General features: G+C 36.3%; 56 protein-coding genes. 45 read left to right on the top strand and 11 right to left on the bottom strand.

Annotation, left to right across the window (positions count from 1 at the left end; genetic code table 11):
- From E7Z77_RS02900 to E7Z77_RS02875, 6 genes are all read left to right on the top strand, one after another.
- Window positions 1-98: DNA-directed RNA polymerase subunit P (locus E7Z77_RS02900; protein WP_292750163.1), on the top strand; the 98-nt coding region annotated here is incomplete at its 5' end.
- A 40-nt stretch (window positions 99-138) separates the two neighbouring features.
- Window positions 139-624 (top strand): ribonucleotide-diphosphate reductase subunit beta, encoded by a 486-nt coding sequence (locus E7Z77_RS02895; protein ID WP_292749994.1) that lies wholly within the window; start codon window positions 139-141, stop codon window positions 622-624.
- Window positions 617-883, top strand: coding sequence for a KEOPS complex subunit Pcc1 (locus tag E7Z77_RS02890; RefSeq protein WP_292749991.1), 267 nt, complete (start codon window positions 617-619; stop codon window positions 881-883). Before E7Z77_RS02895 ends, E7Z77_RS02890 begins: the two co-directional genes overlap by 8 nt.
- A gap of 39 nt (window positions 884-922) precedes the next feature.
- On the top strand, window positions 923-1,270 hold the full coding sequence (locus E7Z77_RS02885) for a prefoldin subunit beta (protein ID WP_292749986.1): 348 nt from the start codon (window positions 923-925) through the stop codon (window positions 1,268-1,270).
- A 34-nt stretch (window positions 1,271-1,304) separates the two neighbouring features.
- Window positions 1,305-1,589, top strand: a complete 285-nt coding sequence (locus tag E7Z77_RS02880; RefSeq protein WP_292749983.1) for a DUF3194 domain-containing protein — start codon at window positions 1,305-1,307, stop codon at window positions 1,587-1,589.
- Window positions 1,590-2,178: 589 nt separating this feature from the next.
- Window positions 2,179-2,868 carry a HisA/HisF family protein gene (locus E7Z77_RS02875; protein ID WP_292749981.1) on the top strand — a complete coding sequence of 230 codons (690 nt, stop codon included), beginning with the start codon at window positions 2,179-2,181 and terminating at the stop codon, window positions 2,866-2,868.
- Here E7Z77_RS02875 and E7Z77_RS02870 read toward each other — a convergent pair.
- Window positions 2,860-3,039, bottom strand: a complete 180-nt coding sequence (locus E7Z77_RS02870) for a hypothetical protein (protein WP_292749978.1) — start codon at window positions 3,037-3,039, stop codon at window positions 2,860-2,862. The genes E7Z77_RS02875 and E7Z77_RS02870 overlap by 9 nt on opposite strands.
- Window positions 3,040-3,147: 108 nt before the next feature.
- Here E7Z77_RS02870 and E7Z77_RS02865 point away from each other — a divergent pair, with 108 nt between their 5' ends.
- The 7 genes from E7Z77_RS02865 to E7Z77_RS02835 all read left to right on the top strand — a co-directional run bounded on the left by E7Z77_RS02865 (window position 3,148) and on the right by E7Z77_RS02835 (window position 17,126).
- Entirely contained in the window at window positions 3,148-3,996 is an 849-nt protein-coding gene (locus tag E7Z77_RS02865; protein ID WP_292749976.1) for a cation diffusion facilitator family transporter, read from the top strand.
- A 10-nt stretch (window positions 3,997-4,006) separates the two neighbouring features.
- Entirely contained in the window at window positions 4,007-4,810 is an 804-nt protein-coding gene (locus E7Z77_RS02860) for a PfkB family carbohydrate kinase (RefSeq protein WP_292749974.1), read from the top strand.
- Window positions 4,811-4,947: 137 nt separating this feature from the next.
- The gene (locus tag E7Z77_RS02855; RefSeq protein ID WP_292749972.1) at window positions 4,948-5,712 is read left to right on the top strand and encodes a hypothetical protein; all 765 of its coding nucleotides are present in this window, start codon (window positions 4,948-4,950) and stop codon (window positions 5,710-5,712) included.
- A gap of 399 nt (window positions 5,713-6,111) precedes the next feature.
- Window positions 6,112-7,029 (top strand): tetratricopeptide repeat protein, encoded by a 918-nt coding sequence (locus E7Z77_RS02850; protein ID WP_292749970.1) that lies wholly within the window; start codon window positions 6,112-6,114, stop codon window positions 7,027-7,029.
- Window positions 7,030-7,381: 352 nt separating this feature from the next.
- Window positions 7,382-14,722, top strand: coding sequence for a DUF3320 domain-containing protein (locus E7Z77_RS02845; protein ID WP_292749967.1), 7,341 nt, complete (start codon window positions 7,382-7,384; stop codon window positions 14,720-14,722).
- Between the two features lie 8 nt (window positions 14,723-14,730).
- Window positions 14,731-16,482: an excinuclease ABC subunit UvrC gene (gene uvrC / locus E7Z77_RS02840; protein ID WP_292749965.1), complete on the top strand. Its 1,752-nt coding sequence runs from the start codon at window positions 14,731-14,733 to the stop codon at window positions 16,480-16,482.
- Between the two features lie 101 nt (window positions 16,483-16,583).
- Window positions 16,584-17,126 carry a zinc ribbon domain-containing protein gene (locus E7Z77_RS02835; RefSeq protein ID WP_292749963.1) on the top strand — a complete coding sequence of 181 codons (543 nt, stop codon included), beginning with the start codon at window positions 16,584-16,586 and terminating at the stop codon, window positions 17,124-17,126.
- 4 nt (window positions 17,127-17,130) lie between these two features.
- Here E7Z77_RS02835 and E7Z77_RS02830 read toward each other — a convergent pair whose 3' ends face one another.
- Window positions 17,131-17,424 (bottom strand): hypothetical protein, encoded by a 294-nt coding sequence (locus E7Z77_RS02830; RefSeq protein WP_292749960.1) that lies wholly within the window; start codon window positions 17,422-17,424, stop codon window positions 17,131-17,133.
- 87 nt (window positions 17,425-17,511) lie between these two features.
- On the opposite strand from E7Z77_RS02830, the gene E7Z77_RS02825 reads away from it, so the two are divergent.
- From E7Z77_RS02825 to E7Z77_RS02780, 10 genes are all read left to right on the top strand, one after another.
- Window positions 17,512-19,215 (top strand): ATP-binding cassette domain-containing protein, encoded by a 1,704-nt coding sequence (locus E7Z77_RS02825; RefSeq protein ID WP_292749957.1) that lies wholly within the window; start codon window positions 17,512-17,514, stop codon window positions 19,213-19,215.
- A 5-nt stretch (window positions 19,216-19,220) separates the two neighbouring features.
- Window positions 19,221-19,646 carry a universal stress protein gene (locus E7Z77_RS02820; protein WP_292749954.1) on the top strand — a complete coding sequence of 142 codons (426 nt, stop codon included), beginning with the start codon at window positions 19,221-19,223 and terminating at the stop codon, window positions 19,644-19,646.
- Window positions 19,647-19,766: 120 nt separating this feature from the next.
- On the top strand, window positions 19,767-19,934 hold the full coding sequence (locus E7Z77_RS02815; RefSeq protein ID WP_292744004.1) for a 4Fe-4S binding protein: 168 nt from the start codon (window positions 19,767-19,769) through the stop codon (window positions 19,932-19,934).
- Between the two features lie 4 nt (window positions 19,935-19,938).
- On the top strand, window positions 19,939-21,117 hold the full coding sequence (locus E7Z77_RS02810) for an NAD(P)/FAD-dependent oxidoreductase (RefSeq protein WP_292749952.1): 1,179 nt from the start codon (window positions 19,939-19,941) through the stop codon (window positions 21,115-21,117).
- 10 nt (window positions 21,118-21,127) lie between these two features.
- The gene (galE, locus tag E7Z77_RS02805; RefSeq protein WP_292749951.1) at window positions 21,128-22,096 is read left to right on the top strand and encodes a UDP-glucose 4-epimerase GalE; all 969 of its coding nucleotides are present in this window, start codon (window positions 21,128-21,130) and stop codon (window positions 22,094-22,096) included.
- A gap of 8 nt (window positions 22,097-22,104) precedes the next feature.
- Window positions 22,105-22,998, top strand: a complete 894-nt coding sequence (locus tag E7Z77_RS02800; protein ID WP_292749949.1) for a hypothetical protein — start codon at window positions 22,105-22,107, stop codon at window positions 22,996-22,998.
- Window positions 22,999-23,072: 74 nt separating this feature from the next.
- Window positions 23,073-24,494: an amidophosphoribosyltransferase gene (gene purF, locus E7Z77_RS02795; protein WP_292749946.1), complete on the top strand. Its 1,422-nt coding sequence runs from the start codon at window positions 23,073-23,075 to the stop codon at window positions 24,492-24,494.
- A 6-nt stretch (window positions 24,495-24,500) separates the two neighbouring features.
- Window positions 24,501-25,748 carry a peptidase U32 family protein gene (locus E7Z77_RS02790; RefSeq protein WP_292749943.1) on the top strand — a complete coding sequence of 416 codons (1,248 nt, stop codon included), beginning with the start codon at window positions 24,501-24,503 and terminating at the stop codon, window positions 25,746-25,748.
- Window positions 25,741-26,535 (top strand): Ni-sirohydrochlorin a,c-diamide reductive cyclase ATP-dependent reductase subunit, encoded by a 795-nt coding sequence (gene cfbC / locus E7Z77_RS02785; RefSeq protein ID WP_292749941.1) that lies wholly within the window; start codon window positions 25,741-25,743, stop codon window positions 26,533-26,535. Before E7Z77_RS02790 ends, cfbC begins: the two co-directional genes overlap by 8 nt.
- Before the next feature lie 2 nt (window positions 26,536-26,537).
- A complete protein-coding gene (locus tag E7Z77_RS02780) occupies window positions 26,538-27,020 on the top strand; it encodes a methylated-DNA--[protein]-cysteine S-methyltransferase (protein WP_292749938.1) in 483 nt (160 codons plus the stop codon).
- A gap of 19 nt (window positions 27,021-27,039) precedes the next feature.
- On the opposite strand, the gene E7Z77_RS02775 is transcribed toward E7Z77_RS02780, so the two are convergent.
- A complete protein-coding gene (locus E7Z77_RS02775) occupies window positions 27,040-27,993 on the bottom strand; it encodes a DUF6569 family protein (RefSeq protein ID WP_292749935.1) in 954 nt (317 codons plus the stop codon).
- Window positions 27,990-28,367, bottom strand: a complete 378-nt coding sequence (locus E7Z77_RS02770) for an HIRAN domain-containing protein (RefSeq protein WP_292749933.1) — start codon at window positions 28,365-28,367, stop codon at window positions 27,990-27,992. The genes E7Z77_RS02775 and E7Z77_RS02770 overlap by 4 nt, the downstream gene beginning before the upstream one ends.
- A 96-nt stretch (window positions 28,368-28,463) precedes the next feature.
- On the opposite strand from E7Z77_RS02770, the gene E7Z77_RS02765 reads away from it, so the two are divergent.
- Window positions 28,464-29,108, top strand: coding sequence for an HAD family hydrolase (locus tag E7Z77_RS02765; protein ID WP_292749930.1), 645 nt, complete (start codon window positions 28,464-28,466; stop codon window positions 29,106-29,108).
- Between the two features lie 21 nt (window positions 29,109-29,129).
- A complete protein-coding gene (locus E7Z77_RS02760; protein ID WP_292749927.1) occupies window positions 29,130-29,483 on the top strand; it encodes an arsenate reductase family protein in 354 nt (117 codons plus the stop codon).
- A 16-nt stretch (window positions 29,484-29,499) separates the two neighbouring features.
- On the opposite strand, the gene E7Z77_RS02755 is transcribed toward E7Z77_RS02760, so the two are convergent.
- A complete protein-coding gene (locus tag E7Z77_RS02755) occupies window positions 29,500-30,342 on the bottom strand; it encodes a pyridoxamine kinase (protein WP_292749924.1) in 843 nt (280 codons plus the stop codon).
- Window positions 30,343-30,844: 502 nt separating this feature from the next.
- On the opposite strand from E7Z77_RS02755, the gene E7Z77_RS02750 reads away from it, so the two are divergent.
- The 5 genes from E7Z77_RS02750 to E7Z77_RS02730 all read left to right on the top strand — a co-directional run bounded on the left by E7Z77_RS02750 (window position 30,845) and on the right by E7Z77_RS02730 (window position 34,826).
- On the top strand, window positions 30,845-31,216 hold the full coding sequence (locus tag E7Z77_RS02750; RefSeq protein WP_292749922.1) for a helix-turn-helix domain-containing protein: 372 nt from the start codon (window positions 30,845-30,847) through the stop codon (window positions 31,214-31,216).
- A 116-nt stretch (window positions 31,217-31,332) separates the two neighbouring features.
- The gene (gene serS / locus E7Z77_RS02745) at window positions 31,333-32,610 is read left to right on the top strand and encodes a serine--tRNA ligase (protein WP_292749919.1); all 1,278 of its coding nucleotides are present in this window, start codon (window positions 31,333-31,335) and stop codon (window positions 32,608-32,610) included.
- A gap of 78 nt (window positions 32,611-32,688) precedes the next feature.
- Window positions 32,689-33,321 carry a flavodoxin family protein gene (locus E7Z77_RS02740; RefSeq protein WP_292749916.1) on the top strand — a complete coding sequence of 211 codons (633 nt, stop codon included), beginning with the start codon at window positions 32,689-32,691 and terminating at the stop codon, window positions 33,319-33,321.
- Entirely contained in the window at window positions 33,318-33,923 is a 606-nt protein-coding gene (locus tag E7Z77_RS02735) for a flavodoxin family protein (protein ID WP_292749914.1), read from the top strand. Before E7Z77_RS02740 ends, E7Z77_RS02735 begins: the two co-directional genes overlap by 4 nt.
- A gap of 129 nt (window positions 33,924-34,052) precedes the next feature.
- Window positions 34,053-34,826, top strand: coding sequence for a hypothetical protein (locus tag E7Z77_RS02730; protein WP_292749912.1), 774 nt, complete (start codon window positions 34,053-34,055; stop codon window positions 34,824-34,826).
- Window positions 34,827-34,894: 68 nt separating this feature from the next.
- Here the strand turns inward: E7Z77_RS02730 and E7Z77_RS02725 are convergent, their stop codons facing one another.
- Window positions 34,895-35,380 (bottom strand): DUF308 domain-containing protein, encoded by a 486-nt coding sequence (locus E7Z77_RS02725; RefSeq protein ID WP_292749910.1) that lies wholly within the window; start codon window positions 35,378-35,380, stop codon window positions 34,895-34,897.
- A 60-nt stretch (window positions 35,381-35,440) separates the two neighbouring features.
- Between E7Z77_RS02725 and E7Z77_RS02720 the strand changes: the two genes are divergently transcribed.
- Complete coding sequence (locus tag E7Z77_RS02720; RefSeq protein WP_292749907.1) at window positions 35,441-35,956, top strand: nitroreductase family protein; 516 nt, start codon at window positions 35,441-35,443, stop codon at window positions 35,954-35,956.
- A complete protein-coding gene (locus tag E7Z77_RS02715) occupies window positions 35,943-37,109 on the top strand; it encodes a MalY/PatB family protein (protein ID WP_292749905.1) in 1,167 nt (388 codons plus the stop codon). Before E7Z77_RS02720 ends, E7Z77_RS02715 begins: the two co-directional genes overlap by 14 nt.
- Here the strand turns inward: E7Z77_RS02715 and nudC are convergent.
- Window positions 37,106-37,903, bottom strand: coding sequence for an NAD(+) diphosphatase (gene nudC / locus E7Z77_RS02710; RefSeq protein WP_292749902.1), 798 nt, complete (start codon window positions 37,901-37,903; stop codon window positions 37,106-37,108). The genes E7Z77_RS02715 and nudC overlap by 4 nt on opposite strands.
- A gap of 74 nt (window positions 37,904-37,977) precedes the next feature.
- On the opposite strand from nudC, the gene E7Z77_RS02705 reads away from it, so the two are divergent.
- From E7Z77_RS02705 to E7Z77_RS02690, 4 genes are all read left to right on the top strand, one after another.
- Window positions 37,978-38,478 (top strand): ferritin, encoded by a 501-nt coding sequence (locus E7Z77_RS02705; RefSeq protein ID WP_292749899.1) that lies wholly within the window; start codon window positions 37,978-37,980, stop codon window positions 38,476-38,478.
- Between the two features lie 40 nt (window positions 38,479-38,518).
- Entirely contained in the window at window positions 38,519-39,172 is a 654-nt protein-coding gene (locus tag E7Z77_RS02700) for an adhesin (RefSeq protein WP_292749896.1), read from the top strand.
- 280 nt (window positions 39,173-39,452) lie between these two features.
- Window positions 39,453-40,436, top strand: coding sequence for a beta-ribofuranosylaminobenzene 5'-phosphate synthase (locus E7Z77_RS02695; protein WP_292749894.1), 984 nt, complete (start codon window positions 39,453-39,455; stop codon window positions 40,434-40,436).
- A 36-nt stretch (window positions 40,437-40,472) separates the two neighbouring features.
- Entirely contained in the window at window positions 40,473-40,928 is a 456-nt protein-coding gene (locus E7Z77_RS02690) for a hypothetical protein (RefSeq protein WP_292749892.1), read from the top strand.
- A gap of 68 nt (window positions 40,929-40,996) precedes the next feature.
- Here the strand turns inward: E7Z77_RS02690 and E7Z77_RS02685 are convergent, their stop codons facing one another.
- The 3 genes from E7Z77_RS02685 to E7Z77_RS02675 all read right to left on the bottom strand — a co-directional run bounded on the left by E7Z77_RS02685 (window position 40,997) and on the right by E7Z77_RS02675 (window position 43,664).
- A complete protein-coding gene (locus E7Z77_RS02685) occupies window positions 40,997-41,740 on the bottom strand; it encodes an SDR family oxidoreductase (protein WP_292749890.1) in 744 nt (247 codons plus the stop codon).
- 181 nt (window positions 41,741-41,921) lie between these two features.
- Entirely contained in the window at window positions 41,922-42,362 is a 441-nt protein-coding gene (locus E7Z77_RS02680; RefSeq protein WP_292749887.1) for an acetolactate synthase, read from the bottom strand.
- On the bottom strand, window positions 42,363-43,664 hold the full coding sequence (locus E7Z77_RS02675) for a phenylacetate--CoA ligase (RefSeq protein WP_292750159.1): 1,302 nt from the start codon (window positions 43,662-43,664) through the stop codon (window positions 42,363-42,365).
- Between the two features lie 214 nt (window positions 43,665-43,878).
- Between E7Z77_RS02675 and E7Z77_RS02670 the strand changes: the two genes are divergently transcribed.
- From E7Z77_RS02670 to E7Z77_RS02655, 4 genes are all read left to right on the top strand, one after another.
- A complete protein-coding gene (locus E7Z77_RS02670) occupies window positions 43,879-44,589 on the top strand; it encodes a DUF2162 domain-containing protein (protein WP_292749884.1) in 711 nt (236 codons plus the stop codon).
- A 16-nt stretch (window positions 44,590-44,605) separates the two neighbouring features.
- The gene (locus tag E7Z77_RS02665; RefSeq protein ID WP_292749882.1) at window positions 44,606-45,250 is read left to right on the top strand and encodes a MotA/TolQ/ExbB proton channel family protein; all 645 of its coding nucleotides are present in this window, start codon (window positions 44,606-44,608) and stop codon (window positions 45,248-45,250) included.
- Window positions 45,251-45,257: 7 nt separating this feature from the next.
- Window positions 45,258-45,578, top strand: a complete 321-nt coding sequence (locus E7Z77_RS02660; protein ID WP_292749881.1) for a DUF2149 domain-containing protein — start codon at window positions 45,258-45,260, stop codon at window positions 45,576-45,578.
- Window positions 45,579-45,683: 105 nt separating this feature from the next.
- Window positions 45,684-46,001 carry a transcription factor S gene (locus E7Z77_RS02655; RefSeq protein WP_292749878.1) on the top strand — a complete coding sequence of 106 codons (318 nt, stop codon included), beginning with the start codon at window positions 45,684-45,686 and terminating at the stop codon, window positions 45,999-46,001.
- 129 nt (window positions 46,002-46,130) lie between these two features.
- Here the strand turns inward: E7Z77_RS02655 and E7Z77_RS02650 are convergent, their stop codons facing one another.
- The gene (locus E7Z77_RS02650) at window positions 46,131-46,535 is read right to left on the bottom strand and encodes a DUF4405 domain-containing protein (RefSeq protein ID WP_292749875.1); all 405 of its coding nucleotides are present in this window, start codon (window positions 46,533-46,535) and stop codon (window positions 46,131-46,133) included.
- 286 nt (window positions 46,536-46,821) lie between these two features.
- Between E7Z77_RS02650 and E7Z77_RS02645 the strand changes: the two genes are divergently transcribed.
- The 5 genes from E7Z77_RS02645 to E7Z77_RS02625 form a co-directional block, all read left to right on the top strand.
- Window positions 46,822-47,886 carry an NAD(P)-dependent alcohol dehydrogenase gene (locus tag E7Z77_RS02645; protein ID WP_292749873.1) on the top strand — a complete coding sequence of 355 codons (1,065 nt, stop codon included), beginning with the start codon at window positions 46,822-46,824 and terminating at the stop codon, window positions 47,884-47,886.
- Between the two features lie 147 nt (window positions 47,887-48,033).
- On the top strand, window positions 48,034-49,590 hold the full coding sequence (locus E7Z77_RS02640) for a ClC family H(+)/Cl(-) exchange transporter (RefSeq protein ID WP_292749870.1): 1,557 nt from the start codon (window positions 48,034-48,036) through the stop codon (window positions 49,588-49,590).
- Entirely contained in the window at window positions 49,591-50,091 is a 501-nt protein-coding gene (locus E7Z77_RS02635; protein ID WP_292749867.1) for a nitroreductase family protein, read from the top strand. It begins immediately after the preceding gene.
- A gap of 106 nt (window positions 50,092-50,197) precedes the next feature.
- Window positions 50,198-50,947: a Cna B-type domain-containing protein gene (locus E7Z77_RS02630; RefSeq protein WP_292749865.1), complete on the top strand. Its 750-nt coding sequence runs from the start codon at window positions 50,198-50,200 to the stop codon at window positions 50,945-50,947.
- A 139-nt stretch (window positions 50,948-51,086) separates the two neighbouring features.
- A partial coding sequence (locus E7Z77_RS02625) for a methenyltetrahydromethanopterin cyclohydrolase (RefSeq protein ID WP_292749862.1) occupies window positions 51,087-51,300 on the top strand: 214 nt, incomplete at its 3' end.

Below are 51,300 nucleotides of genomic sequence, written 5' to 3'. Positions count from 1 at the left end.
ACCATAAAAGCTACATGGAAAATAAATGTCCTAAATGCAGATATAGGATTTTATTTAAAAATGTTCCAGAAACTACAAGAATTATAAAAGCAAGATAATTTATCTGCTTTTACTAAATTTTTACTATTTTTGATTTAAATGTTAATCTCAACTTCTAGAAAACCTTCTCAAAAAACTAGAAAATTCTGTAAAAATTTGGCCCATGCAACAGGTTCAACTTCCGTCAACAGAGGGAAAATGAACATGCGTGAGCTATTGTTGAAGGCGTTGGAAGTTGATGAATTCAATTTAGCTATTGTAAATGAAATCAAGGGCAATCCGAGCAGAATCTCTTTTTATTCTAACAGAGGAGAATTGTTGCTCACCATTCTTATTGGAGCATCTGATGCAGGTGAGAAAATGAATATTGCCCCTTCCCAATTGAAAATAGTGTCTGAGGTAGACGAACTTAATATCCTGAAGGATATTCTGGACATGGATTTAGTGCATAAGGCAGATGACAATTACATATTGATTTCCAAAAGTGAAGGTTTGGCGGCTAAAATCAATTTCATTAATAAGTTTGGCGACAAGATAGATTTCCAGATTAATGTTAAAAAGATTTTAGAGGTTTCAAATGATTGAAGAAAGCCCACTTGAATCTGTTAAAAGCAATATCGTTGTGGAATTTGACAGCAGCAGTCAAGCTAAAATCATTTACGATTCAATTCTTTTAGAATTCAATACCGCTCCAGATTTCAGGTCATCAATGACCATTGATTTGGATGGTTCCAATATTATAATTAATATTGATGCAGAAGACTCAACTTCATTCAGAGCTTCTGTAAATTCAGCAATCAAGTGGATCAAACTGGCATTAGAAATAAATAACTTGACAAATTAATATTCATATAATTATTTAAAATGAAAATTAGGTGATAAAATGGAAATTCCGGAAAACATTCAACATCAATTAAATCAGTTTCAACAATTACAACAACAAGCTCAGGCTGTATCTTTACAGGTTCAAAATGTAGAGATTCAAATTCAAGAAACTGAAAAAGCTTTAGAAGAACTTAAAAAAACTGATGAAGACACTGAAGTATTTAAACAAGCAGGTACTTTACTTATTAAAGTAGAATACGGTGATGCTTTAGCTGAAATGGAAGATAAATTGGAAACTCTTCAATTAAGAAAACAAACCATGGCCCGCCAAGAAGAAAGAGTCATGAAAAAACTTGAAGAGATGCAAGCTACCATTCAAGCTGCTATGAACGGTATGGGTCAATAGGCTCAATACTTTCATTTTTCTTTTTTTGATTTTTATGTCTAAATTAAAAGTATTAACTCCAGAGGATTTGGAAACTATTTCTGACGATTTTGGCGAAATCCTTGAACGTGAAGTTTCAAAATCAATGTCCATGAAGGAATTGGAAGATTTGGATTTGGATATTGTTCTAAGCTATGAAAATGAGCAATTGGACGTTGATGTTGATGTCGGAGTTATGTTTGATGAGTTATCCGAAATCACACAGGATCAAGTGACTCAGGCCATTGATGAAGCATACATAAAGTTCGATGCCTACATTGATGAGAATTTCAGGGAATAATTATTTTTTTTTAATTTTTTCGTAATACTTATTATATATTTTATATTAATTTAAGTAATACTTTTTTATAAAAAAGTATTTATACTATAAAGTCCAACTGTTATATAGAGTTTGAAGTAACTTAATAGCTTAGCAAAATTAGGACAAACACGTAATACTATCTTTCAAATTCCCTCTTTCATTTACTTCAAACTTTTTTACTTTAATTTTTTCAAATAGACTTTATCAACCAGATTTTAAAATTTTTTACAGATTTTAAGGTGCCTAAAATTTGGCGTTTTATCTTTTTGAATTTTTTATATACATATATTAATAATTATAATTTAGAATGTAATTATTGTTTATTTTTTATTAAAAAAATTAAAAAGTATTTATTCAAGTATACTTTAATTTTTCTAAATTATAGTAACATTTATATACTATGTGAATTAACTTTATATTAGAGGTTCATAACATATTCTGTTATTTACCATAAATTGATCATTATTTTTTATATACTCGGAGATGAGCTGGCAAACACATAAGCTCATCTCACCTCCTTAAAAACTATTTTTAAAAATATTAATACTTGAATATTCTAACTATAATCATGATTAAGAAAATTCCAGTTATCGATTTGAAACAACATCAGGCTGTAAGCGGAAAATCAGGCATGAGAGACACATATCAGCCGTTAAGGACAGTTTTTGCATCATCATCCAGCCCGATTGACATTGCAAACGGATTAAGATTAAGCGGTGCGGATGAGATGTACATTGCCGATTTGGACCTGATTGAATCTGCCGGCCATAATATCGATGATGTTAAGATGGTCAACACAATATTGAATGTGATGTTTGACGGAGGCGTTAAAAACCTTCAGGGATTCGAATTTTTCCTGGATTATGCTTATAAGATTATCGTACCTACAGAAACAATAGAAAGCCTCGAGGAAATTGAAAAAATATTTGAGAAATATCCTAAGGAAAGAATTGTCATAAGCGTTGACGTGAAGGACAATGAGCTTCTTGCAAAGAACATGAACATAAATCTGCAGGAATTCAAGGAATTCCTGAAAAGAATTGATCCAAATGAAATAATCCTTCTGGATATCAGCGGCGTGGGCACCGAAAAGGGATATAATGAAAAGCTTCTAGAAGAATTTGATGATTTGAAAGATAAGCTAATCATTGCAGGCGGTCTAAACAAGGATTCCCTCAATGAATTGGAATCACTTGGAATAAAAAAAGTATTGATAGGAACTAGCCTGCATTCAGGCGAAGTAACTCTTCTAGACTAAAATACTTAATATTACATAAGGGAAAATGCAAGCTACAAGGAATAACACAATTCCTAAGGCTAATTTACCTTTGTCTTCTTCTAATGATCCTGAAATAATAAATATGAGTCCGAAAAATCCACAGATTACAGGAAGAATATGTGAAAATATTGTTGTTCCAACTATCGCCATTTTATCACTAATATAATTTACATTTTTTAATTATATAAATATAACCTTAAATTTACTAGTTTATTGATAAATAACTTTTTTATTATTGAGAGGACATATATAAAAAACATGAGAATCGACATTCATAATCATCACAAGAAAGCAGGTGAAAATCTGGCATTTGTATTTTTCATGAATCTTGCTTTTAACATAATTGTCATTGTCGGAGGCCTGGCCACAAACAGTATGGCAATTCTTGCAGACTGCATTCATGACATGTCAGATACCATTTCAATAGCCATAGCATGGTTTCTGGAGCATCTCTCTCAAAGGGATTCAACAGACAAGTATTCCTATGGCTATCAGAGATTTTCAATTCTTGGTGCGGTCATAACTTCAACATTTGTCATTGTTATGGCATTCGTCATACTTTATGAAGCAATTCCAAGATTGTTTGCGCCGGAGGGCATTGATGCAGGTGGAATGCTTATTGTGGCAATTGTCGGAATCATTTTCAAATCGATTTCAGTTCACAGGCTTCATAATGGCGAAACATTTAATGAAAGGGCAATCCTATTTCATCAGTTAGGTGATGTTTTTGAATGGATTGCTATATTGATTCTGAGTGTAGTGCTGATGTTTTGGGATGGTGCACAGTATCTTGATCCTTTCGTTTCAATAGGTATTGCCCTGTGGCTGATATTCAACCTCGGAAGAAATCTGCATAAGTCCTTTGAAGTTCTGCTTCAAAAGACACCTAATCACTTTGATGTCGAGGAGTTCAAATCAAGTGTATTGGCCATTGATGGCGTAAGGGGAATTGATGATTTTCATGCATGGTCTTTAGATGGAATCGATTCTGTTCTGACTTTGAAAATTGAAGTAGATAACGTAGATATGCAGGATGAAATTAAAAAAGAGATTTATAGTATTTCATCCAAATATCACATTGTAGATATTACAATTGAATTTGACTAAGGGGAACATTATGACATTGGTTGTTTTAGGGCCTGTAACTGAAGACCTGATTGTTATCGGGGGGCAGGAATCCAGAAAAATAGGCGGCGCAACATACTACCAAAGCATTGTTTTCGATAGGTATTATGAAGATTATGTGGCCATCGTAAACTGCGCAGATGAAAGCTTAATCAATGACTTTCCTTCAAAGGGTAAGGTCAAGGCAGTCTTAAAGCAAGACACTCACTTTTTCATCAATGACTATCCGAATCCTGATAACCTGGATGTGCGCAATCAGCTGAGCAATTTTGCCGACATTGCGATTTTGAAAAGCGATCTGGAAGGGATTCTTCCTGATGACATTGACGGCTTTGTACTGAATCCCCTGAACCGCCATGATTTTCCTATTGAAACGATTGAATATCTCAAAAGTTTCAATGTTCCTGTTTTCATATCAATCCAGGGATTTTTGAGAGTTCCTGATGTTGAAGCAAATGGAAATTATACAATAAAATTGTCATACTTTGAGGATTTGGATGCCATTTTAGATGGTGTTGATGCAATATTTTTGGATGAGGCGGAAGCGAACATCATTGGGTATGGCTATGATGTAGATGAGATGGTCATAACTGATGGAAGTCATGGGTCAAGGATAATTTCGGGGGATGAAACAAGAATCGATGCTGTGGAATGTGATGATGTTGTTGATACGACCGGTTGCGGCGACACTTACATGGCGGCCTACATATCCCAGCGCTTGTCATCCAAATCCATTAAGGAATCCGGTGATTTCGCATCTTTGATTGCAAGCAGGAAAATTAGTAATCAATTTTAATATCCATTGATATAATGTTAGTTATGTCTGACTTGGTGTTTTCAAGAAGATTTTATTAAAGAAGATTTTGGTTTATCTATTTTACAATTGTTTTTCTCGGGAGGATATGATTATTTTTTTAGAAATGAGGTGAATTTATGAGTTGGACTATTGCTACTAAAGAAGAGCGTAAACAATTAGCTAAAAGATTTTTTGTTGTAATGCTATTTATGACCCCAATAGCGGTTGGTGTAATATATTTATTTCGTAGAGATTTGTATAAATGCTTCTTCATGTTTTTATCATGTGTTGGGTTAACTATATATTTTGTGGTGTTTGCTTATAAAACTGATTGGGTTGATAGAAAAGTAGGTTTTTTTGATTCAGAGTTTAGTGGTGCTTCATATCAAGCGATAGTATTTTTTATTTTTGGAATTTATATCGCTCTGGCTATTGGTTTTTTTGGTTTAGGTTTGATTGAAAGTGGTATTACTTCGGCGGTTGCTTTTGGGGTTTCAATACTTTTTGTTGGTATTTTGACATTGTGGAGAACTGATGTCTTCAATAATAACAGTCGTCTTTTGTTAATTGAAGATGAATTTGGAAATAAGTATTATAAGGAGGTATTAGGTTATCATCCGGGCCTCTTTTGGGTTCCTCTTATGGGGGCTGGTGCACTGTTAGGTTTGGCTTTACATAATTTTTTAGATAGTGTCTTTTTCAATAGTACGCCAATTTTAAATAATGTGCCTTGTGTTATATTGTCATTTTTAGTTTGTTATTTAACGGTTTCACCTCATATTTCAAATAAATACTTGCCATTTGAAATAAGGACAAGTGAAGGACTCAAAAAATTTTTGATGTTGATTGTATTTTTAATGTTTATTGTAGGTGAATTTAATATTCTAATAATCAAATTATAACATAATTGAAGTTTACATATTTATCAGTAATTGAAATCATGAATCCAATATTATTTGTGATGGGGAAATTAAAAATAATAATATATATTTTGAAAGTATTATTAACCTTATCGGAGGATAATTTCCAATAAAATCCACATGATTCGTAAATGGGACTGATACAAAAATTTGGTTTAATGTTGGTGAATATATTGAAGATTTATATGAAGAATTTAACTTAGCTAGAGAAAATGATGAATTAATTTCTTTTATTTTTTCCAATTACAAAGACATATTTGGAATATACATGACTATTCAGACAATTGAATTCATTGATTTTATAAAGTATATTATTTTAATGGAGCTTTTAAAAGATAATGGATTAAAAGTTAATTCAACTAATAATGAGAGTGAGCATCTATGATTAAAAATCGGATTATTAAATATTATTTTAAAAAAGCAGATTATTATAGTGATGAGCGGCAATGTAAAAAAGCCATAAGTTATCTTGATAAGATATTGGTTATTGATAAGTATAATAATCTAGATGCATTAAGCTCAAAGGGTTTTTGTTATGCGGATTTATACGATAAAGAAAATTCATTTAAATGTTTTGATGAACTTTCTAAACTTATTCCTAATGAAGTTGGGATTGATCTCAATAAAGGTATCGCATGCAGTATATTAAATGAATTTGAACTTGCAATTGAGTGTTTTGATAAATTTTTGGCAGAGTATCCTGATAATATTAATGCTTTAAGTTTAAAAGGGTTATGTTATTCTTTTTTAGGGGATTATGATAAAGCATTAAATATTTATGACAAAGTTTTAGAAAAGGAAAATGATTATATAACCATTGTAAGAAAAGGTTTATGTTACTCCAAGCTAAAAAAATATGATGAAGCAATAAGTTGCATTGAGAAAATTTTAGAACCGTATTGTGAAAATGCAACTGTTTTAGGTTCTATGTGTGATATTTTAATGTCTAAAGGAGATTATGAAAATGCGTTAATTTATGCAGATAAAATTTTAAAATTGAATCCGAATGAAATACAAGTAATCATTATGAAATCAAAAATTCTAGCTGAATTAGGTCAATTTAAAGAATCAATAAAAGGATTTGAAAGAGTTTCTAAAGTAGAATTTGATAAGTATGCTATAATAAATGATTATTATTTATATTATGGTCAATCCCTTGAATTAATGGGAAAATATGATGAAGCTTTAAAGATATATGATGAATATCTAAACAAATACCCTCATTTTCCAAAGGATGAAATATTAAAGGAAAAAGAAAAAATAACAAAAGTAATGAAAAATAATATTTTAATTAGATAATCATCTAGTTCATTGGTGTTATTAGGATAGCAACCAATCGCATTGAATTTTAAATTATTTTTCTATATTCGGGCATTTATTCTTATATTTATTAAAAATTATTTTCTTCCCAAAATGAAATGCAGAAGTATTATTTTGCGACTATAATATTATAGGATATCTTTTTTCATATTTTCATCAGGTATTATTCATTTAATCTATGTTATAATTAATATTAGTCTCATTTTATCATGATTAATTTATTTTTGGCCATAAATTCAAGTTTTTAACAATTTTTAGAAAACTTTATTAATATTTAAAACTATATTTATATATGCATTTTTAATTTTTTTAAACACTACAAAGGGTCATCATGTTAAATAAATCAGATAATATAATCGAAAAGGAATTTAAGAACTTACGTAAGGAGCTTTTGGACTTAACTTTAAGGAACCAGCTTCTTAACTTCAAGTCAAGAGCTAAAACCCTCACCATAGTAAATCAATCTCCCACAAATCTTTTCCAGACATTGGTCCTGCAGGAAAACAAGATGTATTTTGTGGCCAACAAAAAGGATAAGAAGGAGGACAAGTCTTCGGTGTGGGATCATATTCCCTTTGACTTTTCAAAGTTTTCTGAAGGCGACAAGAAATTGGCTACCGATTTGACCCCTAAGGAACTTCAGAAAAGATTGTATTACATCAATAACCAGGCAAAGACAATGCTTCAGGAGCAAGGTTACAACATCCTGTATCTGGCCGTTGGCTTTCTGCAGTGGAAAGACAAATCCAAGCCAAGACAGAAGAATAACGCTCCTTTGGTGTTGATTCCGGTTTCAATGGAAAGGAAAAAGGTTGGGGAATCATTCAACCTTGAATGGACCGGAGAGGATATCCAAACCAATATTTCACTTAAGGCCAAACTGCTGGAGGCAGGAATAGAACTTCCTGATTTTGAGTTTAAAAGGTATGGTGAAGTAATCGACCATTACATAGCAAGCGTCCGCCGCGCAGTATCAAGAATGGACGGATGGGAAGTCAATCATGATGTGGCCTTAGGTTTCTTCAGCTTTACCAAGTTTGTAATGTATAATGATTTGAACCCTGATGCATGGGCAGATAATGTTGATTTGACCAAGAATGAATTGATACAGGCCATTTTTAATCCAGCTAAAAATGACCAGGAGGCATTCAGGGAAGAGGATATCGATTCATGTCTGGAATATCAGAACATGTATCAGGTTCTTGATGCCGATTCGTCACAGATTGCCGCCATTCAGGACGTCAAGGCTGGCCGCAATCTGGTGGTTGAAGGACCGCCTGGAACCGGTAAATCCCAGACAATCGTAAACCTGATAGCCGAGCTTTTGGCAGAAGGAAAATCAGTTCTCTTCGTATCAGAGAAAATGGCTGCATTGGACGTCGTAAAGGACAGGCTGACCGCTGTCGGTCTGGGCAAATTCGTTTTGGAATTGCATTCACACAAGACAAGAAGGAAAAAGTTCCTCAAAGACCTTCAAAAGGCAACTAATGTAAGGGCTCAGGAGCCTTTAAACATAGATCAGACCATCCGCAAACTGGAGACTTTACGAAGGCAGCTTGACGATTATTCTCAGATTATCCACAGGCCGGTGTTTGCCGTTAACCTTTCAGCGTTCCAGCTCTACGGAATGAAGGAATCTGCCGATGACCATTTCGCAACAAAAGGGGCAATAATGCCTTTGGTCAGGTTTGAAAATCCCGAATCCATTACTCTTAAGGATTTGGACGACATGAAAATAGCTTTGGAAAACCTGGCAGAGCTTTATCAGACCATTTCAAAGGAAAATCCTTGGAGCAAATGCGCTCCTAAAAGTCTGCTTCCGGCCGATTTAAGGGAAATCGAAATGCTGATAAATGATACATTGTTTGCATTGGACAATTTCCTTGTCGAGCGCGGAAGGGTTTATGACATTTATGGAATAAAGCAGCCGGACACCTTAAACGAGTTCCAGAATTCGCTTTCAGCCTTTGAGGTCATCAAATCCCAAAATGCGGAACTGATTGACGGAAGCATAATCAAATCAGGTGCATGGAATACTAACAATGACGATGCATTTAAGTTAATATATGAACTTGAAAAGTATCAGAAGTATGCCGGAGCTTTAACCAAATTCAACCAAAGCATTTTCCAGGCAGATATTGACAGGCTGATATACGAGTTAAGAAACATTTCCCACAAGAAATTCAGATTCTTTAACAACAAACAGCACATTGAACTTGTCGAAAGGTATTATGCAGTGCCGGTTCCAGGAAGTGTTGATGAAATCATAAGGGATTTGCAGGAAGCAAAGGCAGTAATTAAATTAAGGAAAAATCTGGAAGCCAATGAAGCTTTAGGTAAAAAATACTATGGTGGCTATTGGCACCTTAATGCAAATGCAAATGATTTGAAGGCAATTGCAAAATGGATGAGCGAATTTACAGCACTTGTCCGTGAAGGAACATTTTCCCAAAATACAATAGATTTGATGAGCAAGGACCTGTTTGACATTAAGCCGGAAAGGGACCTTGCCGAATACATTGACTCAGGTGAAGAATTTGTAAGGGTTCTAACCAGGCTTAAGGATAAGCTAAACCCAAGAAGCAAACTTATCTTTAAAAGGGAAACAGGAGACGTTCCGTTTGAGGCATGGCAGGAGCAATTGTACAACTGGAGAGGACAGTTATCAAGCCTTCACTTATGGTCACAATACCTTAATACCAAAAATGCACTTAAATCATCCAATGCCAAAATGTTTGTAGATTCAATCGAGAAAAGAAACATTAAAAAAGAGGATATCGAGGCATTGGTTGAAGGAAACTTTGCAGATTCATTATTAAATATATTATTTGTTGAAAACCATGAACTCGCAACATTTGTCGGTGAGCTTCATGAAAACAGAATCAGGGAATTCAAAGATTTGGATAAAAAGATTCTTGTTTTAAACAGAAAAAGGATATTCCAAAAGCTGAACAGCAATATCCCTAAAATCTTTGGAGGAACAGAAAATCCTCAGGCAAAGATACTTGCAGGTGAGTTCACAAGAAAAAGCGGACACATGCCTGTAAGAAAACTTCTGGAAAAAGCAGGAGGAATGATAAAACAGATTAAACCTTGTTTCATGATGTCTCCACTGTCTATCGCACAATATTTGGATCCGACTAACGAAGAATTGCAGTTTGATGTAGTTATTTTTGACGAAGCAAGTCAGGTAAAACCTGAAGATGCACTCGGAGCATTCATGAGAGGAAAAACTGCAGTGGTCATGGGAGATACCCAACAACTGCCTCCTACTTCATTTTTCGACCAGATGTCAGATGCAGATAGCGATGAAGAGGAAGCCACATCCCTCGATATGGAAAGTATCCTGCATTTATGTAAACTTTCATTCCCTGTAAAAATGCTTAAATGGCACTACCGTAGCCGCCACGAATCCTTGATTACAGTTTCAAACAGGGAATTTTACGATGACGACTTATTAGTTTACCCTTCACCTTCACACAATGACCCTGAACTCGGTTTGAAGTTCCATTATAACCCGAACACTGCTTACCATAGGGGTTCATCATCTGCAAATCCTCTGGAGGCTCAAGACGTTGCAGAAGAGATTTTCAACCACTTTGAAAAGTATGGTGATACAAAGAGTCTGGGTGTTGGAACATTTTCCGTTGCTCAAAAAAATGCGATATTGGAAGCATTGGAAGTAAAACGTAAGGAAAGACCGGAATTTGAACCGTTATTCTCAGAGAATAAAGAAGAGAGGTTCTTTGTTAAAAACCTTGAGACAATACAAGGGGATGAAAGGGACGTTATCCTAATCAGTGTTGGATACGGTTATGATGAAGACAGAAAAATGTCACTCAACTTCGGTCCGCTAAACCAGGACGGTGGGGAAAGGAGACTGAACGTATTGATTACACGTGCAAGGGAAAAATGTGTGGTATTCTCCAACTTTAAAGCTTATGACATGAAATTGACAGCCAATCCGCCTTATGGTGTAAAATCCCTGAGGGAGTTCCTGGAATATGCTGAAAACTTAACATTGGGAACTCAGCAAGGCGGAGAATATACTAATGAACCGTTCGAGGATGCAATCGCAAGTTACCTGGAAGAGAACGGCTATACTGTTGACAGGCAAATCGGCTGTGCAGGATTTAGAGTGGACTTGGCTATTGTCGATGATGAAAATCCCGGAAAATATATTTTGGGAATCACAACCGACGGAAAAATGTATTCATCAAGTAAGGTGGCCCGTGACAGGGACAGATTACGTGAACAGGTGCTCAAAGGATTAGGTTGGAAACTTTACCATTTATGGTCAACCGATTGGTATAGGAACAGGGATCTGGGACGTAAAAAACTTTTGGAATTTGTTGAAAAATCAATTCGCCAAACACGTGCAGAAGAAAAACGCAAATCTGAAAAAGAAAAGGAACTGGCTGAAAAAAGAAGATTGGAAGCAGAAAAGAAAGCTGAAGAATTGAGAATTGCACGTGAACGTGAAGAAGCTGAAAGAAAAATGAAGGAAGAGCAATCCGGTGATGAAGTAAACATTGAAGATATCGGTCCGTCCGATTTCGTTGAAGTTGAAAAAGCCGATGATGACGTATTGGAAAAGCCGATTGATGTTTCTGAAATTGATCCTTCAGAATTCTTTGAAGAAGAATCCGGTCAAAAAACAATTAATGAAGATAATGTTATTAAAGAAAGTCCTTCTGAATTTGTCAATGTTGATGTTGAAGATGATAAGGTTGTTTTTGAGGATAGTCCTTCTGAATTTGTCAATGTTGATGTTGAAGATGATAAGGTTGTTTTTGAGGATAGTCCTTCTGAGTTTGTCAATGTTGAAGATGAGGTTGTTGAGGATATTCCTTCACAATTTGTTGATGTTGAATCTGCAAATGACGAAGTAGAAACCGAGATGGGTACTTCTGAATCTGTAGAAAGTAATGACTATGAAGATGAAGGATTTGTCAAAACCGAAATTGACTCAACTGATGGTGAAGAGCAAACAACTTCGGAAACTGAGGAAGAATATGATGATAGTGATTCTGAAGTTTGGGAATATGATAAAGGGGTTTCTCCTGAAGACAATGCTGAAGTATGGGAAAATGAAAAGGATTATGCTGATGAAAGCAAAGGTTCATTTTCAAAAGTCATCTCTGATAAAGTTAAATCATTCTTAAGAGATGATGAGGAATATGAAGAAAAATTAGAGAAAACATCCCTGTTCTCAGGACTTAAATTCACAAAAGATTTGGGGGAAAACTCAGATTTGGAAGAGGACATTGCCCAAACAATTGATGATATTGGTTTTGATGAAGTAAATGCAACCGAACAGATTTTAAATGAGGATATTGAAGTTGAAGATTTAGGCTCTGAAGATGCCAATTCACAATCTAAAGTGAAATTCACAAGCAAGATGGATTTGGATTCTGATGATTTTGTTGAAACTCCTGAAAATATGGAGTCAGATGATGATTATATTGTTGTAGAGCATGATGAAGTAGTTGAAGAAGCTCCTAAAAGGCCTTCATCTAAGAAAAAATCACCAGAACCAAAAATTGAGGATGATAAAGTTGATTTGGGTTCTGATGATGATTACATTTACGTCGATCACAGTCATGACGATGAGCGCGTATTGGATGATGAAATTGATTTCACTTCCGATGAAAAGGTTAGCTTTGTTCAAGAGGATGAGCCTGATTTAGGCTCTGATGAAAAAATCGACTTTGCTGAAGATGATAAAGTTGATTTGGGTTCTGATGATGATTACATTTATGTTGACCATAATCATGATGATGAGCATGTTATAAATGATGAGGAAGTTAAAGAACCTGAATCCGAAGCCGATTCAGCAGAAGAGAATGTGGAAATTGAAATTGATGAAAAACCACAAGCTCGCAGACATAAACCTAATAGAACAGGTTATGTCAAATCATTTATTTCAGATGTTGTCACCGGCGAACCACATCTTGAAAAAGAAGAGGTTGAAACTGTTAGGGGAGAAGTGATTGAAGAAGATGAAGTTCCACTTCACAAACCTGCTCCAAAAGACGATTTAGTTGTGGAAGCGGAAATAGTCAGCGATGATGATGACTTGAATATTTTCACTGACAGTTTAGGTGATGAAGATGATTCCTTTGAAAGGCCATCTCCTAAAATGGATTATACTGAAAGCGATGAGTTAAACATTTTCACTGATGAATTGCCTGATTTGCATAATGACGATAATCGCAAAAAACCTAATGAAGTTGTATCAAAAGCAATGGAAAGTTTCCTTGATGATTTGTTTGACGATGAGGAATTGCAAAAAGAAGTTTCTCCTGATAAGGAAATAGAAACTGAAGTTTCTGAGAGGGTGGTTTATCCTGGTAGGGATGTTGAGCCTGATGTTTCTGAGAGGGTGGTTTATCCTGGTAGGGATGTTGAGCCTGATGTTTCTGAGAGGGTGGTTTATCCTGAAAGGGAGATAGACCCAGTAACACTTCCTAAAGAGGATGTGCCTGTTAAAGATGTTAAATTCAAATCTGAAGTTAAAATAGATTATCCTGAAGATGAATTCACTGCTGAAGCTGAAACAATTCCTCAGGAGGAAGAAATCATTGAAGATATTCCAACTTCACCTAAAGAAGAAATCGGAGATGGTGTTACATATTATCAAGGAGCCAATGATGTTACAAGCAAGCTCAGAAAGAATAATTTCTATTATGAGGAAGAAAAGCCTAAATCCGTTAAGGATTCACTTAGGGGAATCAAGAAGGATATGCAGTACATCAATAAATCATTAAAGGAAATTGAAAATCCGACCAAAATTGATTATGTATCCGTTGTCGATAGGACTGAAGAGTATGACCCTATGGATTATCTCAACAGACCAAGTGATGATGATTCAGATAAGATACTTCAAATGGAACAGGAATTAACCTTCGCCGAAAAAGAAGAGCAAAGAATTGAAAAGGAAATGTCAAAAGATGATGAAGTCATTGTTCCTGTCCATGAACAGTTCAGAAATGAAAACTATAGGGACCAGGCTTTGGAAGATATTATTTCAAGCGCTGATGAGGATTATAAGGAAATTGAAAGAGAAAGATATAAAAAAGACAATCAGCTTAAGGCATTTGATGACCAGGTTCTTCCGGCTAGAGGCAAAATGGAAGACAGAATTGTAAATTATGTTCAAATTGATGATATAGGTATGCATTCCTCAGATGAATTGTACAAGCAGCCTATTGATAAAGTGGCAAAGTCAATTAATGATATTGTTGATGTTGAAGGTCCGATTCATGTCAAGGAAGTGACAAACAGAATCAAGGATTCATGCAATATCAAAAGGGCAGGCTCCAATCTGAAAAAACGTGTCAATGCCGCAATTAGTGAAGCTGAAAGCTCTGGAGATATTATCAAAATCGGAGACTTTTTATATGATGCTTCAAACAACAATATTGTAATCAGGAAAAGAGTTAAGCCGAATATTGATCTGATTTCAGATGAGGAGATAGCCAAAAATATAGAAACAGTATTGCTCTACAAGCAAAATGTTACAACAGGCCAGATTGCAAAGGAAACCTCACGCAATTTCGGTTTCAAATCAACTTCTAAAAAGACTGCAACAAGAATCAATAGTGTTTTAGATTTGATGATTGCAAACAACAAAGTCAAGATAGAAAATGATATTGTTGAACTCAAATAGGTTTTTTCATGTCAACTAAAGTCAAATCCCCAGACAATCTGCCAAACAAGCCCGGCGTTTATATAATGCGTGATGACACAGACACCATCATTTACATAGGCAAGGCGAAAAATCTTGTCAAAAGGGTCAAATCTTATTTTAGGGAAAAGCTGGACAGGCCAAAGACTCAAATACTCATGAGTCATTTTGACAGCTTGGAGTATATTGTCACTAATTCCGAAAAGGAAGCGCTGATTTTGGAAGCCACATTAATCAAGAAGCATCGTCCGAGATATAACGTTCAGCTGAAAGACGATAAGAGATATCCCTACGTTAAAATCACAGATGAGGATTTTCCAAGACTGGTCATTACAAGAAATGTTACCAAGAATGGAGTTTATTTCGGACCGTTTACCGATGTGGGTTCTGTAAAACAGACTGTCAAGTTTTTAAAATCACTGTTTAAAATAAGAACTTGCAGAAATATGAATGGACCTTGCCTGAATTCCCAGATTGATTTATGCTATGCTCCATGTGACGGCAGGATTACAAAAGAGGAATATTCGGAAATAATCAATAAGATTGACTTGTTTTTCCAGGGCAAATATTCGACCATTGTCAAAAATCTTAAAGTGGAAATGATTGAAGCCGCCGAAAATGAGGAGTTTGAAAAGGCGGCAGTGATAAGGGATCAGATTTCCTCCATTGAAGAGATTATGGAAAAGCAATTTGTTGATTTGGTTGATGATGACCTGGACCAGGATGTAATTGCAATTTCTCCAAGCAAGGATGAGGTCATAGTCATCATAATGCCGATAAGAAACGGAAAGATTGTTGGGCGTGATGACTTTTTAATGAGCGGAGCCCAGTATGATTCATCATCCGAGATAATGTTCGCATTTATCCAGCAGTATTACGGTTATAACAGACATATTCCTAAGCAGATTCTTTTGGATGAGGATATTGATGAAAAAGAACTTCTTGAGGATTGGCTGAGTGACTTAAGGGGAAACAAGGTTAAAATTAAAGTTCCGCAGAAGGGCGTCAAGTTAAGGCTTGTAAAGATGGCCAAGAAGAATGCCGATATCATCAAGCATCAGAAGAAAAAGATGGAGAATTCATTGATTGAACTTAAGAAATACCTCAAGCTTGAAAAGTTGCCGCGCGTAATCGAAGGATATGATATCAGTAACATTTCCGGCGAATTTGCGGTTGGCTCCAAAGTATCCTTTAAGGATGCAAAGCCTGACAAGAAAAAGTATAAGCATTTCAGGATGGAAACTCCCGGTCCTAATGATTTTGCAATGATGGAAGAGCTCTTGACCCGCAGGCTGAAAATGATTGAATCAGACCCTGAACCGGACCTGATTGTAATAGATGGTGGTAAAGGACAATTGGGAATGGCCTGCGGAGTATTGGAAAAATTGGATTTGACTCATATTCCAATTATAGGGCTTGCCAAAGAGTTTGAAGAAATATATCTTCCAAATACTAAACGTCCAATCATTATTCCTAAAAACAACAAAGCTCTTCATCTGCTTCAGCAGGTGCGTGATGAATCACATCGCTTTGCAATAACATATCATAGAAAACTTCGAAGCAAGAATATACAAGCTTCATCTCTTGATGATATTGTTGGAATAGGCAAAAAAAGAAAAATAAATCTATTAAAGGCATTTGGAAGCATTGATAACATAAAAAAGGCATCAATTGAAGATTTGGAAAAAATAGACGGCATGAATCAAAAAGCCGCTGAAAATGTCTATAATTATTATCACTAATCTTTTATCATTTTTTTTAAAAAACAGCAAATTTTACATTAAATTTAAATAGAAGTATTTTTATAATGTTTTTATAACAAAATAGAGTTAGGTAAATATTTATGGTAAAATGTCCTCGGTGTGGCTATGATAATGCATATGATGCCGTTTATTGTGATAACTGTGCATATCTTTTAGCCGATACAGGTGGAAGGAGAGTTAATAATACAAGAAGATCCAGTCGATTGAATATAAATGCTGTTAGAAAGGTCGTTATTGTATTGGGGTTTATAATTATAGCGTTGCTTGTTTTTTCTTTTGTTTACAATCTTACTCAGCCGACTCATGATGAATCTTTAAACGTAATTGGTGATGATGGAAGCATTAGTAAAGATTCCTCCTATCCTTATAGAGCGGTTATCAAGTATGATGGTGATTGGTATGCTGAAATGGGTGATCCTAATTACATTGTGACTAAATCCGGACAGGGCAATCAATCATTTGGACTGGACTGTGCTTCTTGGGATAAAGTTTTTATTGATGCTCAAAAGCAGGATTATGGTGAAGGCCCTATTACAGTTCAACTTTTAAGGAATGGTGAAGTTGTAGCTGAGCAGACAACTACAAATGTTAGTGGTCATGTTATAATCAATTATAATTATTAAATGCTTATAATTGATTTATCCTTTTTTCGAGCAGTTCAATCAGTTCATCAGTTTTGTAGAGTCTGATTTCATGCTCTTCCTTTTTGAAGATTTGAATGAATTTGATTAGGTCATTGCATAACTGGTCATATTGAATGTTCAGTGTATTGAAGTTAGACATAAGTCCAATAAGTTTTTCCTGGTCTAGCTTTTCGTTGTCTTTTAAAATTCTTTCAATGTTTACGAAATGAGTTTCAATCATAATTTTTTCCTGTTCTAAACTGTCAGCATATTCTTGAATTTTATTTTCATTTGCCATTTAAATCACGTTCTTTTAATAAGTTAATATAAAATATAAATACTTTCATTAATATAAATTTGTATTAATATTAATGGGGCATAAATAATGATAAAAGTTGAAAATGTAAGTAAAGAATATGAATTAGCAGACGGAACATCTGTTAGTGCACTTAAAAATGTCAGTTTTGAAGTTGAAGAAGGAGAAATATTGGGAATCATGGGAAAAAGTGGTTCCGGTAAAACTACTCTTTTAAGGGCACTCAGAGGTGTTGAACACATTGATGAAGGAAGTATCACTGTAGGTGATGTTAAGGTAACTTCCGAATCTTCTCAATTTTATTACAATAATCTCAAAAAGGAAACTGCAATCCACCTTCAAAGGTCTTTCGGCTTATGGCCGGATACCGTGCGTGAAAACGTTTTAAGAAAATTGTATGCCCGCAGTTATTATGATGAAGGTGATGCCAATTTGGAACTTGCGGAAAGCGAATTCGGCGATGAGGCAGATGAGCTTTTAGAGCTTGTTTCATTGACCCATAAGTCAGACCATTATGCTTCCGTTTTAAGCGGAGGTGAAAAGCAAAGGCTTATTATGGCAAGGCAACTTGCAAAACGCCCTAAAGCTTTGCTTCTTGACGAACCTGCTACCATGGCATGCCCTAAAACCAAACAGGAAATATTGGATGCAGTTAAAAAAATCAACAAGGAATTGAATATTACTGTAATTGTCGTGTCCCACTTGCCGGATGTACAGAAATACCTGGCTGATAGGGTAATTTTACTTGAAGACGGTGAAATTGCTGATGAAGGCACTCCTGAAAGAATCTGTGATGAGTTCATGGAGGATATGGATGAAATCGTAGATATCAAAAACATATCAACCGATGAGGATGTCATGGAGGCAAAAGACATCTACAAAAGGTTCTACTTGCTGACAGGCGGTGAAGTTCTTCAGATTGAGGACATTAATTTCAAGGTCCAAAAGGAAAATATCCTAAGCATCATCGGTCCAAGCGGTGCGGGAAAAACCGTACTCCTAAGAATGCTTGGAGGATTGGATGACCCTGACAGGGGAGAAGTGCTATACAAATTGGATGATGGTGAATGGGCTGACATTGACATTCCTGGAATGAACCGTATGAAAATCAGATCCAAATTAGGATTCATGCATCAGGAATTTGCATTAAACCATTATGCTACCGTTTTAAACCAGTTAGCTGTTCGTTTAGGTTATAAAAATGACAATATTGTTAAGGAAGCTCAGAAAAGGGCTAGAAATGTTGGCATTAGTGAAGAGTTATTGGATTCATTTTATCTGCTCACAGATTTGCCTGAAACTGAGGCACGTGACCGTTTAATGCAGGTTGGACTTGATTCCGATATTTTGGATGACCTGTTCCCGAAATTCCCTGAGACTGCAACAAAAGAGGCAGTGGCTGATATCTTTGAAAGCCTTGATTTGGACATGAGCATATTGCACAGGAAATCCTACGAGTTGTCAGGTGGACAGAAGGTTCGTGTAATGCTCGCATTGATATTGATTTCAAGACCTAAATTCCTGCTTTTGGATGAACCATTTGGAGATTTGGACCCTGTTACTTTAAGGGATGTAACAAATGCTTTAAAAACAATCTCAAAGGATTATGGAATTACCATTGTAATGATTTCACACAATACCGATTTCATTAAGGAATTGTCCAACAGGGCAATATTCATGGATGATGGGAAAATCATTGATGACAGTGAAAACATTGATGAAATCGTTGATAATTTCATTGATTTCTGCCATGCCGACTACCTTAAAGGGTGATTTTGATGTTTGATGTTATTGCAGTTCCTGTTGACGGGTCAGATTATGGATTTGAGGCAGCTGACATTGCTATTGAGATAGCCCAAAAGTTCAACTCAAAGATTGCCGCCGTCCACGTTCTGGAAGAATTTTCATTCAGCAGCTACGATTCGGAAGAGGATTCCGGTGATGCTATTTTGGCCAAAATTACTGAAAAGGCAAATGCTGTTGGAATTGAAGTCACTGAACATTTGCTTACTGCAGATCCATTAAGAGATATGAAATTCATTGTAGACCAGACCCGTGCAGATTTGGTCGTTATTCATGCACATGGGGCCAATAATAACAGATTCGTATCATTTGATGAAAATAATGTGTCTGATACTCAAATAGGTTCCGTTTCAGAAAGGCTCTTAAGAAATTCTGAAGTGCCTGTATTATTGGTAAAATAATGCTTTAAAATTTATTTTTTTCTTTTTTTATTCCTTTATATATCTATTTTTAGTAAACATTTTAATATAATAAAAAAGATACTAATTATAACATAAATTGTTTAATATAGGAGATATTTTATGATTGTTAAAGATTGGTGCTCATTTTGTGGTGAGTGCGCTGGAGTTTGTCCAAGAAATTTAATTCAAGTAAGAGAGTATTCATTAGTTTTTAATGATGATGACTGTAAAGACTGTGACACATGTATTAAGGCATGTCCTATAGATGCATTAGAAAAAGAGGAATGATAATATGATTGAAACTGATGTAATTGTAGTTGGTTCAGGACCAGCAGGTTCTAGTGCAGCTAAACATGCTGCATTAGGTGGTGCAAAAGTAATTTTAATGGATAAAAAGTCTGAAATCGGTTCACCAAAAAGATGTGCTGAAGGTGTTTCAATTCAAGGGCTTGAAAAGTTAGGCATTGAACCTTCACCTCGTTGGGTTACCCAGGAAATCCAAGGTGTAAGAATACAGACTCCTGACGGAACCGACGTTTGGTTAACTAGCGAAGAGGTCAAATTACCTGAAGCAGGATACATTTTGGAAAGGAAAGTATTCGATAAGCACATGGCAATGGATGCTGCAAGAGCAGGTGCTGAAATCAAAATCAAAACCTTGGTCACAGGCATTGAAAAAATAGAAGACGGATATATTGTTAACACCGAATGCATGGGCGAAAAAATAGATTACAAATGTAAAATACTAATCGCTGCAGACGGCCCTGAAGGTCACATTGCAAGATGGGCAGGATTAAGGCCTGCAGCAAAACCTAAAGAAATGGAATCCGGTGTACAATATGAAATGTGTAATGTTGAATTTGAAAGGCCTGGAGTAATTGAATTTTACTTAGGTTCATGTGCTCCTGGAGGATATGTGTGGATTTTCCCTAAAGGTGATGACATCGCAAATGTCGGTTTGGCGATTTTACCACACAAAGCGGAAAAGACCGCTAAGGAATACTTGGATGATTTTATTGCAAAATGTCCATACACCCAAAACGCTCAGGCTGTTGAGTTGAATGTGGGCGGAGATCCTGTTGGGGGTATGACCAAAAAACTTTATGACGATAATATTTTAGTCTGCGGAGATGCGGCAGGTCAGGTAAACCCATTGACCGGTGGAGGAATCATCAGCGGTATGACCGGTGGAATGTGCGCAGGTCAGGTGGCCGCTCAAGCTATCAAAGAGGACTGTTCTAAAAAATTCTTAAAACAATATGATGAAATGGCTCATGCAGAGCTTGACCATGAAATCAAAAGGTATAAGAAAGTTCAAGAATACCTACTCACCTTATCCGATGAGGAACTGGACAGCATTGCTCACGCATTCCAAGGTGAAAGCTTTGATAAAATTTCCACTACTGAAATTGTTAAAAAATTAATTAAAGTATCTCCAAAAGCTTTACTTAAATTAGGTAAATTCGTATAAGGGTGTTTAAATGATTCTTATTACTGGTGGAGCGGGTTATGTTGGCTCCCATACAAATAAGCTCTTAAACAGTGAAGGTTATGAAACCGTAGTTGTTGACAACCTATGCAAAGGTTATGAGTCATTTGTCAAATGGGGAAATCTTGAAAACTATGACCTTGGAAGCAAAAGTCTAAGGGAGGTTTTCGAGAAATATGACATTGATGCCGTCATTCATTTCGCCGCATTTTCATCAGTTGAAGAATCTATTAGAATGCCTCAAATGTATTTAAAGAATAATTATAGAAACACATTAAATCTCTTGCAGATTATGAGAGAATTTGGTGTTGACAAATTTATTTTATCATCAACTGCCGCGGTTTATGGAAATCCTGAAAAGATACCTATAACTGAAGACCAAGACTTAAAACCAATCAATCCTTATGGACACTCCAAATTCATCACCGAAAAGGCTTTGGAAAGGGAAGCTGAAAAAGGTGATTTCAAATACGTATCTTTAAGATATTTTAATGCGGCAGGTTGTGATTTCGATTGTGAGATCGGGGAATTGCATGACCCTGAAACTCACCTTATTCCATTGATATTGGATGCGGCTATCGGAAAACGTGAGAGCATTTCAATTTTTGGAAATGATTATGATACTCCCGATGGAACATGCATCCGTGATTATATCCATGTTAATGACTTGGCCGATGCTCATATCAAGGCATATGAATATCTATGCGATGGCAATGAATCAAATGTCTTTAATTTGGGAAATGGTCAGGGATACTCTGTTCTTGAAATCATTGAAAAATGTAAGGAAGTCACAAACACTGACTTTGATGTAAAGATTGCCGAACGTAGGGAAGGTGATCCAGCTATTCTTGTAGCAGATTCATCCAAAATCAAAAATACATTGGGCTGGAATCCTAAATATGATTTGGACCAGATTATTGAGTCTGCATGGAAATGGCATGAAAAAATTAATGTAATTTAGGTAATATCATGGAAACCGAAGCTCATGAATCCAAAATTGATGTTCGTATAATTGTATCGAATTTGGATATTGCGCAGTTCGTTTCAAAGGCTGTAAATGATATCCAACTTGAAGATGACTATAATATAATTGTTTCATCCATTATTCCAACCGTAGAATTGGATATGGTTAAAAAGGTGGCTACCGGTGCCGATATTCTTTTGATAGGTGGATATGGTCATGATGAAACATTCAATATTCTTTTTAATGAATTGAAGACTGATTTTAATCATATCGGGTTATTTGATTATAATAACCTTGTTGTTGAGGACGGGTCTATTGATTTCAAGCTTGCCGAAAAAGAGATTTTGAACTCAATAATAAAATCAACATTATCTTATTCTCTGAACTTAATAAACATCCATTCATTGGAAAATAAACTTGTAAAAGTAACTCATAACTATAATAATCTGCTTGATGACTATAATCAGCTCATTAAAGAAAATGAAGTGTTGTCCCAGGAAAATAATGAATTGATTGAGGACATTAACGGTTTAAAATCTGATTTTGAATCATTCAGATCACGCTATGAGAATATCTACTCCCGTGATATTCTTGAAATTTTTAGGTTGGATGAGTTGTGGCAGGAAACCTTCAGGCAGGATTTGACTGATGAAGAAAGGGTTGTAATAGCTACAAATAAGTTTAAACCTGACAATATTATCGTAGGGCAAGGTTTTATCGCATCAGAATCCAAAGATAAAGCAATAGAATGGTTAAAAATTATTAAAACGGCATTAATCTTCGTAGATGATAATTCTGATGATTTGAAAAAAGAACTGTCTCATGAAGAGGAAAAGGACATACCTGAAGTTAAAGAGGACTATGATGTCAGCGATGCTTTTGAGAATTTCTGGGATTAGTTTTTGTAAAACAAATATTATTTTATACTAGTTAAAAGAAAATTATAATTATACTATTTTATAGGAGTTAGCAAATGCAAGGAGAAATGGAAGATAAGTGTGGTATTGTCGGATATCATTCAAATGATGAGTCTAAAAATATCGCATCCTTTGTTTATTATTGTTTATATGCTTTACAGCATAGAGGTCAGGAATCAGCAGGAATAGCTACTTTTAATCCGGAAAAAGGATTGAATTATTACTGCGGAATGGGTCTGATAACCGATGTTTTTAAGGACTATGAAATCCAGAATTTATTGGGAAACATGGCTGTCGGGCATGTAAGATATTCAACCACCGGCCAGTCAAAACTTGAGAATTCACAGCCTTTCGTAACTGATTTTGATGACGGATTTATAGCCATGGCACATAACGGAGACATCGTTAATTCAGATGAATTGAGAGAGGAATTAATAAGGGACGGTTATGATTTCAAATCCGACACTGATTCCGAAGTGATATGTTACATGCTTAAAAAAGAGCATCATGATAATGAAAAGGATATCATAGAATCCATCGAATGCGTTTCTAAAAAATTGGTCGGATCTTATGCATTGACCATTTTAGTGAACGGTGATTTGTATGGTGTTAGGGATCCGATGGGAATAAAACCTCTCGCCATTGCCGACAGGGATGGAGATTACATTTTAGCATCCGAAACCGTTGCATTTGATGTTGTGAATGCCAAATATATCAGAGACATCAAGCCTGGTGAAGTCGTATACTTTGAAAATAATGAAATTAACTCCTATATGTTAGAAAGTGCAGGAAAATGCAAACTCTCACACTGTATGTTTGAATATGTTTACTTTGCAAGGCCTGACAGTACAATCGACGGAATAAACGTTTATCAGACTAGAATGAACATTGGTAAGCAGCTGCACAAGCTGTATCCTATTGATGCTGATGTTGTAATTCCAGTACCTGATTCATCCATTCCGGCAGCTATCGGATATTCAAGAGCTTCCGGCATTCCATATGGTGAAGGTTTGATTAAAAACAGGTATGTTGGAAGAACATTTATTATGCCAACCCAAGAGGAAAGGGAATTGGCGGTCAGACTTAAGTTAAATCCTATTAAGGAAGCCATTAAAGGCAAAAAAATTATTTTAATTGACGACAGTATTGTAAGGGGTACCACTTCCAAACAGTTATTGGATCTTGTAAAGGAAGCGGAACCGGCTGAAATTCATTTCTTGGTAGGTTGTCCTCCTGTTATTTCACCTTGTTATTATGGTGTTGCAATGGCAACCAAAAAAGAGCTGATAGCGGCAAATTACACTACTGAAGAGATCAAGGAACAGCTGGACATTGATTCTTTAGGTTATATTACATTGCCTGCATTGGTCGAAGCTATTGGAATGCCGAAAGAGAACTTATGTTTAGGATGTATTAATGAGGAATATCCTACCGAAATTCCTGAAGGTCTTGAAGCTGAAACCTATTATAAACCTTAGATTTTTATGGTTGAACTATTAGCTCCTGCGGGAAATTTCATTTCCCTTCGTGCAGTTTTGGAAAATGGCGCTGATGCAGTTTATTTTGGCCTTGATGATTATAACATGAGGGCCAATGCAAAAAATTTTACTCTTGAAGATTTGCCTGAAGTTTCTGAAATTGCAAAGGAATATGGGGCTAAAACCTATTTATGTACAAATATTATTTTAAATGAAAGGCGCGCCAGGCAGCTTGAAGGCAACCTGGAAGCGATTTCATCATCTGAAATTGATGGACTAATTTTATCAGACATTGGCCTGATTGAAGACACTGTTTCCCATGGCTTGGAAGCCCATATCAGCGTTCAGGAGAACGTCACCAATTCATATACATTAAGGACACTTAAGAAACTGGGCGCCAAAAGAGCAATCCTTTCAAGGGAGCTGTCCTTAAGCGAAATTTCTAAAATCGCTGAAAGGTCCCCTATTGAGACAGAAGTTTTCATTCATGGTGCAATATGCATGGCCATTTCCGGAAGATGTTTTTTAAGCTATGGCTTATATGGCAGAAGCGCCAATTGCGGTGACTGCCTGCAGCCTTGCCGCAAAAACTGGACCCTGACATATGAAGAGGGCGAAGACAATGTCATAAACTTTTCTGATGTCGAGGATGAATCATTCATCATAACTGCCAGTGATGACGGAAGCTATAGAACCAACTTTTTCTCACCCAAGGACATGTGCATGATAGAATACATTCCGCAGCTTATTGAAAGCGGTGTAGATTCATTTAAGATAGAAGGAAGAGCCAGAAGCCCGGATTATGGTGCAATGGTCACAGGAATATATCGGGAAGCCATAGATGACTATAATGATGACCCGGTTAATTATGAGGTGAAGGACTCATGGATGGATGAGTTGACCAGTGTGTTCAATCGCGGATTCGACACCAATTTTTACTTCAACACTCCCTTTGAGACAAGTGAAGACAACCAATCAAAATTCATCAAAAAAGACATTGGTCAGGTGGTGAATTACTATAACAAGGTCAAGGCAGCCGAAATCAGAATATGGGATGACCTGAAAATAGGAGACAGGATAATTATTCAGGGCAAGACCACAGGCTCCGTCAACCATGTCATTGAATCTATGCAAATTGAAGGAAAATCCGTTTCGAATGTTGAGAAGGGTTGCAATGTGGCAATCGCTATTCCAACTAAAGTAAGGGAAAATGATTTTATATACAAATTAGTCGAGAGGACTTGTGATGATTAAGAAAATAGCTATTTATGGAAAAGGCGGAATAGGAAAAAGTACTACAGTAGCCAATCTGTCCGCTGTTTGGGCCAGTGAAGACTTAAATTGCCTGGTTATAGGTTGCGATCCGAAGGCCGATACTACACGAACATTATATGGTTCAAGAATCCCGACCGTTGTCCATACATTGAAGGAAAACAGAAAACCTCAAAAGGAAGACCTGGTGTTTGAAGGTTTTAAAGGCATACAATGCGTTGAAAGCGGAGGTCCGGAACCTGGTGTGGGATGTGCCGGGCGAGGTGTTATTGTGGCTATGAAACGCCTTGAACAGCTGGGTATTTTTGATGATGACATTGATGTCGTTGTTTATGATGTTTTAGGTGATGTTGTCTGTGGAGGTTTTTCCGTACCGTTGCGTGAAAAATATGCCGATGAGGTTCTCATTGTCACCTCAGGTGAATACATGTCACTTTATGCAGCCAACAATATTGTCCGCGGTGTTAAAAAACTTAAGGGCAATCTGAGCGGTATCGTCTGCAATTGCAGAAATGTTGATAATGAAGAGAAGATAGTTGCAGACTTTGCAGAAAAGATTGGCACACATGTTATTGGTACAATCCATAGAAGTAACTTGATTCAGGATGCTGAATTAGATGCAAAAACCGTCGTTGAAAAATACCCTGAAAGTGATGAAACACAAGAATACAGAGACCTTGCTTCAAGTATAATGGCTAATGAAAAGATATCAACTCCGGAACCTATGGAAGATGAGGAGTTTGAAGAATTTTTCAAATCATATATGTAGCTATGTATTACTCAACTGACTATTCCTCTCCAATCGGCGAAATGTTGATCGTAAGTGACGGCGAAGCTGTTGTCGGGCTATGGTTTTACGGTCAGAAATATTTCAGAGCCAACATTGAAAAGACAATCCAAAAAGATGATTTGCCTATTTTTGATGAAGTGACAAGATTTCTTGATGATTACTTTGGGGGACTAAACCCCGGGATTGATTTCAAGTTGAATCCGATGGGCAGCGAATTCAGGATGAAGGTCTGGAAAATATTGTCTGAAATTCCATATGGTGAAACAATGACATATGGCGAGATAGCATCAAGAATTTCTCCTGAAATGTCAGCCCAGGCTGTGGGAGGTGCAGTAGGCCACAATCCTATTTCTATTCTGATTCCATGCCACAGGGTATTGGGGGCAAAGGGCAAGCTTACGGGTTATGCTGCCGGTGTGGATAAAAAAATAGAGCTGCTAAAAATAGAAGGGATATTGGATTAAAAAAAAGAAAAAAAGGTTTTTAAAGGATGAACTCTGTTGATTCGGCAGGTTCTTCAATGCCTTCATCCGCCTCTTCGTCATCAATCTTTTTAAAGTATGACCAGTGAAGGATTTCATCCTTGTAAATATAAAGATTTCCAAATCCTGCGGAATTTTCAAATTCATAAGCATTTTCCAAACCATTGCTTTTTTTATCCTCAAAGGTTGAATCTTTTGCATTTTCGATTACAAGTCTGGCTTCATCAGAGTTTATTGTAAAAGTTGTGTTTTCAACTTTTGAATTGATTAGATAGCTTTTGATTATCTTTTCATGGAAATGGCCATAGATTTCAGGATTCAATAGGAGTTCAAAACCTTGTATCTCACCATTGACGATGACTAAAACTCCATTCTGACCATCAACAATCTTAAATTCCTTTAAAAATTCCTCATGGTTGACTCTTTGGGATTCATAACTTTCAGACATTGCCTGTGTCGGGGATGAAAAATCGATTGACCTTTCAAGTTTGTTGATTGATGACCATACCGCGCTTTGAACAGGCTCATTGAAGCGTTCAGCATTTAACTTCTGTCTGCGTGTATTGAAGTCCGCTAAATGCACAGAACTTTTAAATTCACTTTTATATGCCCATCTGCCTTGTTCAGTGCAGCTGACAGAAATTGGGCATTCAGATTTTGGAGCTATAAGTATTGTTGAGTTGATAATCCTGTTTTGATCTCCGCCTACAACTTCCTCACCGTCAATCAAAAGCAATGGAGTCACGGCATTGTTTTTAACTATCAGAGTGTTTACTGTTGAGTGTTCCAATTCCTTGACTTCAACAAGACCCAATTCAAAACCTTTTTTAAGTGTCAGGATATCCAGTGCATAATTAGGTTCTGTTTTTAGGGGGATGATGGCCACATGTTTATGTGATTGCGGTTTTAGAAGTTCGATGCCGGAATTCAATTCGCCAACTTCTGGAATTATCATTGTTTTTCCTCCAAATGAAGTTTTGACAAATCGTCAAACAGGAAGTGTATGTCGCTTTCAGGTTTTTTCACTTCTTCGCTGAATTCCTCTGTTGACAGCAATTTTACTATTGCAGTCTTTCTGTAAATGAATTTTATTTTTGCAACATACTCATCGGAAATTTTGTCATATGTTCTTCCGGCGCTCATTGTGCCTTTTACTACGGTATGGGTGCTGTTTGAAACGTATCCTATTTTTCCGAAATGCCTCATTTCGCAGGCTATTGCTTCAGGGTCATGTTTGTTGTCAGGTTCCTTTACCAGTTTCACTATTCCATCTAAAACTAATGGCTTTGGTCCGTACATATCGTCGAATGCTCTTATTGTTATATACATAGTTATCACCTTGTGTATATATTGTGCTTTGATACTATTTAAAAGTATCGTTGAATGATGAAAACCATAAATTGATTGAATAACATAAATGATAACATGAAAAAACTTGCAATTTTTGATTTTGATGGAACGCTTTTCAATTCTGTTGATGATGTGATGGCCTGTTTCAACCAGGCATTGACGGGCAATGGCTTTCCCGCCTTGACTTACGAAGAGTTTGTCGAGAGGCTTGGTGGAAATATTGATGAAATGGTTTCTCTAATGCTGAAAGACCAAAATACTTCCGACAATATCGAAATTGTAAAAGAGAGTTATGGAAAGTTGTATGCAGATTGCCCGAAGGAAAAAAGTCTGCCGTTTGCCGGAGTGCATGAAGTCTTAAGGCAGTTGCAGGACAAGGGGGTTTTGCTTTCGATAAATTCCAATAGAAAAAACGATTCGATAAAGATGTTCATTGAGAGATATTATGATGACATAGATTTTCTAGCTATTGAAGGCCACAACGAGGACTATCCTTCAAAGCCGAATCCCTGTGGTGTCAATAAAATAAGGGAAAAGCTTAATGTATCAAGGCAGGAAACAATATACATCGGCGATTCATCAACCGATATAAGAACATCCCAAAATGCTCAAATTGATTGCATTATTGTCAAATGGGGTTATGGAAATCATGAGGCCTTTGAAAGTGATTATATTATGGGAGTTGTCGAAAAGCCGTCTGAAATACTTAAGTATTTTTAAGTTGAAATCAAAGTATTAATCATGTTATTCGTAAATTATCCTAAATGCTCAACATGCAGAAAAGCTAAAAACTGGCTTGACGAACACGGTATTGAATATGAATCAAGGCATATCATAGATGATAATCCCTCTTCAGAAGAATTGCGCGAATGGTGGGGAATGTCTGATTTGCCTCTTAAAAGATTTTTCAACACCAGCGGCATGAAGTATAGGGAATTAAAATTAAAGGATAAGCTTCCGGACATGTCCGAAGATGAACAGCTGGATCTTCTTGCCACTGACGGAATGCTTGTAAAAAGGCCAATCCTAGTCGGTGATGATGATGTTGTTTTGGTCGGCTTTAAAATTAAAGAATGGGAAGAAAAATTACTATAATCTTCCTTTTAAATATTTATTTCATTAATTCCGGAATATAAGGAATTACTCTTTCAAATTTGACTCCATAGCTATGGCTTGGGTCATCAATTGTTTCTTCCAGAGCTTTTTTTGTGAATTCGCCTGCAACCTTTGCGGAATCTTCAGGTGATTTGCCGCTTAATGTTGCGCCTACGAAAGCTGAAGCGAAGACATCGCCTGTTCCGTGGGATACGTGATCCACCTTGTCATTGAATACGAAAGTTGGCTCGGATGATTCATCCTTATCCAAAACAATCATTCCCAATTTGCCCTCTTTGTGAGTGTCTCCTTTAAGGATTACGTGTTTTTTTGTGAATTCGGAAAGCTCATTTGCAATTTCCAACATTTCTTCTTTTGTAAACTCTTCCTTCCAAGGCTTATGCAATAGGTAGCATGCTTCTGTTGTGTTTGGAAGAACGTAATCTCCTATTTTACAGAGTTCACCCATCTTATCAGCGAAATCTTGGTCAAATCCGTTGTAGAATTCTCCATGGTCAGCCATTGCCGGGTCGACAAATACCTTTCCGTCAGGTTTTAATCTTGAGTCTATGATGTCTTTGATATATTCGAACTGTTCTATTGAACCGATGAATCCTGTGTATATTGCATCGAAAAATATCTCTTCTTGTTCCCAGTGTTTTAGGATTGCAGGAAGGTCTTCTGTTAGGTCTCTAACTGTATATCCTGTAAATCCGGAGGTATGTGTGGATAAAATTGCAGACGGCAGTACTGCTGTTTCTATACCGAAAGCGGAAATTATCGGTAGTGCTACTGTTATTGAACATTGGCCGTAACAGGATATGTCCTGAATTGTTAATATTTTTATTGTCTCTTTCATTTTTTTCAATCCGTTTTTTTATACAAGTATATATATTTACAGTTGATAGATATTATTTTTTCTATTTTTTTAGATTTTTTTAATTAATTTTACAAAAACATACCTATCATATAACGATAGTTATTTTTTATATTTAAACTTTTCCGGATTCCTGTTTATGAGGTCTTAAAAAATAGTAAAGAATAGAGATGGTTTGAATTTTTTGATTAATTTAAAGGGATTTTTAAGTTGGATTGTAAGCTCAATGCTTTTCAAAAAATTCTTTTGAAATCCCATGGTAATTGATATATGTCATGTTTTTTTGAAGGAAAATGGTGGACCATGTTCATTCATAATTTTTTGATTTAGCCATCTCTTAGAAAGTGCAATATTGCGCTTTCACTACAAAATTAGGTAAATCCTATTTAAAAGCTTTTGGTAACCATTTGCTCACCATGACAGTAAACTTTATATATATAAAAAATAATTATTATTAAGAACTTAAATTATTGGAGGGGTTTTCATGAATGTCAATAATCAATTGAGAAATTTCCCAATAGATAATGTGATTCAGCTAATAAGAAAAAAATGGGTCGTACAGATCATCAATGATTTGTTTTTTGGAAAAACTCGTTTCCATGAATTTAAAGAAGACAAACCTAACTTGTCCAACAGGGTATTAAGCAGTTGCCTTAAGGAAATGGAGGATAATGGGTTAATTAAACGTATAGCCGACAAATACGATAAAAAGAATGTAAGGTATTACCTGACTGAAAAGGGCAGGGCATTAAACAAGATAATCTATGAAATGGCAATATTCAGTGTAGACAATGAAAACTACACAGATCAAACCAAAACCGAGCTGAAATCAGTTTTCAGAGAAAAATTATTATAGGCGAAATGCACATTAGAGTTCTTTGAACTCTAAAAACTACTTTTTTTAATACATTAACTTTAAAAAATAAGAAATTCATATTTATATTTGTATAAAATATTTTAGGGGACAAAATATTGTTAGATATAAAATTATTCAGAGAAAATCCTGAAATCGTTATAGACTCTGAAAAGAAGAGATTTAGAGATACAGAAAATGTAGAAAAGGTAATAGAATATGACGCCTTATGGAGAGAAGGTGAAAGAAAACTTAATTCTTTAAGATCCGAGAAAAATAAATTATCCAAATCATTCAAAAAAGCAAAAGAAGAAGGCAATTTGGAAGAAGTCATCAAACGTTCCAAAGAGGTCGCTGCAGAAATTAAAGAGCTGACAGCCAAAAACGCTGAATATCTTGAGCTCAGGGATGAGTACAGATATAAGGTTGGAAACATCATTGATGAGGATGTTCCTATTTCAGACACAGAAGACGACAATGTAGTGGTCAGGACATTCGGCGAAAAGCCCGAGTTCGATTTCGAAGCATTGAATCACGTTGATTTAATCAATAAAATTGATGGAGCAGACCTTGAGACTGCTGCAGAAATCGCAGGAGCCCGTTTCTACTACTTGAAAAGAGATATCCTACACTTGAACCTTGCTTTGATTCAATTTGCACTTTCCGAACTTGAAGGAGAAGGATACATTCCGATGCAGACACCGTTCTTTGTAAAAGGTGAAGTTGCAGCGGAAACCTCCGAATTGGGCGAATTTGAAGAAACATTATACAAAGTTGAAAATGAGGATCTCTTCCTGATTGCAACTGCAGAGCAAACCCTGGCCGCACTTCACAGGGATGAAATCATCAATCCGGATGATTTGCCTTTAAGATACTGCGCACTTTCAACCTGCTTTAGAAAAGAGGCAGGATCCCACGGAAAGGATACTCTTGGAATATTCAGGGTTCATCAGTTCGAAAAAATCGAACAGTTCATTTTCTCAAATCCGGACGATTCCAAAAATCAGCATGACAAGCTGATGGAAGTTACAGAAGGAATCTATCAGAAATTAGGCCTTCCATATCAGATTATAGCTATCGTATCATCAGCATTGAATGATAATGCTGCCATCAAATATGATTTGGAAGCATGGTTCCCTGGTTCAGGCACTTACCGTGAATTGGTTTCATGCACAAACTGTAAGGATTATCAGGCACGTAAAACCAAAACACGTGTTGGAAGGGCAGGCTCCGGTGATGCACAAACCCTGCACACATTAAACAGTACCGCAATTGCAACCGAGAGAACTATGTGCTGTATTCTAGAAAACTATCAGCAGGCTGATGGTAGTGTTAAAGTTCCTGAAGTGTTAGTCCCTTACATGAATGGAAAAACAGTTATTGAAGCTAAAAAATAGCTTCAAATTTTATCTTTTTTTTTTAAATAATTTAAAATTTTAAAAAATAATATATAACTCTTATTTTAATCTATTATTATGAAAACAATTGTCATTAATGCGAGTCCAAGAAAAACATGGAACACTGCAGAAATCATGCAGTCCGCTCAAAAGGGTGCTGAGTCTGTTGGTGCCGAAACTGAATATTTCAATTTATATGATTTGGTCTATACAGGCTGCAGAAGCTGCCTTGCCTGCAAATTGAAAGAGAAGACTAAGGGCAAGTGCTATTGGAGAGATGATTTGACAGAGGTAATAGATAAGATTCTGGATGCAGACTGTCTTTTAATAGGCTCACCGATTTACTTCGGCCAGCCTACAAGTCAATTCAGGGCATTAATCGAAAGGCTTATTTTCTGCATAATGTCTTATGATGACGGATCCAGCTATTTCACAGGCAAGGTCAATGTCGGAATATTCTACACCATGAACGCTCCAATCGAATTTTATGAAAATTCCATGAAGGACAGCCTGGCAACTACTGAATATCTGTTTTCATTCTTGAATGGTGAAATTGTAACCTATCCTGTTTGTGACACTATACAGGTTAGCGATTACTCAAAATTCAACATGGCAGGGTTTTCACAGGAATTAAAAGAAAAGCAATGGATTTTGCAGTTTCCAAAAGACCTGGAAAAGGCTTTTGAGATTGGAGCGGAGCTGTCAAAATGAAGACTGTTGTAATAAATGCTGATCCTAAAAGAAAGGAGCATAATGCACAATTGATGCAGTCAGCCATGAAAGGTGCTGAATCGGTTGGTGCAGATGTAAAATATGTTGATTTGTATAAATTGGATTTGTCCGGATGCAGGATTTGCAGGATATGTAAAAATGATGAGGACACATGCAAATGTTATTGGAAAGATGAGCTTTCTCCACTGATTGAAGAGATTCTGAATGCTGATTGCCTTTTGGTTGGGGCTCCAATTTTCTTTTCAAGTCCTTCAAGCCATTATATGGCTTTGCTTGAAAGGATGATATATTGCATCGTTTCATATAAGACAGGAAACAAGTTCAAGGGCAAGGTAAATGTAGGGCTGTTCTATACCATAAACTATCCTAAGGATTATTTTGAAAAGTCCGTCAGACCCCATCTCAAGCAGTCTGAAGATGTTCTTAAGATGCTGAATGGAAAAGTTGTCGTTGATTCTTTCAATAAGATAAGCAAAAATGATTATGCTAATATGGATGAGGATTCCATTAAATCTAAAGAAGATCAGTTTGCCAGGGATTTAGAGAAAACTTTTGAAATTGGTGCTGATTTAAGCCAGTAAAATCCAATTATTTTTTTAAAATTTTTATGTATACATTTTTTAAAAATGAATACATTTATATACTACCTCTTCACAATATTTATTTGTATACAAAATTCTTTTTTGTAATACAAAAAGGATGTGATATAAATGACAGAACAAAAAAGAAATAGAAGATTTGAATTTGGAAACGAAAGATTCGGGGGATACTATACTCCCGGCGAATTTGAATTCAATTTTCCAGAGGATATGACCCGTGAAGAGTTTGAAAAAATGTTTACATCCAGGATGCATGCTCTTCACAAAAGGGGTAATGATTTTGCAGAGGAATTCTTTGATAAAAAATCCAGAAAAGAAAACCTAAAGCCTTTAAGCATTCGTGTAAAACCTCACACCAAGGAATTCTTCAAAAACAGTTCCATATTATCTCCAAGAGATGTTCTGGAAATCTATGAAAACTTCAACAACGGATCTGAAGCATTCATCAATTCCCTGCTTGAGGATGAAAAGCAGCTTGAAAAGGAATTGGCTGAGATTCAGGAAAAACTGCACAATGCAAGGCTTTTCAGAGATAAGCTATCTGAAATAGAACCTCAAAATGATGTCTTAACCGATGAGGACAAGCTCATTAAGCTACAAAATAAATATGAAAATAGCGAAATAAAAAGCATTGGGAATGAAACACCATTGAAAAAGGCTAAATGTGATATTGTAAGGGATATCCAAATCTATAACACATTGGACGTTAGCTTTTGGAAAAACCAATATCTGGTAATTACAGTTTATACCAATGCACAGCCGATTGTGTATTATTTCAAAAATGAGTATTCTCAAGACAATATTTCCGAGGTCATTGAGCATATCAAAGAATTCTGTGGAAAAAACGACATTGATTTTAGAACTATTGAAAATCAGGAAAATTAAAAAAAGGTTTGAAGTGTGTTGATGTGAATTCTCACACTTCAACAATTTTATCTATTTTTAAAACGCTCCTAGTCATCAAGAAGATATGCGATACCTTCAAGTATCAAGACGATACCGATGATGATTGCAAGGTATATTGGGTTGTTAGCCGCAAATACTCCAAGAGCGATTGCAACAATACCCATCAATAGGACAAGTATTGATGTGAAGTTTGAAATCTTGGTTACTTTTGATGTTAATCCTGTTATTCCGAATACTATCATTATGAATCCGACAATATAGAATTGGAAAGCAACAAGGAATGATATGGCATTAATGTAGAATATGAATAGCAATCCTAGAATGATTGATATAATTCCAATAATGATAATAGCTATTGCAACTTCTTTTTGCTCATCTTTTAAGTTATATCCCATTAATGCTGCGGAAATACCGAAGAACACTAAACTTAAACCAACAATTATTGAAACCAATCCTGTTGAAAACATTGGGAATAAAATAAATATCAAACCGATAATAAGAAAGAATATTCCTGTGGCTTTTTCATTATTCATTAATTTCACCTCCGTTTATATAAACTAATTATTTATATGATAAAGATATTATTTAAAAATATGTCTGATTTTGAAGAAATAATTAATACCAGAAGAAGTATCCGTGTATATCAGGATAAGGAAGTCGATGATGATGATATTTTAAAAATCCTAAAGGCTGGAATGCAAGCGCCAGGATCAAGACTTGGCGCCGAACCCTGGGAGTTTGTAGTCATCAAAAATAAGGAAACTCTTTTGAAATTGTCTGAAATAAAACCTAGAGTCAAAACAGCACCTGTTGCAATTTTGCTTGTAGCCAATATCGAAAGGGCATTCTATAAGGCCCATTGGCAGCAGGATATGTCAGCAGCAGCTGAAAACATGTTGCTTGAAGCAGTCAATCTGGGTTTGGGCGGTCTTTGGAATGGTGTTGCACCTACAGAGGATACAATGGAAAAGGTAGCTGATCTGTTTAACTTGGATAATGTTGACCATGTCCCATTTTGCGTGATTACCTTGGGTTATCCTGCCGACGGATGGGAAAACAAGTTCATGGACAAGTTTGATGAAAGCAGGATTCACTATGAAGAATACTAAACACGACTTTCAAAGCATAACAGATAGGGCAGGAACCAATTGCCTGAAATGGGATTATTTCAATGATGATCTGCCGATGTGGGTAGCCGATATGGACTTCAGGGTGGCTCCCGCAATTGAAAATGCCGTCAAAAACAGGGCAAACCATCCGATATACGGATATACCATTGTTCCGGATGAGCTGTTTGACGCTTACATTAACTGGTGGGACAGGAGATATGACTTGAAGATGTCCCGTGAAGAAATGGCTTATTCGATAGGGGTAATGCCTTCAATCTCATCAATGATAAGGTGCCTGACGGATGTTGGAGATGAAATACTAATCCAGTCACCGGTTTATCACGTATTTTTCTATGTCATTGAGGACAATGGCCGTAAGGTTTTGGAAAATGAGCTGATTTATGAAAACGGTGAGTACAGAATTGATTTTGATGATTTGGATGAAAAACTGTCAAAAGTAGGGTTGATGATTCTGTGCAATCCCCACAATCCAATCGGTAAAATCTGGTCAGAAGGTGATTTGACCCGAATAGCTGAGCTATGCAGAAAGAATGATGTGATTTTAATATCTGATGAGATTCACTGTGACCTGACAGATCCCGGCGTCAAATATAATCCATTTGAAGCGGATGAAAATGTCATCAGATGTCTCTCCCCGTCAAAATCATTCAACATTGCAGGTTTTCAAAGTTCAATAGTCCACACAACAAGCAGCGAACTTTTAGAAAGGATAAAATCACAGATGCACATTGACAATTCGGATTCATGTAACGTTTTCGCAACGGCAGCAGTAATTGCAGCATATGACGAGTCTGAAGAATGGCTGGATGAACTTAGGGAAGTTTTATATGAAAATAAGATGATTGTCAGGGATTATCTGGCCAGTGAACTGCCTGTAATCAGAATGGTTGAATGTGATGCGACATACCTCCTGTGGCTTGATTGCTCTGCATTAAATGTGCCTTCAAAGGTCTTGTCGGAATTTTTAAGAACAAATCAGGGATTGTTCCTGTCTGCCGGAATCGATTTTGGGGAGAATGGGGACGGATTCCTGAGGATGAATATAGCATGTCCTCAAAAAATGCTGATGGATGGCCTTGGAAGACTTAAGGGAGGAATAACAGCTTTAAACATTATAAAAGGTTCTTTTTAATCAACAGAATCGATGAAATCCTGAATCAGCCAGTCTGAAATGCTGATGTCTGATTCGTATCTTATGATTTCATCTTTTTTAAACCATTGAGCCCTTACTATTTCATCACCATCTACCTTTATGTCTCCGGAATCATAGTCTGCATTGAATCCAAGCATCAATGAGTTTGGAAACGGCCATGATTGGCTTCTTCTGTATTTTAAATTCTTGATTTTAATGCCCACTTCCTCCAGAACTTCACGATGGACTGCCTCTTCAATGCTTTCACCGGGTTCCACGAAGCCGGCAATCAGCGCGTATCTGATATTGTCATGGTAGCTGTGTTTTGCCATAAGCAGCTCATCGCCTTTTCTGATGGCCACTATGATTGCAGGAGCGATGCGGGGATAATGGTTTTGTCCGCATTCAGGACATTTCATCATCATGTCCTTTTCATCCAGTCGGGTAGGTGTTCCGCATCTTCCGCAGAACCTGTGTGACCTGTACCAATCGTTGACAAGTACTGCCTTTCCCGCTATATGGTACAGGTCATGGTTAAATTCATATACTTCATATAACGGATAGAATGATTCTTCAGTTTCAACATTCGCGACAAATGCCCTTTTACCTTTATAATCTCCTATGTAAAAACAAAAATTAACGTTAAAATCGTCCAATGATTCCGGTAGCTTTTTTTTATCATTGAGATATAGTTCTCTGTTTTCATTAAAAACGAATAAATAATCATCACTGTCAGGAGTAATGTTTTCATCAAAATGGATATCGTAATTTTCATAAAGTGACTTTTCTATCATGTAAGGTTATATGTCTTTTAATTTACTTAAACTATATAAGAAATTAGAAACTAAAATTATAATGGTGATATTTAATGGTATCTGAAAATATGGAAAAAGCATTAAACGGTCAATTAAATGCTGAAGTTTACTCTGGATATTTATATTTATCCATGGCAGCTTATTTTGAAGATGAAGAATTAGCAGGATTTGCTAACTGGATGAGAGTTCAAGCAGCTGAAGAATTAGAACATGGAATGAAATTCTATGATTACATTATCAGAAGAGGAGCTTCTGTAACTTTAACTGATATTGAAGGACCTCAAACAGAATGGGATTCTCCACTTGCTGCATTTGAACATGTTTTAGAACATGAAAAAAAGGTATCCGGTTTAATCGACGATTTAGTTAACTTAGCTATTGAAGAAAAAGACCATGCAACCAACAACTTCTTGCAATGGTTTGTTGAAGAACAAGTCGAAGAAGAGGAAAATGCAATGGAATTAGTAGCTAAAATTAAATTAGCTGATGGAGACAACAGATTAATTTATGAATTAAACAAAGAATTAGGTGCACGTGCACCATCCGATGACTAGATTCAATTCTAGTCTCAACTTATTTTTTTTTGGTGTTGATATGAACTATCCTGATGGCCCTACCAGCGAAGCTCAAGTAGATTCAACAAGGTATGAATCCAAATTGATTGGTGAAAACGAATTAGGCAGAGTATACCTTCACGGTCCTTTTGGAAATGTTGAATCCGAGATTAAAATAGCCTTCCTGATTGGAATGCATCCGCTTGAAAGCAAATCTCACAGGGCATTGTTTGAAAAACTGAATTCCAAAAGCGATTTGAAATATTGCTACTTCCTTTATAATATCAATGTTTCAGACAAGGATTCGGAAAGTGAGGGAAGAGATGAGGGACAGCTCTTGGCTCAGGAATTTGTTCGCGATGAAATTATCAACAATGAATATGACTTGTTTTTGGATATTCACTCCAACCGCGGTTCCAGGGGGCCGGGCGATTATCAGATAACCAATTTTGCATTCGCTCCGGGATTTGATGATGAATCCTCAGGATATATGAATGAAATAATTGATTCCATTGATGAAATTGTTTATTATGCGCCAGAATTCAGGTCAAGCCCTCCTTACATTACAGAACCTACCGCCAATGCGGGAATTCCAACTATTGTTTATGAATGCTATTCATTTGAGGCAATGGATTTGACATTAGCTCTTGCGGAAAAATTGATTGATGCGGTTGAAGGACTGTCTTTTGACTGATTAAAAAATAGAAATGAGAACTTTGCGTTCTCAAAATTTAAGTCCGTATATCAATGCTATAATCAACGGTATAATCAATGTCAGATATACTGTTGCAATTGTTACATCGATATCAAATATGCTTTTTGGAATAATTTTTTTTACATCCATACAGCTATTTTGTTGCAACTTATATAAAATGTTATTTATTTTTTTTAAAGTTCATTTGAAATAATATGAAAAGCTTTATTATACTTTATATACATATTTTTATAGGAAAATTATATATGGATGTGAAAAAATGATTATCAAAGCACCTTCAAGAATACATATGTCCCTTATTGACTTGAACGGGTCATATAGAAGAGTCGATGGTGGAATCGGTCTTGCATTAAAAGATCCACAATTTATTATGGAAGTTGAGCAAATTGAAAGTGGTATTGAACTTGAATTTGCAGATACTGTAGACGATGAGGAAGCTATTTTAGAATGCAGCGAAAAGATTCCTGCTGCAGCTGAAAAAACAATTGAACATTTCGGCATTGATGCCGGTTTCAAATTTATAGTTCATCAGACTTATCCTCCGCATTCCGGATTTGGAAGCGGAACTCAAATTGCCGTTTCTACCGCTCACTTAATTACAGAAACAATGGGCATCGAAGCGGAAAGTAAAGAACTTAGTACAATTGTCGGAAGAGGAGGAACTTCCGGAATTGGAACTTACACTCATGATTTAGGTGGTTTCATTGTGGATGGTGGCCACAGTAAAGAGGAAAAACCTTTATTTTTACCGTCCGGAGCATCTAAAGCAAAACCTGCAACATTGATTGCAAGGTATGATTTCCCTGAAGAATGGGATATTCTTATTGCCATTCCTTATATTGAAAAGCATATGGAAGGTGACGATGAGGTGGATGTTTTCCAAACATACTGTCCTATTCCTAAGGAGGAAGTCGAACAGGTATCTCATCTGATTCTAATGAATCTTATTCCATTCATGCTTGAAAGGGATATCAAAAACTTTGGCTGGGCTGTAAGCGAACTGCAAAAAGTTGGTTTCAATAAGCTTGAACACAGTCTGGATGCAAGCTATCTTCCGACCATGAAAGCTATTGAAGATGCTGGAGCATATGGTGTAGGTATTTCATCATTCGGACCTGTTCTATACACAGTATTTGATGAATCAAATGCTGACATTGTGGAAAAAACCAAAGAAATAATCGGTGATAAGGGTACTGTCTTTGTTACCAAAGCACAAAACCACGGATTTGTTATTGAAAAATAATAATCCTCTTCTTTTTTTTTTAATCAGAGTGATTTAATGAAATTCAGATATTTTGGCATAATTTTAATGAGCTTGATATTTTTATTCTCAGCATCTTTTGTCTGTGCAGAGGAATTCGATTTGTCAGGTTTCAGCTTTGAAGTTCCTGAAGGATACGCTATAAATGCCACTTCAGATAATTCGACTACGCTGGTCAATAAAAACAGTTCAAATTACACAATTTTCATATATCCTGACAATATGGATGCTAAAAGCGCTAAAATCAGCAGGCAAAGTGCAGGATTCAGCTTCATTTCCGAAGAGAATTACACAAATGAGAACAACATCACAATAAATCAGCAGAATTATATGAAAAACGAGTCTTACTTCTCATTTTATTCATTTAAAATTAATGAAACATCATTTCTGATAGGATATACTTTTCCTATAGATGACAGCAATACAGGAAACGCAAGCAATCCGGTTGAAAGTATTCTAAAATCAATCAAGTAAAAAATAGTTTTTTTTTAAAAAAGAAGATTAGATGTTGAATCTAACCTTCCTATTGTTTTTAAACATGTTTAAATTTCGAATCCGCCATCACATTTGATGATTTGACCGTCTAAGAAAGTACATTCATCACTTGCTAAGAATAATGCTAATTCAGCAATGTCTTGACCTTCACCGCATCTTTTTACAGGGCATTGGTCAATCATGTTTTGCAATGCTGCAGGGCCACCGATACTGTCTACCATAGCGGTGTGGATAAGACCTGGTGCGATACCGTTACATCTTATTTCAGGACCTAATTCCCATGCCATGGATCTGGTTAATCCCATCATAGCATGTTTACTGTCTACATATGCTGCAAATCCGTGGTGAGCTCCGAAGGATGCTACTGAACAGGTGTTTACGATGGTTCCTTTTCCTTTTTCTTTCATTACAGGTGCAACGAGTTGTGTTAAGATTAATGCAGAGGTAACGTTTACATTGAATACTTTATTCCATTCTTCAAGAGTTACGTCCATTAATGGGGACATGCTTAATACACCTGCATTGTTGAAGAGAACATCGATTGTACCATATGCTTCCATGGTTTCTTCATAGATTTTTGGTACTTCATCCAAGTTCGCCATATCTACGATAACATAGATTGCTTCGCCGCCAGCAGCTTTGATGTCGTCTACAACTGCAGCTGCTCTTTCTTCGTTTCTTCCACAGACTACTACTTTTGCACCTTCAGCTGCAAATAATTTTGCTGATTCTCTACCCATACCGGAAGTTGCGCCGGTTACAATTGCTACTTTACCGTCTAGTTTTCCCATTTTATCACCTTTTATCAACATCATGAAAACTCATGAATGTAATATATTTTATATTTTTGAATATATTTAAATATTTTCAATTAAAATTTAATATGCTTAAATGTTATTCAATATTTGGAAAATTTAAAAAATGAATGTTTAAATGGTCAGGTTGTTAAAAAAAAGAAATGAAAAGAAGTTTTTATAAATTATAAACTTCTTCAGCAGGAACAATAGTAATATTGTTTTTTGTTAGTATTTCAGTTAGTAAATCGATGTCGTCTGCATGGAGCAATAAGATAGCCTTATTTGTTTTGTCATGTGTAAAAGCATAGAGATATTCTAAATCAATTTCATTATCTCTGATTATTTTTAAAACGGTTGTAAGCCCGCCGGGTGCATCACACATTTCAACACCGATGATTTCTGTAATCTTAACAAGGAAGTTATGTTCTTCAAGAACTTCTTTTCCTTTTAGGGGGTTGTCTACAACAAGTCTTAGGATACCAAATTCGGAAGTGTCTGCCATGCACATTGCCCTGATGTTAATGTCAGCTTCAGACAACACTTCCAACGGTTTTGATAAACTTCCCATTCTGTTCTGTAAAAATATTGATAGCTGTTTGATTTTCATGCGTATCACCTAATGCAAGTCCCTTTCATCTATGACTCTTTTTGCCTTTCCTTCAAATCTTGGAAGGGTTTTCGGTTCGACGAGGGTAACTTTCACGCGAATTCCTGTTTCGTTTTCAATTGATTTTCCGATTTTGTCCTGGATTGCCATCATTTCTTTCACTCCGTCAAAGAAGAGGTTCTGTGACGCTTCCACTTTGACTTCGATTTCATCCAAGGTTCCAGGTCTTGTAACTATAATCAAATAATGAGGCTCAACATCACCGATTCTAAGCAATGCTTTTTCGATTTGGGATGGGAAAATAGCTACGCCTTTAACCTTAATCATATCATCGGATCTGCCTGTAATTCTGCTCATTCTTGCATGGGTTCTTCCGCAGCTGCATTTTTCGTATGTAATTTTGGTCAGGTCTTTTGTTCTGAATCTGATGACAGGCATTCCTTCTCTTTCAATGTTGGTCAAAACAAGTTCTCCAGGTTTATCTGCTCCTATGACTTTGCCGGTGTTAGGATCAATGATTTCGGGATAGTAAATGTCCTCTGCAATGTGGAGACCGTTTTGAGCTTCACATTCTACGGCAACACCAGGACCCATGAGTTCAGTCAATCCGTAGATGTTGTATGCTTTGGTTCCGAATATCTCCTCTACCCTTTGTCTGATTTCTTCGGTCCATCCTTCAGCTCCAAAACCGATTGCTTTGATTCCGAATTCCTTTGGATCGATTCCGTCTTCAAGAGCAACCTCTCCGATGTGTATTCCGTAGGATGGTGTAAAAATCAATCCGGTAGCTCCGAAATCACTCATGATTTCGATTTGCCTTCTGGTCTGTCCTGTAGAGATTGGAATGATTGCGGCGCCGATTTTATGACATCCGTAATGGACTCCAAAACCACCTGTAAACATTCCGTATCCGTGGGTGTTCTGAAGGATGTCATTTTCGCCGAGACCCATCATTGTAAGACCACGTGCTGTTGTTTCTGCCCATGTGTCCAAATCCTTTTCTGTGTATCCTGAAACTACAGGCTTTCCGGTGGTTCCGGATGATGAATGCAGCTCCTTGATTTTGGATATGTCCACTGCGAAAAGGCCAAACGGATAGCTTTCACGCAAATCGTCCTTTGTAATAAACGGAAGCTTTTCAATATCCTTTAGGGTTTCAATATCTTCCGGGTAAACTTCAGCTTCACTGTACCTTTTGTTGTAGTAAGGTATTTTTTCAAACGCCCTCTTCACTGTCGCTTGAAGCTTCTTCAGTTGCAATTCTTCAAGGTCTTCCCTTGACATTGTTTCAATTTCTTCATTCCAATACATTTTTTGCCTCATTTCATCTTTAATGTAACTACTTTATTTTTTGTATACCTTAAAAGTTACCCTAATTGTGATGTATATAATATTTAAATCATGAAATGGAATATATTATTGATGTTTGCATTGTTGCACATCGTCATTATAAAATTTATATACTTTATTAAAGTAATATTAAATTGTAAATTTATAAATGTTATTTGATTATGGGGAAATTGATATGGATATGATGAGTGTTTTATGGCAGGTAGGTATTTTCGCGTCAGTCCTCGTTTTTGGAATAAAGATTGGGCTGGCATCAGGATTGGCCAATTTGCCTAAAAAGTTATTTGCAGCAATCTGCATTGCTTATGGTGGAGGAGTTATTGTCATTTCAGCAATTGCTTCACTGTTCGCTGACCAGTTGATTCAGGCGATTTACAGTTATAATACAATATTTTATATTATCATGGCTTCAATCATGATCATTGCAGGTTTGTTCACAATAAGAGAATGGAAGATACATGATAAGAATACGTCAACTGCCACTTCTCTGGCAATCATTGCTCCTTGTCCATGTTGTTTTGGTTCAATTATTGCAAGCGTTTTGATTGTTGCACCAACCATCGGCGTCAGCTCACTGAATCTGAGCTGGTATGCTGCTGCGGCATTGGTTGCTGTCATGATTGTAACTTACTTTGCATCCAATTTCATAGTGAAAGTTATTGATACTCCTTACCCTATCGTTTTGGGAAATTTCATGCTTTTGCTAGGTGCATATTTCTTGCTTTCAGCAATTGTAATTCCGAACATTGCAGGAGCCTTAACAAAAACTACAAGCCCTATTACTATTGGTTCCCCTCAGGACATACTTATGATTGTTATAGCATTTGCAATTCTGATATTTGGTGGTATGGTTTTAAATAAGAGGGGCAGAAGCATTTTAGAATAAAATTAGGTGAAAAGATATGGCTTTAAATATTCCAGGTGGAGAATTTTTAACAGGTTCTCTTGATGTAATCTCACAGAGTTTAACAATTCCGGTATTGATTATCCTTTTGATAATCGTTATCATTTCAATCATAACTTTGGGTGGAGCTATTGCCGAGTATACCTCAAGAAGAAAGGTTCCTGTTGGAACTATCAGAGATTTGATTTATGACATCAATTCAGCCGAATCAACAGAAGCATTGAAAAACGTTATTTCCAATGCAAAGATTCCAAAATCTCAAAAGAAGGTTTTAAATGAAATTGCATCTTCTGAGGCATTAGGCCAATCTTCAAGAGAAGCCTTAGCTCGTAAGCTATTTGAATTTGAAGAAGAAAAGACTATGGATACTTTACAAAAGACCGATATTATTACCCGTATCGGACCGACCTTGGGGTTAATGGGTACTTTGATTCCGATGGGTCCTGGACTTGCGGCTTTGGGAGCAGGTGATATCAATACCCTAGCAAGTTCATTGACCGTTGCGTTCAACACAACCATTGTAGGTATTGGTTCAGGTGCATTATGTTATGTTATCGGAAAAATCAGGTCCGGATGGTATGACAGATACTTATCTGATTTAGATGCTTTAATCGATGCTGTCTTGGATAAAATGAATAGATAGTGATTTTATGGTAAGAAAAAATGGTAGAAGACGGTCTAAAAGGGTTGAAGAAGACCCTATGGCAGGTACATCCAACCTTGTGGATGCAATGTTGGTTATTGCTGTAGGTTTTCTCGTTTTTGTTATCATAAGCTGGAATATGCAGGCAATGATAGACCCTGATCAGAACATACATGACCAAATGCAGCAGAAGATGACCGAAGTGGACCAAGGTCAACAGTTGAATGAAACTCCGGATACTTCAAACAGTACCGGTCAAGGCTATACCGAGATGGGTAAAGTATACAAGGACCCTGCTACGGGCAAGCTGATAATGGTGGAAGGTTAACCCTTTCACAACAAAACTTTTTTTTCAAACTTTTTTCCAATCGAATATTTTATAAACTACTTTTACTAAACTAATACTTACGAATTTTTAATGGTGTTTAATAGTATGGAATTCTGTCCTAAATGTGGTAAGATGTTAATGCCCAGTAAGGGTAAGATTAAATGTAGATGCGGCTATGAAAAATCCCTAAAAAAGGAAGATTTGGAGGAGCAATATCATATGCAGGGGGAGACAAACCCCGAGGCAAAGGTTATTGTGACAGACAGGAACAACGTAGCTCTGCCGACTACAAAGATAACCTGCTATAAGTGCGGCGGAACAAAAGGCTACTGGTGGACAGTTCAGACAAGGTCAGCTGACGAGGCTCCGACCAATTTCATAAGATGTGCAAAGTGCGGAAACACATGGAGAAGTTCCAACTAGAAAATTTGAAGTTCTATTTAGAATTAGAAACGCCATACATTTTAGACGATTTATTTTTTCCATTCATGAATATTAATGCGTTATTCACATAAAATATGTCCAAGCAATGCAGTATTCAAAAACTGAAAATCAATGTAATTTTTTAATTTCCCTTAATAATTTTTTTCGGGTAGTAAGCAGATGAAGTCCTAAAAATATTAGGCTGATGATTGAAGAGGATTTATGGATATGTGAAATTTTATGATTACCAATTGTTAAATTTTTCAATGATTTTTGGCTGGAACAGATGCCTGAAATGATTGTTACTGATAAAGAAATCAACAATCCGATGTTTATGATAAGGTCGATGGTTCTTTTAAGAGTGTATTTCCCTTTAGGTATTGCTTTAAAATAGTTTTTATTAAATTTTACATGTAATATAATTAAAAATATCAATCCTATCCCAATTATTTCATGGATTAAAATTGGAAGGCTTACAAATTCCAATATGATTGCGATGCCCATTAAAATGTCTACAGTAATCTTTTTCAACAAATCATCCCCGTATGAAATATTTATTTGTCATTTTATTTATATTTTTTAGTCATGCCTAAATATTTTTTCAGATGATTTGTTTAATGTAATGTTTTTTTGCATGTTCGGAAGGGATTGGAGAAACTTGTAAATGCATTTATATTCAAATTCAATTCACTGAATGTTTTTCATTAAAATGTCAATATTTAAATATTTTTAACGGTATAATATAGATTACAGGTAATATTATTTCAATATTATTTGAGATGATGTGCCTTTCTAAAAAATTTTTTAGGAGATAAATAAAATGAGAGGACTTGCAAGAATCGATCAAGATGTAATGGACTGGGTTGAAAAGGATAAACCGGAATGCGGACCATATGATGCTATTGTAAAACCAATTGCACTTGCACCATGTACTTCCGATGTGCACATCGTTTGGGGAAATGCATACATGAGCGATGCACCAAATCGTATTTTAGGTCACGAAGCTACAGGTGTTGTTGAAGAAGTCGGAAGCCATGTAAAAGACTTCAAACCTGGAGACCGTGTAATCGTACCTGCAATTACTCCAGATTGGCTTACAGTTCCAGGACAAACTGGATTCGGTCAACACTGTTATGGAATGGGTACCGGAATGAGCTTCATCACCTTTAAGGACGGAGTATTCGCAGAACATTTCAATGTAAACCAAGCAGACGGTAACATGGCACACTTGCCTGACAATGTTTCACTTGATCAAGCAGTAATGATATCAGATATGATGACAACAGGTTTCTACGGAGCCGAACTTGCTGAAATCAAACCTGGGGACACTGTAGCAGTATTCGGTATCGGTCCTGTCGGACTTATGGGTGTTGCAGGAGCACACTTCATGGGTGCATCAAGAATTCTCGCTGTAGGAAGCAGACCTGTATCCGTTAAAGTAGCAAAAGAATACGGAGCATCCGACATTGTTGATTATCATGATGGGGACACAGTACAACAAATCATGGACTTGACTGACGGAAAAGGTGTAGATAAAGTAGTTGTCGCCGGTGGTGGCGCAAACACCGTAGGAGAAGCACTTGAAGTTCTCAAAGTCGGTGGTGTTTTAGGTAATGTAAACCACTATGACGGTGTTGCTGAAGTACCTTTACCTGCACTTGCATGGGGAGCAGGTCTTGCAGACAAAACAATCCGTGGTGGAGTATGTCCTGGTGGACGTGCAAGAATGGAACAACTCGTAAAATTAGTTGAATATGGTAGATTCGACTCAAGCAAATTGATTACCCACAGATTCACCAACTTCGACGACATTTACGAAGCTATGATTATAATGAGGGACAAACCACGTGACTTAATTAAACCTGCAGTTATTTTAGATGAATAGAGCTATAATCAATTTTATAGCTTCTTTTCTTTTTTTTTTAAAGTTATTTCCATACCATCACACTGATTTGGAATTCAATGCAATTCATATGATATTCCATATTCATTTGAAAATAATTTATATGATTATGTCATAAAGTATTATGTAATGAAAACTCTTGAAAAAACATTGAAATCTGTTGTTGAAAATCCGAGATATATTTTCCGCTTGACCGTTCAGGGTATAATGGTAGGTATATTTGCAGGATTGATGGTATGTCTGTATCGTTTTTTACTTTACGGTTCGGAACACGTTTTAAGAGAGTATTTAGCTGTAATTAATGGAAATTTAATTTACACAATTCTGTTTTTCATTGCCCTTGCCGTCATGGGGCTTTTGGTGGATTTGCTAACTAAATGGGAAGTTGATTCTGCCGGAAGCGGAATACCTCAGGTCTATGCAGAGGTAAAGGGACACATGGAAGCCAATTGGGCGAAGGTTCTCTTTTCAAAAATTGTAGCCGGTGTGCTGACTGCCCTCGGAGGACTGTCCCTTGGTCCTGAAGGCCCTTCAGTTCAAATCGGAGGTATGGCAGGAAAGGGTATAGCCAAACTTTTCAAGGGATCCAAAACCGATGAGCTAAGGCTGATTCTTGTGGGTTCTGCTGTAGGTATTACGGCAGCGTTCAATGCGCCTCTGGCAGGTGTCATCTTTGTTTTCGAAGAAATCAATCACGGGTTCGACAAGACTTTGGTTTTCATTGCACTTGTTTCGGCTATCGTATCTGATTTCATATCAAAAGTCATCTTTGGCCAGTCTACAGCATTGACATTTCCTATTCACAATATTCCGCTTGAATCCTACTGGATTTTAATTGTCTTAGGTGTAATAATCGGTCTTTTGGGCTATGTTTACAATGTGGGAATGATAAGGTCAAGCGATATTGTAGCAAACCTGAAAATTCCGTCATGGCTTAAGTTCGTACTGGTATTTTTGATATCAGGCGTTGTGGCATTGACAATTCCTGAAATAAGTGACGGGGGACACTTTATGATGGACATGCTGGACATTGCCATGCCGTCACTTGGAGTTCTGGTGTTGCTTTTGGTATTGAAATATCTGTTTTCAATGTTTTCATTCTCATCAGGTGCTCCTGGAGGCATATTCCTGCCGATATTGGTATTGGGTGCTTATATCGGTGCGGTATTCGGTTCAGCAATCGTTCCTGTATTCGGGTTCGAGCATGACCTGATTTATAAGTTCGTAGTCATTTCGATGGCAGGATTTTTCGCTGCGACAGTAAGGTCCCCTATTACAGGGGTTGTTCTTATAGCTGAAATGTGCGGTTCAACCGAATCTCTGGTGGCTATGATTATCGTATCATTAATAGCTTATGTTGTGCCTACACTTTTGGGAAACGAGCCGATTTATGAATCATTATATGATAGATTATTATTGAATAAAAACAGGGAATTTGTTAAAAAACCTTCAAAACATGTCTTGTCAGAGTATTTGGTTCCGCTTGACTGCAATTACATCAATTTTAAAATCAAGGACATTCCATTTCCAAAAAATGCAATTGTCGTATCAGTAATAAGAAACGGAAAGTACATTATTCCGACTGATGATTTCCATATAAACTATTCCGATCAGGTTCAGGTCTTGACGGATGTCAATGATTATCCGTTTGTAAAAGAGGAAATCGAGGAGCTGTTTGGTGGTTAGATGAGCATTATTTTTAAAAGAAAAAGCGTTCGCAAGTTTAGGGATGAAAAAGTTGACGATGAGATAATAATTAGGCTGCTGAAGGCAGGCATGCAGGCACCGTCATCGTGCAACTCACAGCCATGGGAATTCATAGTCATATCAAAACCTGAAGACAAGTTGGCAATTTCTCGGATGCATCAATTCGCAAAGCCCGCAGCCAATGCTTCACATCTGATAGTCACGCTTGGCAATTTAAATGAGGCAAAAGTAATTCGGATGATTGAACAGGACCTTGGAGCCTGCAATGAAAACATATTGCTTCAGGCGACTCATGAAGGTCTTGGCGCCGTGTGGTTGGGATTTCATCCAATTGAAGACAGGACATTGAAACTGAAGGAATATCTGGAAATTCCCGATTATTGCATACCGTTTTCCGTCATATGCGTTGGATGGCCTGCACAGGACAGGGAAGTGAAATTGAGATATGATGAAGACAAGGTTCACTATGACAGATATTGAATATTAATGAGAGATAACATTTTTTCTATTTTATCCACATTTTTGCAATATATTTAAATACATTTTTTATACAAACCATTATTATTGTTAAATGGAGGTTCAATTTATGAATAAAAGGATATTTGCAATATTTTCAATAGCAATTTTCCTGATTGTTTCTATAGGTATTATTTCAGCTGCAGACACTCAAGATGATTTAAGTGCTGATGCTGATGCAGTCTCAAATTCAAAGGTAATTCCGGTCAAGATAGTTTGGGATGACGCCGCAAAGACCGGCGCAAGACCGGCTTCAGTAACTGTAAATCTTATTAAGGATGGTGCAGTTGTTGATACTGTAACTTTAAGTGAATCCAATTCATGGTCAGCGACTTTCAAGGCACAAAGTGCGGATGGAAGTTTCAAGGTTACTCAATCAGGCAGTTTAGTGGATTATTCTGTCTCCATCAGTGGCAGTGTAGATAATGGCTTTGTAATCGTTAATCAAATTAAGGCTGATGCCTTAGGTGCAAGCGAAAATGAGGTTCCTATAGCTGAAAACGCTTCTGGCGATTCAAATGCTACAGATGATCAGGTTTCAAATGACACTGCTGAGACTAACGCAACTGATTCTGATTCTAATGCTACCGATGAAAACAGTACAGATGACTCTAACGCTACCGATGGAAATTCAACTGTCGATAACAAGACTGACAATACTCCTGCTAAAAAACCGGTAAGCAAGGAACAAATTAAACAGGTAGTTAAACCTATCAATGTTACAAAAACACAATTGAGAAATACAGGCATTCCTTTACTAGTTCTGGTTGTTGTAGCATTTGCAGCAGTTTTCGTACCGTTTTCAAGAAATAAAAAATAAGTAGATGAATGTCTCATCTACATTTTCTTCTTTTTTTTTAAATTTCTTTAATTCATTTAGTCAAATATAAATAATAATAAATATAAATTTTTAATCAGTAACTTAAAAGTTATAAGTTAGAATATTATGAGGTTAAACTATGGTAAGTGTAAACATAGAAGCTAAAAAAACCGTAGATGTAATGATTGAAAAAGCAGATGAATTAAACATCGCTGTAGAAACTTTAGACAATGGTGCTACTGTTATTGACTGTGGTGTTAATGTAGATGGAAGTTTTAAAGCAGGAGAACTTTATACTAAAGTTTGTCTTGGTGGACTTGCAGATGTTGGAATTTCAATTCCTGGAGATTTAT

It is taken from the genome of Methanobrevibacter sp. (genome assembly GCF_015062985.1).
Classification (GTDB): Archaea; Methanobacteriota; Methanobacteria; order Methanobacteriales; family Methanobacteriaceae; genus Methanocatella.
Note: the sequence above shows the minus strand (reverse complement) of the source record. Positions and strands in the feature narration are given on the sequence as shown.

What these genes read in the sequence shown, in the direction of transcription:
- E7Z77_RS02740 (WP_292749916.1), top strand. Translation starts at nt 32,689, where the DNA reads ATGAAAACAATTGTCATTAATGCGAGTCCAAGAAAAACATGGAACACT.
- E7Z77_RS02820 (WP_292749954.1), top strand. Translation starts at nt 19,221, where the DNA reads ATGTTTGATGTTATTGCAGTTCCTGTTGACGGGTCAGATTATGGATTT.
- E7Z77_RS02850 (WP_292749970.1), top strand. Translation starts at nt 6,112, where the DNA reads ATGATTAAAAATCGGATTATTAAATATTATTTTAAAAAAGCAGATTAT.
- E7Z77_RS02770 (WP_292749933.1), bottom strand. Translation starts at nt 28,367, where the DNA reads ATGTATATAACAATAAGAGCATTCGACGATATGTACGGACCAAAGCCA.
- E7Z77_RS02635 (WP_292749867.1), top strand. Translation starts at nt 49,591, where the DNA reads ATGAGCATTATTTTTAAAAGAAAAAGCGTTCGCAAGTTTAGGGATGAA.
- E7Z77_RS02755 (WP_292749924.1), bottom strand. Translation starts at nt 30,342, where the DNA reads ATGAAAGAGACAATAAAAATATTAACAATTCAGGACATATCCTGTTAC.
- E7Z77_RS02675 (WP_292750159.1), bottom strand. Translation starts at nt 43,664, where the DNA reads ATGTATTGGAATGAAGAAATTGAAACAATGTCAAGGGAAGACCTTGAA.
- E7Z77_RS02670 (WP_292749884.1), top strand. Translation starts at nt 43,879, where the DNA reads ATGGATATGATGAGTGTTTTATGGCAGGTAGGTATTTTCGCGTCAGTC.
- E7Z77_RS02720 (WP_292749907.1), top strand. Translation starts at nt 35,441, where the DNA reads ATGTCTGATTTTGAAGAAATAATTAATACCAGAAGAAGTATCCGTGTA.
- E7Z77_RS02725 (WP_292749910.1), bottom strand. Translation starts at nt 35,380, where the DNA reads ATGAATAATGAAAAAGCCACAGGAATATTCTTTCTTATTATCGGTTTG.
- E7Z77_RS02830 (WP_292749960.1), bottom strand. Translation starts at nt 17,424, where the DNA reads ATGGCAAATGAAAATAAAATTCAAGAATATGCTGACAGTTTAGAACAG.
- E7Z77_RS02660 (WP_292749881.1), top strand. Translation starts at nt 45,258, where the DNA reads ATGGTAAGAAAAAATGGTAGAAGACGGTCTAAAAGGGTTGAAGAAGAC.
- E7Z77_RS02815 (WP_292744004.1), top strand. Translation starts at nt 19,767, where the DNA reads ATGATTGTTAAAGATTGGTGCTCATTTTGTGGTGAGTGCGCTGGAGTT.
- E7Z77_RS02630 (WP_292749865.1), top strand. Translation starts at nt 50,198, where the DNA reads ATGAATAAAAGGATATTTGCAATATTTTCAATAGCAATTTTCCTGATT.
- E7Z77_RS02855 (WP_292749972.1), top strand. Translation starts at nt 4,948, where the DNA reads ATGAGTTGGACTATTGCTACTAAAGAAGAGCGTAAACAATTAGCTAAA.
- nudC (WP_292749902.1), bottom strand. Translation starts at nt 37,903, where the DNA reads ATGATAGAAAAGTCACTTTATGAAAATTACGATATCCATTTTGATGAA.
- cfbC (WP_292749941.1), top strand. Translation starts at nt 25,741, where the DNA reads ATGATTAAGAAAATAGCTATTTATGGAAAAGGCGGAATAGGAAAAAGT.
- E7Z77_RS02765 (WP_292749930.1), top strand. Translation starts at nt 28,464, where the DNA reads ATGAAAAAACTTGCAATTTTTGATTTTGATGGAACGCTTTTCAATTCT.
- E7Z77_RS02810 (WP_292749952.1), top strand. Translation starts at nt 19,939, where the DNA reads ATGATTGAAACTGATGTAATTGTAGTTGGTTCAGGACCAGCAGGTTCT.
- E7Z77_RS02730 (WP_292749912.1), top strand. Translation starts at nt 34,053, where the DNA reads ATGACAGAACAAAAAAGAAATAGAAGATTTGAATTTGGAAACGAAAGA.
- E7Z77_RS02690 (WP_292749892.1), top strand. Translation starts at nt 40,473, where the DNA reads ATGAAATTCAGATATTTTGGCATAATTTTAATGAGCTTGATATTTTTA.
- E7Z77_RS02790 (WP_292749943.1), top strand. Translation starts at nt 24,501, where the DNA reads ATGGTTGAACTATTAGCTCCTGCGGGAAATTTCATTTCCCTTCGTGCA.
- E7Z77_RS02775 (WP_292749935.1), bottom strand. Translation starts at nt 27,993, where the DNA reads ATGATAATTCCAGAAGTTGGCGAATTGAATTCCGGCATCGAACTTCTA.
- E7Z77_RS02685 (WP_292749890.1), bottom strand. Translation starts at nt 41,740, where the DNA reads ATGGGAAAACTAGACGGTAAAGTAGCAATTGTAACCGGCGCAACTTCC.
- E7Z77_RS02865 (WP_292749976.1), top strand. Translation starts at nt 3,148, where the DNA reads ATGAGAATCGACATTCATAATCATCACAAGAAAGCAGGTGAAAATCTG.
- E7Z77_RS02760 (WP_292749927.1), top strand. Translation starts at nt 29,130, where the DNA reads ATGTTATTCGTAAATTATCCTAAATGCTCAACATGCAGAAAAGCTAAA.
- uvrC (WP_292749965.1), top strand. Translation starts at nt 14,731, where the DNA reads ATGTCAACTAAAGTCAAATCCCCAGACAATCTGCCAAACAAGCCCGGC.
- E7Z77_RS02735 (WP_292749914.1), top strand. Translation starts at nt 33,318, where the DNA reads ATGAAGACTGTTGTAATAAATGCTGATCCTAAAAGAAAGGAGCATAAT.
- E7Z77_RS02640 (WP_292749870.1), top strand. Translation starts at nt 48,034, where the DNA reads ATGAAAACTCTTGAAAAAACATTGAAATCTGTTGTTGAAAATCCGAGA.
- E7Z77_RS02860 (WP_292749974.1), top strand. Translation starts at nt 4,007, where the DNA reads ATGACATTGGTTGTTTTAGGGCCTGTAACTGAAGACCTGATTGTTATC.
- E7Z77_RS02885 (WP_292749986.1), top strand. Translation starts at nt 923, where the DNA reads ATGGAAATTCCGGAAAACATTCAACATCAATTAAATCAGTTTCAACAA.
- E7Z77_RS02695 (WP_292749894.1), top strand. Translation starts at nt 39,453, where the DNA reads ATGATTATCAAAGCACCTTCAAGAATACATATGTCCCTTATTGACTTG.
- E7Z77_RS02665 (WP_292749882.1), top strand. Translation starts at nt 44,606, where the DNA reads ATGGCTTTAAATATTCCAGGTGGAGAATTTTTAACAGGTTCTCTTGAT.
- E7Z77_RS02800 (WP_292749949.1), top strand. Translation starts at nt 22,105, where the DNA reads ATGGAAACCGAAGCTCATGAATCCAAAATTGATGTTCGTATAATTGTA.
- E7Z77_RS02700 (WP_292749896.1), top strand. Translation starts at nt 38,519, where the DNA reads ATGAACTATCCTGATGGCCCTACCAGCGAAGCTCAAGTAGATTCAACA.
- E7Z77_RS02825 (WP_292749957.1), top strand. Translation starts at nt 17,512, where the DNA reads ATGATAAAAGTTGAAAATGTAAGTAAAGAATATGAATTAGCAGACGGA.
- galE (WP_292749951.1), top strand. Translation starts at nt 21,128, where the DNA reads ATGATTCTTATTACTGGTGGAGCGGGTTATGTTGGCTCCCATACAAAT.
- E7Z77_RS02870 (WP_292749978.1), bottom strand. Translation starts at nt 3,039, where the DNA reads ATGGCGATAGTTGGAACAACAATATTTTCACATATTCTTCCTGTAATC.
- E7Z77_RS02835 (WP_292749963.1), top strand. Translation starts at nt 16,584, where the DNA reads ATGGTAAAATGTCCTCGGTGTGGCTATGATAATGCATATGATGCCGTT.
- E7Z77_RS02780 (WP_292749938.1), top strand. Translation starts at nt 26,538, where the DNA reads ATGTATTACTCAACTGACTATTCCTCTCCAATCGGCGAAATGTTGATC.
- E7Z77_RS02890 (WP_292749991.1), top strand. Translation starts at nt 617, where the DNA reads ATGATTGAAGAAAGCCCACTTGAATCTGTTAAAAGCAATATCGTTGTG.
- purF (WP_292749946.1), top strand. Translation starts at nt 23,073, where the DNA reads ATGCAAGGAGAAATGGAAGATAAGTGTGGTATTGTCGGATATCATTCA.
- E7Z77_RS02880 (WP_292749983.1), top strand. Translation starts at nt 1,305, where the DNA reads ATGTCTAAATTAAAAGTATTAACTCCAGAGGATTTGGAAACTATTTCT.
- E7Z77_RS02655 (WP_292749878.1), top strand. Translation starts at nt 45,684, where the DNA reads ATGGAATTCTGTCCTAAATGTGGTAAGATGTTAATGCCCAGTAAGGGT.
- E7Z77_RS02895 (WP_292749994.1), top strand. Translation starts at nt 139, where the DNA reads ATGTTAATCTCAACTTCTAGAAAACCTTCTCAAAAAACTAGAAAATTC.
- E7Z77_RS02845 (WP_292749967.1), top strand. Translation starts at nt 7,382, where the DNA reads ATGTTAAATAAATCAGATAATATAATCGAAAAGGAATTTAAGAACTTA.
- E7Z77_RS02715 (WP_292749905.1), top strand. Translation starts at nt 35,943, where the DNA reads ATGAAGAATACTAAACACGACTTTCAAAGCATAACAGATAGGGCAGGA.
- E7Z77_RS02750 (WP_292749922.1), top strand. Translation starts at nt 30,845, where the DNA reads ATGAATGTCAATAATCAATTGAGAAATTTCCCAATAGATAATGTGATT.
- E7Z77_RS02705 (WP_292749899.1), top strand. Translation starts at nt 37,978, where the DNA reads ATGGTATCTGAAAATATGGAAAAAGCATTAAACGGTCAATTAAATGCT.
- E7Z77_RS02875 (WP_292749981.1), top strand. Translation starts at nt 2,179, where the DNA reads ATGATTAAGAAAATTCCAGTTATCGATTTGAAACAACATCAGGCTGTA.
- E7Z77_RS02645 (WP_292749873.1), top strand. Translation starts at nt 46,822, where the DNA reads ATGAGAGGACTTGCAAGAATCGATCAAGATGTAATGGACTGGGTTGAA.